At 57.9% G+C, this 56,475-nt stretch carries 54 protein-coding genes and 1 pseudogene (2 of these 55 cut by a window edge); 10 read left to right on the plus strand and 45 right to left on the minus strand.

Going from position 1 to position 56,475, the window contains the following annotated elements; all coding sequences use genetic code 11:
* From nuoL to lrhA, 12 genes are all read right to left on the minus strand, one after another.
* Nucleotides 1-1,568, minus strand: partial view of an NADH-quinone oxidoreductase subunit L gene (gene nuoL / locus QZH36_RS14290; RefSeq protein ID WP_301730501.1) — the 5' portion only. It extends 271 nt beyond the left edge of the window; 1,568 of the gene's 1,839 nt are visible here — the first part of the coding sequence; it begins with the start codon at nucleotides 1,566-1,568; its stop codon lies beyond the left edge, outside the window.
* Nucleotides 1,565-1,867, minus strand: a complete 303-nt coding sequence (gene nuoK / locus QZH36_RS14295; protein WP_034894855.1) for an NADH-quinone oxidoreductase subunit NuoK — start codon at nucleotides 1,865-1,867, stop codon at nucleotides 1,565-1,567. The genes nuoL and nuoK overlap by 4 nt, the downstream gene beginning before the upstream one ends.
* Complete coding sequence (gene nuoJ / locus QZH36_RS14300; protein WP_125288247.1) at nucleotides 1,864-2,409, minus strand: NADH-quinone oxidoreductase subunit J; 546 nt, start codon at nucleotides 2,407-2,409, stop codon at nucleotides 1,864-1,866. Before nuoJ ends, nuoK begins: the two co-directional genes overlap by 4 nt.
* Nucleotides 2,410-2,419: 10 nt before the next feature.
* Complete coding sequence (gene nuoI / locus QZH36_RS14305; protein ID WP_253459790.1) at nucleotides 2,420-2,962, minus strand: NADH-quinone oxidoreductase subunit NuoI; 543 nt, start codon at nucleotides 2,960-2,962, stop codon at nucleotides 2,420-2,422.
* 12 nt (nucleotides 2,963-2,974) lie between these two features.
* Entirely contained in the window at nucleotides 2,975-3,952 is a 978-nt protein-coding gene (nuoH, locus tag QZH36_RS14310; RefSeq protein WP_253459787.1) for an NADH-quinone oxidoreductase subunit NuoH, read from the minus strand.
* The gene (nuoG, locus tag QZH36_RS14315) at nucleotides 3,949-6,675 is read right to left on the minus strand and encodes an NADH-quinone oxidoreductase subunit NuoG (RefSeq protein WP_253459784.1); all 2,727 of its coding nucleotides are present in this window, start codon (nucleotides 6,673-6,675) and stop codon (nucleotides 3,949-3,951) included. The genes nuoH and nuoG overlap by 4 nt, the downstream gene beginning before the upstream one ends.
* 208 nt (nucleotides 6,676-6,883) lie before the next feature.
* Complete coding sequence (gene nuoF / locus QZH36_RS14320) at nucleotides 6,884-8,224, minus strand: NADH-quinone oxidoreductase subunit NuoF (protein ID WP_253461264.1); 1,341 nt, start codon at nucleotides 8,222-8,224, stop codon at nucleotides 6,884-6,886.
* Between the two features lie 2 nt (nucleotides 8,225-8,226).
* Entirely contained in the window at nucleotides 8,227-8,742 is a 516-nt protein-coding gene (gene nuoE / locus QZH36_RS14325; protein WP_253459782.1) for an NADH-quinone oxidoreductase subunit NuoE, read from the minus strand.
* A gap of 2 nt (nucleotides 8,743-8,744) precedes the next feature.
* Nucleotides 8,745-10,544: an NADH-quinone oxidoreductase subunit C/D gene (nuoC, locus tag QZH36_RS14330; RefSeq protein ID WP_253459780.1), complete on the minus strand. Its 1,800-nt coding sequence runs from the start codon at nucleotides 10,542-10,544 to the stop codon at nucleotides 8,745-8,747.
* A gap of 109 nt (nucleotides 10,545-10,653) precedes the next feature.
* A complete protein-coding gene (locus tag QZH36_RS14335) occupies nucleotides 10,654-11,328 on the minus strand; it encodes a NuoB/complex I 20 kDa subunit family protein (RefSeq protein WP_125288254.1) in 675 nt (224 codons plus the stop codon).
* 15 nt (nucleotides 11,329-11,343) lie between these two features.
* The gene (locus QZH36_RS14340) at nucleotides 11,344-11,781 is read right to left on the minus strand and encodes an NADH-quinone oxidoreductase subunit A (RefSeq protein ID WP_253459778.1); all 438 of its coding nucleotides are present in this window, start codon (nucleotides 11,779-11,781) and stop codon (nucleotides 11,344-11,346) included.
* A gap of 660 nt (nucleotides 11,782-12,441) precedes the next feature.
* Entirely contained in the window at nucleotides 12,442-13,368 is a 927-nt protein-coding gene (lrhA, locus tag QZH36_RS14345) for a transcriptional regulator LrhA (RefSeq protein WP_125288256.1), read from the minus strand.
* Between the two features lie 957 nt (nucleotides 13,369-14,325).
* On the opposite strand from lrhA, the gene QZH36_RS14350 reads away from it, so the two are divergent.
* The gene (locus QZH36_RS14350) at nucleotides 14,326-15,540 is read left to right on the plus strand and encodes a pyridoxal phosphate-dependent aminotransferase (protein ID WP_253459776.1); all 1,215 of its coding nucleotides are present in this window, start codon (nucleotides 14,326-14,328) and stop codon (nucleotides 15,538-15,540) included.
* 105 nt (nucleotides 15,541-15,645) lie between these two features.
* Nucleotides 15,646-16,242 (plus strand): 5'-deoxynucleotidase, encoded by a 597-nt coding sequence (gene yfbR / locus QZH36_RS14355; protein ID WP_253459774.1) that lies wholly within the window; start codon nucleotides 15,646-15,648, stop codon nucleotides 16,240-16,242.
* Between the two features lie 6 nt (nucleotides 16,243-16,248).
* Here the strand turns inward: yfbR and QZH36_RS14360 are convergent, their stop codons facing one another.
* The 4 genes from QZH36_RS14360 to yfbV all read right to left on the minus strand — a co-directional run bounded on the left by QZH36_RS14360 (nucleotide 16,249) and on the right by yfbV (nucleotide 19,917).
* Complete coding sequence (locus tag QZH36_RS14360) at nucleotides 16,249-18,078, minus strand: SLC13 family permease (protein ID WP_301730502.1); 1,830 nt, start codon at nucleotides 18,076-18,078, stop codon at nucleotides 16,249-16,251.
* Between the two features lie 78 nt (nucleotides 18,079-18,156).
* The gene (locus tag QZH36_RS14365; RefSeq protein WP_301730503.1) at nucleotides 18,157-18,816 is read right to left on the minus strand and encodes a sugar phosphatase; all 660 of its coding nucleotides are present in this window, start codon (nucleotides 18,814-18,816) and stop codon (nucleotides 18,157-18,159) included.
* Nucleotides 18,817-18,829: 13 nt separating this feature from the next.
* Nucleotides 18,830-19,324, minus strand: a complete 495-nt coding sequence (locus QZH36_RS14370) for a YfbU family protein (RefSeq protein ID WP_301251980.1) — start codon at nucleotides 19,322-19,324, stop codon at nucleotides 18,830-18,832.
* A gap of 140 nt (nucleotides 19,325-19,464) precedes the next feature.
* Nucleotides 19,465-19,917 (minus strand): terminus macrodomain insulation protein YfbV, encoded by a 453-nt coding sequence (gene yfbV, locus QZH36_RS14375; protein ID WP_253459766.1) that lies wholly within the window; start codon nucleotides 19,915-19,917, stop codon nucleotides 19,465-19,467.
* Between the two features lie 332 nt (nucleotides 19,918-20,249).
* Between yfbV and ackA the strand changes: the two genes are divergently transcribed.
* The 3 genes from ackA to QZH36_RS14390 all read left to right on the plus strand — a co-directional run bounded on the left by ackA (nucleotide 20,250) and on the right by QZH36_RS14390 (nucleotide 25,007).
* Complete coding sequence (gene ackA / locus QZH36_RS14380) at nucleotides 20,250-21,452, plus strand: acetate kinase (RefSeq protein WP_253459762.1); 1,203 nt, start codon at nucleotides 20,250-20,252, stop codon at nucleotides 21,450-21,452.
* A 122-nt stretch (nucleotides 21,453-21,574) separates the two neighbouring features.
* Nucleotides 21,575-23,719 carry a phosphate acetyltransferase gene (gene pta / locus QZH36_RS14385; RefSeq protein ID WP_253459759.1) on the plus strand — a complete coding sequence of 715 codons (2,145 nt, stop codon included), beginning with the start codon at nucleotides 21,575-21,577 and terminating at the stop codon, nucleotides 23,717-23,719.
* Between the two features lie 289 nt (nucleotides 23,720-24,008).
* Nucleotides 24,009-25,007 (plus strand): APC family permease, encoded by a 999-nt coding sequence (locus QZH36_RS14390; protein WP_301730504.1) that lies wholly within the window; start codon nucleotides 24,009-24,011, stop codon nucleotides 25,005-25,007.
* Nucleotides 25,008-25,045: 38 nt separating this feature from the next.
* On the opposite strand, the gene yfcD is transcribed toward QZH36_RS14390, so the two are convergent.
* Nucleotides 25,046-25,564: an NUDIX hydrolase YfcD gene (gene yfcD, locus QZH36_RS14395; RefSeq protein ID WP_125288264.1), complete on the minus strand. Its 519-nt coding sequence runs from the start codon at nucleotides 25,562-25,564 to the stop codon at nucleotides 25,046-25,048.
* 92 nt (nucleotides 25,565-25,656) lie between these two features.
* A complete protein-coding gene (gene yfcF / locus QZH36_RS14400; protein ID WP_253459752.1) occupies nucleotides 25,657-26,304 on the minus strand; it encodes a glutathione transferase in 648 nt (215 codons plus the stop codon).
* Nucleotides 26,305-26,467: 163 nt separating this feature from the next.
* Between yfcF and QZH36_RS14405 the strand changes: the two genes are divergently transcribed.
* Nucleotides 26,468-27,361, plus strand: a complete 894-nt coding sequence (locus tag QZH36_RS14405) for a TIGR01777 family oxidoreductase (protein ID WP_301730505.1) — start codon at nucleotides 26,468-26,470, stop codon at nucleotides 27,359-27,361.
* Nucleotides 27,362-27,366: 5 nt separating this feature from the next.
* Here the strand turns inward: QZH36_RS14405 and hisP are convergent, their stop codons facing one another.
* The 18 genes and pseudogenes from hisP to QZH36_RS14490 form a co-directional block, all read right to left on the minus strand.
* Nucleotides 27,367-28,137, minus strand: coding sequence for a histidine ABC transporter ATP-binding protein HisP (gene hisP / locus QZH36_RS14410; RefSeq protein ID WP_253459747.1), 771 nt, complete (start codon nucleotides 28,135-28,137; stop codon nucleotides 27,367-27,369).
* Between the two features lie 8 nt (nucleotides 28,138-28,145).
* Nucleotides 28,146-28,862: an ABC transporter permease gene (locus tag QZH36_RS14415; protein WP_301251938.1), complete on the minus strand. Its 717-nt coding sequence runs from the start codon at nucleotides 28,860-28,862 to the stop codon at nucleotides 28,146-28,148.
* Nucleotides 28,859-29,545 (minus strand): histidine ABC transporter permease HisQ, encoded by a 687-nt coding sequence (locus QZH36_RS14420; RefSeq protein WP_301251939.1) that lies wholly within the window; start codon nucleotides 29,543-29,545, stop codon nucleotides 28,859-28,861. The genes QZH36_RS14415 and QZH36_RS14420 overlap by 4 nt, the downstream gene beginning before the upstream one ends.
* An 86-nt stretch (nucleotides 29,546-29,631) precedes the next feature.
* Nucleotides 29,632-30,411 (minus strand): lysine/arginine/ornithine ABC transporter substrate-binding protein ArgT, encoded by a 780-nt coding sequence (gene argT, locus QZH36_RS14425; protein WP_253459738.1) that lies wholly within the window; start codon nucleotides 30,409-30,411, stop codon nucleotides 29,632-29,634.
* A gap of 229 nt (nucleotides 30,412-30,640) precedes the next feature.
* Entirely contained in the window at nucleotides 30,641-31,210 is a 570-nt protein-coding gene (locus QZH36_RS14430; RefSeq protein ID WP_301730506.1) for a UbiX family flavin prenyltransferase, read from the minus strand.
* Between the two features lie 87 nt (nucleotides 31,211-31,297).
* Nucleotides 31,298-32,815 carry an amidophosphoribosyltransferase gene (gene purF, locus QZH36_RS14435; RefSeq protein WP_125288272.1) on the minus strand — a complete coding sequence of 506 codons (1,518 nt, stop codon included), beginning with the start codon at nucleotides 32,813-32,815 and terminating at the stop codon, nucleotides 31,298-31,300.
* A gap of 36 nt (nucleotides 32,816-32,851) precedes the next feature.
* Nucleotides 32,852-33,337, minus strand: a complete 486-nt coding sequence (gene cvpA / locus QZH36_RS14440; RefSeq protein ID WP_125288273.1) for a colicin V production protein — start codon at nucleotides 33,335-33,337, stop codon at nucleotides 32,852-32,854.
* A 337-nt stretch (nucleotides 33,338-33,674) separates the two neighbouring features.
* Nucleotides 33,675-34,394 carry a cell division protein DedD gene (gene dedD / locus QZH36_RS14445; RefSeq protein WP_301730507.1) on the minus strand — a complete coding sequence of 240 codons (720 nt, stop codon included), beginning with the start codon at nucleotides 34,392-34,394 and terminating at the stop codon, nucleotides 33,675-33,677.
* Nucleotides 34,384-35,643: a bifunctional tetrahydrofolate synthase/dihydrofolate synthase gene (gene folC / locus QZH36_RS14450; protein ID WP_301730508.1), complete on the minus strand. Its 1,260-nt coding sequence runs from the start codon at nucleotides 35,641-35,643 to the stop codon at nucleotides 34,384-34,386. The genes dedD and folC overlap by 11 nt, the downstream gene beginning before the upstream one ends.
* Nucleotides 35,644-35,706: 63 nt before the next feature.
* Nucleotides 35,707-36,615, minus strand: a complete 909-nt coding sequence (gene accD, locus QZH36_RS14455; protein ID WP_301251941.1) for an acetyl-CoA carboxylase, carboxyltransferase subunit beta — start codon at nucleotides 36,613-36,615, stop codon at nucleotides 35,707-35,709.
* A gap of 280 nt (nucleotides 36,616-36,895) precedes the next feature.
* A complete protein-coding gene (locus tag QZH36_RS14460; RefSeq protein ID WP_125288277.1) occupies nucleotides 36,896-37,558 on the minus strand; it encodes a DedA family protein in 663 nt (220 codons plus the stop codon).
* 17 nt (nucleotides 37,559-37,575) lie between these two features.
* Nucleotides 37,576-38,379 (minus strand): tRNA pseudouridine(38-40) synthase TruA, encoded by an 804-nt coding sequence (truA, locus tag QZH36_RS14465; protein WP_253459728.1) that lies wholly within the window; start codon nucleotides 38,377-38,379, stop codon nucleotides 37,576-37,578.
* Nucleotides 38,379-39,389, minus strand: coding sequence for an aspartate-semialdehyde dehydrogenase (locus QZH36_RS14470; RefSeq protein ID WP_301251943.1), 1,011 nt, complete (start codon nucleotides 39,387-39,389; stop codon nucleotides 38,379-38,381). Before QZH36_RS14470 ends, truA begins: the two co-directional genes overlap by 1 nt.
* A gap of 120 nt (nucleotides 39,390-39,509) precedes the next feature.
* Entirely contained in the window at nucleotides 39,510-40,646 is a 1,137-nt protein-coding gene (gene pdxB, locus QZH36_RS14475; RefSeq protein ID WP_301730509.1) for a 4-phosphoerythronate dehydrogenase PdxB, read from the minus strand.
* Nucleotides 40,647-40,774: 128 nt separating this feature from the next.
* Nucleotides 40,775-40,861 (minus strand): annotated as a pseudogene (locus tag QZH36_RS21485) (glutathione transferase); the annotation flags it as partial.
* Between the two features lie 6 nt (nucleotides 40,862-40,867).
* Nucleotides 40,868-41,311: a hypothetical protein gene (locus tag QZH36_RS14480; RefSeq protein WP_301251945.1), complete on the minus strand. Its 444-nt coding sequence runs from the start codon at nucleotides 41,309-41,311 to the stop codon at nucleotides 40,868-40,870.
* 80 nt (nucleotides 41,312-41,391) lie between these two features.
* Nucleotides 41,392-42,720 (minus strand): 2-oxoadipate dioxygenase/decarboxylase HglS, encoded by a 1,329-nt coding sequence (gene hglS, locus QZH36_RS14485; protein ID WP_253459717.1) that lies wholly within the window; start codon nucleotides 42,718-42,720, stop codon nucleotides 41,392-41,394.
* A 372-nt stretch (nucleotides 42,721-43,092) separates the two neighbouring features.
* Nucleotides 43,093-44,517, minus strand: coding sequence for an amino acid permease (locus QZH36_RS14490; RefSeq protein ID WP_301730510.1), 1,425 nt, complete (start codon nucleotides 44,515-44,517; stop codon nucleotides 43,093-43,095).
* Nucleotides 44,518-44,820: 303 nt separating this feature from the next.
* On the opposite strand from QZH36_RS14490, the gene QZH36_RS14495 reads away from it, so the two are divergent.
* Nucleotides 44,821-45,723: a DMT family transporter gene (locus tag QZH36_RS14495; protein WP_301730511.1), complete on the plus strand. Its 903-nt coding sequence runs from the start codon at nucleotides 44,821-44,823 to the stop codon at nucleotides 45,721-45,723.
* Nucleotides 45,724-45,839: 116 nt separating this feature from the next.
* A complete protein-coding gene (flk, locus tag QZH36_RS14500; protein ID WP_253459707.1) occupies nucleotides 45,840-46,859 on the plus strand; it encodes a flagella biosynthesis regulator Flk in 1,020 nt (339 codons plus the stop codon).
* Between the two features lie 2 nt (nucleotides 46,860-46,861).
* Here flk and QZH36_RS14505 read toward each other — a convergent pair whose 3' ends face one another.
* Nucleotides 46,862-47,311 carry a rhodanese-like domain-containing protein gene (locus QZH36_RS14505; protein ID WP_301251948.1) on the minus strand — a complete coding sequence of 150 codons (450 nt, stop codon included), beginning with the start codon at nucleotides 47,309-47,311 and terminating at the stop codon, nucleotides 46,862-46,864.
* A gap of 87 nt (nucleotides 47,312-47,398) precedes the next feature.
* On the opposite strand from QZH36_RS14505, the gene pdxR reads away from it, so the two are divergent.
* Complete coding sequence (pdxR, locus tag QZH36_RS14510) at nucleotides 47,399-48,835, plus strand: MocR-like pyridoxine biosynthesis transcription factor PdxR (RefSeq protein WP_301730512.1); 1,437 nt, start codon at nucleotides 47,399-47,401, stop codon at nucleotides 48,833-48,835.
* Here pdxR and QZH36_RS21415 read toward each other — a convergent pair.
* Nucleotides 48,795-48,887: a hypothetical protein gene (locus QZH36_RS21415; protein ID WP_445235131.1), complete on the minus strand. Its 93-nt coding sequence runs from the start codon at nucleotides 48,885-48,887 to the stop codon at nucleotides 48,795-48,797. The genes pdxR and QZH36_RS21415 overlap by 41 nt on opposite strands.
* A gap of 244 nt (nucleotides 48,888-49,131) precedes the next feature.
* On the minus strand, nucleotides 49,132-50,352 hold the full coding sequence (gene fabB / locus QZH36_RS14515) for a beta-ketoacyl-ACP synthase I (RefSeq protein ID WP_125288293.1): 1,221 nt from the start codon (nucleotides 50,350-50,352) through the stop codon (nucleotides 49,132-49,134).
* Nucleotides 50,353-50,509: 157 nt separating this feature from the next.
* Between fabB and mnmC the strand changes: the two genes are divergently transcribed.
* Nucleotides 50,510-52,519 (plus strand): bifunctional tRNA (5-methylaminomethyl-2-thiouridine)(34)-methyltransferase MnmC2/FAD-dependent 5-carboxymethylaminomethyl-2-thiouridine(34) oxidoreductase MnmC1, encoded by a 2,010-nt coding sequence (mnmC, locus tag QZH36_RS14520; RefSeq protein ID WP_301730513.1) that lies wholly within the window; start codon nucleotides 50,510-50,512, stop codon nucleotides 52,517-52,519.
* A 195-nt stretch (nucleotides 52,520-52,714) separates the two neighbouring features.
* Here mnmC and QZH36_RS14525 read toward each other — a convergent pair whose 3' ends face one another.
* The 6 genes from QZH36_RS14525 to prmB all read right to left on the minus strand — a co-directional run.
* Nucleotides 52,715-52,996, minus strand: coding sequence for a YfcL family protein (locus tag QZH36_RS14525; RefSeq protein ID WP_125288295.1), 282 nt, complete (start codon nucleotides 52,994-52,996; stop codon nucleotides 52,715-52,717).
* A gap of 24 nt (nucleotides 52,997-53,020) precedes the next feature.
* A complete protein-coding gene (locus QZH36_RS14530) occupies nucleotides 53,021-53,563 on the minus strand; it encodes an elongation factor P hydroxylase (protein ID WP_253459693.1) in 543 nt (180 codons plus the stop codon).
* Between the two features lie 50 nt (nucleotides 53,564-53,613).
* Complete coding sequence (locus QZH36_RS14535) at nucleotides 53,614-54,417, minus strand: sulfite exporter TauE/SafE family protein (RefSeq protein ID WP_301730514.1); 804 nt, start codon at nucleotides 54,415-54,417, stop codon at nucleotides 53,614-53,616.
* Nucleotides 54,418-54,426: 9 nt separating this feature from the next.
* Nucleotides 54,427-55,248: a penicillin-insensitive murein endopeptidase gene (mepA, locus tag QZH36_RS14540; RefSeq protein WP_301730515.1), complete on the minus strand. Its 822-nt coding sequence runs from the start codon at nucleotides 55,246-55,248 to the stop codon at nucleotides 54,427-54,429.
* A 5-nt stretch (nucleotides 55,249-55,253) separates the two neighbouring features.
* Nucleotides 55,254-56,339, minus strand: a complete 1,086-nt coding sequence (gene aroC / locus QZH36_RS14545; RefSeq protein WP_301730516.1) for a chorismate synthase — start codon at nucleotides 56,337-56,339, stop codon at nucleotides 55,254-55,256.
* Between the two features lie 135 nt (nucleotides 56,340-56,474).
* On the minus strand, nucleotide 56,475 holds a 1-nt sliver of the coding sequence (gene prmB, locus QZH36_RS14550) for a 50S ribosomal protein L3 N(5)-glutamine methyltransferase (RefSeq protein ID WP_253459685.1). The gene runs 932 nt beyond the window's last position; only 1 of the gene's 933 nt is visible here; its start codon lies beyond the right edge, outside the window — the gene reads right to left on this strand; the stop codon is cut by the window's right edge — 1 of its three bases falls inside, at nucleotide 56,475.

Raw genomic sequence — 56,475 nt, forward strand, 5'->3', positions numbered from 1 at the left:
GCGATGCTGTTAACCAGCGAGCGTTTGCCCAGCCACAGAAAGGCCGCCAGCAGGATGCCGATAATCGCCACTACGCCAGAAGTGATTTCCAGCGTCAGCACGCTGCCGTGCGCCAGCTCGGTGGTTTCCGGCAGCACGCCGCGCAGCGGAGGAACAATCAGCGCACCAATAAAGGTGGAGAGGATCAGCAGCACAATCAGCGGCAGATGGTGCGTAATGCCTTTGCCTGCGTGCGCGTGAATTTTCTCTTCGCCGTGGAAGGTAATAAAAATCATGCGGAAGGTGTAGAGCGAGGTCATAAAGGCCCCGACCAGACCGGCCACCATCAGATTAATATGACCGTTCGCCAGCGCACCCGCCAGGATCTCGTCCTTACTGAAGAAGCCAGCGGTGATCAGCGGCAGCGCCGACAGCGCCGCGCCGCCTACCAGGAAGCAGGCATAAACCAGCGGGATGCTTTTGCGCAGGCCGCCCATTTTGAAAATGTTCTGCTCGTGGTGGCAGGCCAGGATCACCGAACCGGACGAGAGGAACAGCAGCGCTTTAAAGAACGCATGGGTCATCAGATGGAAAATCGCCGCATCCCACGCCTGCACGCCAAGCGCCAGGAACATGTAGCCAATCTGGCTCATGGTGGAGTAGGCAAGCACGCGTTTGATATCGGTTTGCACCAGCGCGGCAAATCCCGCCAGCACCAGCGTAATCGCGCCAATAATCCCCACCAGGTGCAGCACTTCCGGCGTCATCAGGAACAGACCGTGGCTGCGGGCAATCAGATAAACGCCCGCCGTTACCATGGTCGCGGCGTGGATCAGCGCAGAGACCGGCGTCGGGCCTGCCATCGCATCCGCCAGCCAGGTTTGCAGCGGCAGCTGTGCCGATTTACCTACCGCGCCGCCAAGCAGCATCAGCGTCGCCCATTGCAGCATATGGTTATCCGCCGCAAAGTGCGCAGGCGCCAGCTCGACCATCTCACGGAAGTTCAGCGTGCCCAGCTCGTTGTAGAGAATAAACAGCGCAAACGCCAGGAAGACGTCGCCGACGCGCGTGATGATAAAAGCTTTCATCGCCGCCGCGCCGTTGTTCGGGTTGGTATAGTAGAAACCGATCAGCAGGTAAGAGCAAAGCCCCACGCCTTCCCAGCCCAGATACATCAGCATCAGGTTATCGGCCAGCACCAATACCACCATGCTGGCGATAAACAGGTTGGTATAGGCGAAAAAGCGCGAGTAGCCCTCTTCGCCGCGCATATACCAGGAGGCGAACATATGGATAAAGAAGCCAACGCCCGTGACCACCGACAGCATGGTCAGAGACAGGCCGTCCAGCGTCAGGTTGACTTTGATATCAAAGTTGCCAACGTGCATCCAGGTCCACAGCGCCTGATTAAACACCGCCTGGCCCTGCGCAAAGAAATCCAGCCCGGCATAGAGCGTGACCAGCGCGGCCAGCCCTACGGAACCCATCCCTACCGTAGCGGCCAGATTTTCTGACCAGCGGCCGCGCGAAAACGCCAGCAGCACGAAACCGATCAGCGGGAACAAAATAGTTAAATAGAGAAGATTCATCCGCGCATCTCGCTCACTTTATCAATATTGAGGTTCTGGCTGCGACGATGCAGCTGCAGCAGCAGCGCCAGGCCAATACTTGCCTCGGCAGCGGCCAGGCTGATCGCCAGGATATACATCACCTGACCGTCCGCCTGTCCCCAATAGCTGCCCGCGACTACAAACGCCAGCGCCGCCGCGTTGATCATGATCTCAAGGCTGATCAGCATAAACAGCAGGTTGCGGCGGATCACCACGCCGGTCAGGCCAAGCACAAACAGGATGGCCGCCAGGATAAGCCCGTGTTGCAAAGGGATCATGCGTTTTCCTCCTTCTTCACCGCATCAGGGCGATTGCTTAACACCTCGCCCGGACGCTGTTCGCGACCGATATGGTAAGCCACCACCAGACCGGCCAGCAGCAGCATGGAAGCCAGCTCCACCGCCAGAACGTAAGGGCCGAACAGGCTGATGCCGACCGCTTTGGCATCGATCATCGTGCCGTCAATGCCCTGGTCATTAATAGTCAGGATGGCGTAAACCATCACCACCAGCAGCAGCAGCGACAGCAGACCGGGGCCGAACCAGACGCCCGGCTTCAGCCACTCGCGCTCCTGCGCCTGCACGCTGTCGCCCAGGTTTAGCATCATCACCACAAACACGAACAGCACCATGATAGCGCCCGCATAAACGATAATTTCCAGCGCCCCGGCGAAATAAGCGCCCAGCGAGAAAAACACGCCCGCCACCGAAAGCAGTGAAATAATCAGATATAACAGCGCGTGGACCGGGTTGGTGTGGGTGATAACGCGCAACGTCGTCAGCACGGCCACCAGTCCGCAAAGATAAAACGCAAATTCCATGCCTGGCTCCTTAAGGTAACAAACCCTTGACGTCGATGGGTTTGGCTTCGCTTTCCGCTTCACCTTTGTCTTTGCCTTCGATCGCCATGCCCGCCATCCGGTAGAAGTTATATTCCGGATATTTGCCCGGCCCGGAGATCAGCAGGTTCTCTTTTTCATAAACCAGATCCTGCCGCTTAAACTCGCCCAGCTCGAAATCAGGGGTAAGCTGGATAGCGGTGGTCGGACAGGCTTCTTCACACAGGCCGCAGAAAATGCAGCGCGAGAAGTTGATGCGGAAAAACTCCGGATACCAACGGCCGTCCAGCGTTTCTGCCTTTTGCAGCGAAATACAGCCTACCGGACAGGCTACCGCGCACAGGTTACAGGCCACGCAGCGCTCCTGGCCGTCGGGATCGCGGGTCAGCACGATGCGGCCACGGTAGCGAGGCGGCAAATAGACCGGCTCCTCCGGGTACATCTGCGTTTCACGCTTGGCAAAAGCATTCGATCCGATCAGGACGATACTGCGTACCGTGGTGCCGAACCCTACCAGAATATCTTTTATTTTCATGGTAATAACCTCTTACTGCGCGTTGTACAGAATCACTGCGGCAGTCGCCAGCAGGTTCAACAGCGTCAACGGCAGACATACTTTCCAGCCGAACGACATCACCTGGTCGTAGCGCGGACGCGGCAGCGCAGCACGGATCAGAATAAACATCATCATGAAGAAAGCTGTTTTAATCGCGAACCAGAAAACGGGCGGCAGCCACGGACCGTTCCAGCCGCCGAAGAACAGCGTCACAATCAGGGAAGAGACAGTTACGATACCGACGTATTCACCGACAAAGAACAGGCCGAACTTCATACCGGCGTATTCGATGTGGTAACCGTCGGCCAGCTCCTGCTCTGCTTCCGGCTGGTCAAAAGGATGACGGTGACAGACCGCGACGCCCGCAATGGCAAAGGTCAGGAAGCCAAAGAACTGCGGAATGATGTTCCACAGGTGCTGCTGGCTGTTGACGATATCCACCATATTGAAGGAACCGGCCTGCGCCACCACGCCCATCAGCGACAGGCCGAGGAACACTTCGTAGCTCAGCGTCTGCGCCGAGGCGCGCATCGCGCCCAGCAGCGAGTATTTGTTATTACTCGACCAGCCCGCAAACAGCACCGCGTACACGGCCAGACCGGCCATCATCAGGAAAAACAGCAGACCGATATTCAGATCCGCGCCCATCCAGGTCGAGGTGACCGGCACAATGGCCATTGCCAGCAGCAGCGAGGTGAACGCGATCATCGGCGCCAGCGTAAAAATCACGCGGTCGGTAAACGGCGGCGTCCAGTCCTCTTTAAAGAACATTTTGATCATGTCCGCCACCAGCTGGAGCGAACCGCCCCAGCCGACGCGGTTTGGCCCGTAGCGGTTCTGGAACAGGCCCAGCAGGCGACGTTCGCCAAAGCTCATAAAGGCGCCGCAGCCTACCACCACAAACAGGATCACCAGCGCTTTGCCGACGGCAATCAGTACATCTGTAACTTCCGGTGTCAGCCAGCTCATTGTGTTGCCTCCTGCAGATCCTCAATACTTGCCCCCAGCAGGAACGGCGGTACGCCCGGCAAGCCCAACGGTAAACCCACCTGCCCTGCCTGCAAGGCGGTCGAGAAGCGAACCGGCAGACGCAGCGTTTCGCCCGCGCAGCGGAAGGCGACCGTAGCGCCTGCGTTGACGCCCAGTTTCGCCGCGTCTTGCGGGTTAACCATCACGTAAGGCAGCGGCATACGCTGCTGGAATACCGGTGAACGCTGGGTCATCTCTTCGCTGCCGAACAGATGGAAGTAAGGCGCGACGCGCCAGCCGTTCTCTTTGCCCGCGAAGGCTTCCGGCACGGCGGTGAACCATTCCAGCTGGCCTTCGCCCGCTTCGAACAGGCGCACGCCCGGATCGCCAAAGCGCAGTTTGCCGCCCACTTCGTCCTGGAACTTATTCCACGCCTGCGGAGAGTTCCAGCCTGGCGCCCAGGCAAACGGGATCTGCGAACGAGGCGCATTCGGCTGGTTGTTCCCTTCCATAGAGAAGGCGAACATGGTGTCTTTATCCTGCGGCTGACGCGGTTCGTGCACGCTGATATTGGCGCGAGCCGCGGTACGGCCGCTGGCGCGGATCGGCGAGCGGGCCAGTTTCTGACCGCGAATACGGAAGCTGGCGTCCGGCGCGGCGGCCTTGATCCCGGCCAGCTGCGGTAGCGCCGCCACGCAGGCATCGATTACGTGATCGAGCTGCGTCCAGTCCACTTCGCGGCTGCTGATGGTGCTGGCCAGCGAGTGCAGCCAGCGCCAGCTTTCCAGCATCTGGATTTTGTCATCGTAGTAGGACGGATCGTAAACCTGGAAGAAGCGCTGCGCGCGGCCTTCCTGATTGACCACGGTGCCGTCGCTTTCCGCAAAGCTGGCGGTGGAAAGGATCAGACCCGCTTTCTCGGTGGTCGCCGTGCGTTGATGATCGATAACGATCACGTTCGGCGTGTTGGTCAACGCCGCATCGACACGGGCTTTTGGCGCATGGCGATAGAGATCGTTTTCCATAATGATAACAGCATCGGCAGAGCCACTTGAAAGCTCGTCGAGCGCTGCATCCAGCGGCTTGCCGCCGATCATGCCCAGGCCCACGCTATTGGCTGCGCCGGATAGCAAAGTGATACCCACGTCCGCGCCGCGTCCTTTCAGCGCTCTGGCAACGTTAGCCGCCGCCTGGATCATCGCCTCGCTGCCCGCGTGCACGCCGGAAATAATCAGCGGTTTCTTCGCGCCGGCCAGCGCCTGTACCACTACGTCGATCTTACCGCTCAGTTCACGATCGAGACCGTCTACCGCCGGCGCCGTTTCATCCAGCGCGTTAGCAATAGCGAAGCCCAGACGCGCCTGATCTTCCACCGGTGCGCGATAGCTCCAGGCGGCGATGTCGTCCAGACGGGTTTCGTCTACGTTGGTGACAAACAGCGGATGTTTGGCGTGTTGGCCGATGTTCATAATCGCCGCAATCTGCCAGTCGGCCACTTTCTGCGCCGCCGCCATTTCGCGCGCTTTGCCCTTAACGGCCTGGCGCACGGAGAGCGCGATGCGTGCGCCGACCTGGGTCAGATCTTCGCCCAGCACCAGCACGGCATCGTAGCTTTCGATTTCGCGCAGCGCTGGCGTATGGATACCGCCTTCGCGCAGTACTTTCAGCATCAGTTCCAGACGCGCCTGCTCGCCAGCCGGAATACCGGTGGAGAAGTTCTCGGCACCGACCAGCTCACGCAGCGCGAAGTTGCTTTCAACGCTGGCGCGTGGCGAACCAATACCAATCACTTTTTTCGCCTGGCGCAGCACGTCCGCCGCGCCCTGCATCGCCTGCTCGGCGTTGAGCGCGATCCAGTCGTCGCCGCGACGCTGCATCGGCTGGCGCGGACGATCCTTCAGGTTAACGTAGCCATAGCCGAAGCGGCCACGGTCGCACAGGAAGTACTGGTTTACGGTGCCGTTATAGCGGTTCTCAATACGACGCAGTTCGCCGTAACGCTCGCCGGGGCTGGTGTTGCAGCCGACGCTGCACTGCTGGCAGATGCTTGGCGCGTACTGCATATCCCATTTACGGTTATAACGCTCGGAGTGCGTTTTATCGGTAAATACGCCGGTAGGGCAGATTTCCACCAGGTTGCCGGAGAACTCGCTCTCCAGCACACCGTCTTCCGGGCGACCGAAGTAGACGTTGTCATGCGCGCCATACACGCCCAGGTCTTTGCCGTCCGCGTAATCTTTGTAGTAGCGCACGCAGCGATAACAGGCGATACAACGGTTCATTTCGTGCGAGATGAACGGGCCGAGATCCTGATTGCGGTGGGTGCGTTTGGTAAAGCGGTAGCGGCGGAAGCTGTGGCCGGTCATCACCGTCATATCCTGGAGATGGCAGTTACCGCCCTCTTCACAGACCGGACAGTCGTGCGGGTGGTTGGTCATCAGCCACTCCACCACGCTTTCCCGAAACTCTTTCGCTTCGCCGTCATCAATAGAAATAAAGGTGCCGTCGGAGGCTGGCGTCATACAGGACATCACCAGGCGACCACGGGTATCTTCGGCATTCTGGAATTGCTTTACCGCGCACTGGCGGCAGGCGCCGACGCTACCGAGCGCCGGATGCCAGCAAAAATAAGGAATATCAAGGCCGAGCGAGAGGCAAGCCTGTAGCAGGTTGTCCGCGCCGTCGACGTCGTATTCTTTACCGTCTACATGAATTGTAGCCATAGTGAAATTGCTCAAGTAAGGCTCGAAACCGAGCGTTAAACACAATTCTTTAAATAACCGTCTTACGTGACGTTGTAGCGGTGTTAGCGGCGTTCTCTTACCCCGGTCACTTACTGAAGTAAGCTGCCGGGGATGCGTTCTCTTGCTGCCTGGCTACAACGCCAATTAATTTGGTTATTTCGCGCATTTCTTTGTTTGCACGGTATTTTTACCAGCGCGCCTTCAACAGGTTCGCCTGGATACCGGCGATCGCGTGCGCGTTGCTGTAAACCTGCGGCGCCATGCCGGCTTCAAATTCTTCACGGAAATACTTGATGGCGCTCTGCAGCGGCTCTACCGCGCCCGGCGCGTGCGCACAGAAAGTTTTGCCCGGCCCAAGCTGGCGGCAAAGCTGCAGCAGGGTTTCGATATCGCCCGGCTGGCCTTCTTTCCGCTCCAGCGCGCGCAGGATTTTTACGCTCCACGGCAGGCCGTCGCGGCACGGCGTACACCAGCCGCACGACTCGCGAGCAAAAAACTCTTCCAGGTTGCGCACCAGCGATACCATATTGATTTCGTGGTCGACCGCCATCGCCAGCGCGGTGCCCAGACGGCTGCCCGCTTTGCCAATGCTGGCGAACTCCATCGGCAGATCCAGATGCGATTCGGTCAGGAAGTCGGTGCCCGCGCCGCCCGGCTGCCAGGCTTTAAACTTCAGGCCATCGCGCATGCCGCCCGCGTACTCTTCCAGAATTTCGCGCGCCGTGGTGCCGAAAGGCAGCTCCCAGACGCCAGGGTTTTTCACCCGGCCGGAAAAGCCCATCATCTTGGTGCCGGTATCGTCGCTCTTAGAGATGTTCTTGTACCAGTCGACGCCGTTGGCGAGGATTGCCGGCACGTTGGACAGCGTTTCCACGTTATTGACGCAGGTCGGCTTGCCCCAGACGCCTGCCGAAGCAGGGAAAGGCGGCTTGGAGCGCGGGTTAGCGCGGCGGCCTTCCAGCGAGTTAATCAGCGCGGTTTCTTCGCCGCAGATATAGCGGCCCGCGCCGGTATGCACGATCAGCTCGAAATCAAAGCCGGTGCCCAGAATGTTTTTGCCGAGATAGCCCGCTTCGGTCGCTTCCGCGATGGCGCGACGCAGGTTGACGGCCGCTTCAATATATTCGCCGCGCAGGAAGATATAGCCGCGATACGCTTTCAGCGCGAAGGCGCTAATCAGCATCCCTTCCACCAGCTGGTGCGGCATTTGCTCCATCAGCAGACGGTCTTTATAGGTGCCCGGCTCCATCTCATCGGCGTTACACAGCAGGTAACGAATGTTCATGGATTCGTCTTTCGGCATCAGGCTCCACTTCAGTCCCGTGGAGAAACCTGCGCCGCCGCGCCCTTTCAGGCCGGAATCTTTTACCAGCGCCACGATTTCGTCAGGCGCCATGCCCTTCAGCGCCTTTTCCGCTCCGGCATAGCCGTTTTTGCTGCGATATTCATCGAGGAACACCGCCTGCTTGTCTTCGCGCATACGCCAGGTCAGCGGGTGCGTCTCTGCAGTACGAACAATCTCTTTAATGGTCATTGATACTGCTCCAGTAACGTGACGACGTTTTCCGGCGTGAGATGCACATGCGTGTCCTCATCCACCATCATCGTCGGGCCTTTGTCGCAGTTGCCCAGGCAGCAGGTCGGCAGCAGCGTAAAGCGGCCGTCCGGCGTGGTCTGGCCCGGCTTGATGTTCAGGCTGGCTTCCAGCGCTGCCTGAATACCCTGATAGCCGGTGATATGGCACACCACGCTGTCGCAGTAGCGGATCACATGGCGGCCAACCGGCTGGCGGAAGATCTGGCTGTAAAACGTGGCTACGCCCTCTACGTCGCTGGCCGGAATGCCCAGCACGTCGGCAATGGCTTTGATAGCGCCATCCGGCACCCAGCCACGCTGTTTCTGCACGATTTTCAGCGCTTCAATCGACGCCGCCCGCGCATCTTCGTAATGGTGCTTTTCCTGTTCTATCGCATCATGCTCTGTCGCACTCAGGACGAAAGCATCTGAAGGCTCGATCGTTTCGATCGCAATTCTTTGATCGTGCATAATTAGCGGTCCACGTCTGACATAACAAAATCAATACTGCCGAGGTAAACGATCAGATCGGATACCAGGCTGCCGTTGATGACGGAAGGGATCTGCTGCAGATGCGGGAAGCTAGGCGTGCGCACGCGGGTGCGGTAGCTCATGGTGCTGCCGTCGCTGGTCAGATAGTAGCTGTTGATCCCTTTGGTAGCTTCAATCATCTGGAAAGACTCGTTGGCCGGCATCACCGGACCCCACGAAACCTGCAGGAAGTGGGTGATCAGCGTTTCAATATGCTGCAGCGTGCGCTCTTTCGGCGGCGGCGTGGTCAGCGGATGATCGGCTTTAAACGGCCCTTCCGGCATGTTTTTCAGGCACTGTTCCAGGATGCGCATACTCTGCCGCATCTCTTCCATTTTCAGCATAACGCGGGTGTAGGCGCAGCTGATGCCGTCACCAATCGGCACTTCAAAATCAAAGTTTTCGTAGCCGGAGTAAGGACGCCATTTGCGCACGTCGAAGTCCAGACCGGTTGCGCGCAGGCCCGCGCCCGTGGTGCCCCATGCCAGCGCCTCTTCCATGTTGTAGGCGGATACGCCTTTGGCGCGGCCAATCAGCACGGAGTTTTTCAGCGCCGTCTGTTCGTAGGCCTTCAGGCGCTTCGGCATCCAGTCAAGGAATTCGCGCAGCAGACGATCCCAGCCCTTCGGCAGATCGTGCGCCACGCCGCCGATGCGGAACCACGCCGGATGCATACGGAAGCCGGTAATAGCTTCCACCACGTCATAAATTTTCTGGCGGTCGGTAAAGGCAAAGAACACCGGTGACATCGCCCCGACGTCCTGAATAAAAGTAGAAATATAGAGAAGGTGGCTGTTGATACGGAACAGTTCGGAAAGCATCACGCGGATCACGTCAACGCGCTCAGGCACTTTAATGCCCGCCAGCTTTTCTACCGCCAGCACGTAAGGCATCTCGTTTACGCAGCCGCCAAGATATTCAATGCGGTCGGTATAGGGGATATAGCTGTGCCAGGACTGGCGCTCGCCCATCTTCTCCGCGCCACGATGGTGGTAGCCGATATCCGGCACGCAGTCGACAATCTCTTCGCCGTCCAGCTGCAAAATAATGCGGAAAGCACCGTGCGCCGAAGGATGGTTAGGGCCCAGGTTGAGGAACATAAAGTCCTCGTTGGCGGTGCCGCGCTTCATGCCCCACTCTTCCGGCTTGAAGGTCATCGCCTCCATTTCCAGATCTTCTTTCTGCTTGGTCAGCTCGAAGGGATCGAATTCGGTAGCGCGCGCCGGGTAATCTTTACGCAGCGGATGACCTTCCCAGGTTTGCGGCATCATGATGCGCGTCAGGTGCGGATGGCCGTCAAACGTAATACCGAACATCTCCCAGGTTTCGCGCTCGTACCAGTTGGCGTTGGCGAAAATTTTGGTGATGGTAGGTACATGCAAATCGTTTTCGGACAGCGCCACCTTGAGCATAATGTCGCGATTGCGCTCAATGGACAGCAGGTGATAGAAAACGGAAAAATCCGCCGCTGGCAGTCCGTCGCGATGCGTGCGCAGGCGTTCGTCCATACCGTGCAGATCGTACAGCATGACATAAGGCTTCGGCAGCTTGCGCAGAAACTCTACAATTTCCAATAATTGTTCGCGTCTTACCCAGACCACCGGAATGCCGGTGCGGGTTGGCTGAACGGTAAAGGCATCTGGCCCAAAACGGTTACGCAATTCGCCGATCACCGGATCATCCAGGTGATCCCGGGTTTGCCATTCTGGCTGAGCGAGATCTTGCGTGGTTAAATCTGTCATAGGTCGTTCACCATGTGGGCCTGTCGACAGGCACTCAGTATTGGCGTCAGAACAGGCCGCCCGCGTATTATTTTTTTCTGCGTGCTGTTTGGGCCTTGTTCATTAACTCTTAAATTTCGTCCGGGGTGCGCAAGTTGGTGACCGCAATGCGTTCGCCCTGCTTCCTTTCACGTTCGGACTGCATGTTGGCTCGATAAACGCCCTGATCGCCGACCACCCAGGAAAGCGGACGACGCTCTTTGCCGATCGATTCCTGGAGCAGCAGCAGAGCCTGCATATAGGCTTCGGGGCGCGGCGGACAGCCGGGAATATAAACGTCAACCGGCAGGAATTTATCCACGCCCTGCACCACGGAATAGATATCGTACATGCCGCCCGAGTTAGCGCAGGCACCCATCGAAATCACCCACTTGGGCTCCAGCATCTGGTCGTAAAGACGCTGAATAACCGGTGCCATTTTGGTGAAAGGCGTACCGGCTACTACCATGAAGTCGGCCTGACGAGGCGAGGCGCGGATAACTTCGGAACCAAATCGCGCCACGTCGTGCACGGAGGTAAAGGAAGTTGTCATCTCTACGTAACAACAGGAAAGGCCGAAGTTAAACGGCCATAGAGAGTTTTTACGTCCCCAGTTCACCATATCGTGCAGAGCGTGTTCGAGCTTGCCCATATAAACGCTCTGATGAACGTGCTTTTCCAGCGGGTCGGTGACGATCTCCTGCTTCTGCAGCGGGTAGCGATCGTTATCGCCGTTCGGGTCTGCGCGGGTTAGCGTATAATCCATTGTTATGCCTCGCTTTTACTGCGTGTGACGATGGGAATGCGAAACGGTAGTGGTTTTGGCTACCACACGGCGAGGTGGGGGTGCCCAGTCCAGCGCGCGGATCCGCACCAGATAAACCAGTCCGGCAAGCAGTACCAAAATAAAGATGGTGGCTTCGATAAAGCCGATCCAGCCGCTTTCGCGGATGGCGGTCGACCATGCATACAGATAGAGCGCTTCCACGTCGAAAATGACGAAGAACATGGCGACCAGGTAGAACTTGGCGGACATGCGCATCTTGGCGGTGCCGACCGGCGCGGCGCCGGACTCAAAAGGGGTATTTGTGTATCTTCCGCGTGCTTTTCCGCCCAGAAACCACGCTCCGGCTAACATTGCACAGCACAGACCGATGGAGACGATCAGAAATACGGCAAACGCCCAATGATGAGCGACGACTTCAGTGGTTGTTGACATACACTCTGCTTAACTCAATAAAGGGCGTCAGGGGGCTGCTCTCATGCACGGCAGTTGGCTGAAGCCTCGATTCACGGGAAAAAATAAAAAACCAGATAAACTATGCTGTCTTTGTTGAGTAAGCAGCAATTTTATGGGGTTTTTTACTCCTTTATATAACCTTCTGTCAACTTTCATAAAAGTATCCGTAGGTTATTTTACACAAGTAGCATTTATTTAACATTTGATGCGCAAAGATTGTGCTAAATCGTGTCAGTGACCGACCCTGCACTAAAGTGTAGCGGGTATTTCCCTGCACGGATCGCGGTTTTAACACAGGCTATTCTGGCAGGAATTGCCTGCATTTCCTTCCCCTTACAAGGGTTATTTTTTTGATCCAGCACACGGTTTTAGTCTTTATGAGAAAAAAATAGCCAGGCAGAAGTGAGCAAAATCAATTCAATTTGATTTTTAATTTTTTCACGATGCCGGATAAGGTCAACAAACGGCGTTGGCGCTTTTTAAAACACCAGCATAAAAAAGACCAGGAGAAAAACGCGGGAGAAAGGAAATTAAGGCATAAAAAAAGCCCTCCGAAACACTAACCGTTTCGAAAGGCTTTTTTAGACAGCTCTGCTAACTTTTGTGAATATTAATCAGGATGTTAGAGAAAACGAATTATCACTCGTCTTCATCTGCAAAAGCGGAGCGATCCTGACCCGTAGCGGTCAGATTGTAGGGATCGTTGCTCGACTCCATGGCGTTGAAAATAGCCAGCGCCAGTTCGTTGTCGCTTTCCGGATTGCGGCACAGCAGGTATTCCGTATCCGGCAGCATCGGCAACCCTTCTGCTGCACCCATCACGCGGAGTTCCGGGCTCATCATCTCTACCGGACGAGCGGTCACGCCCAGACCCGCTTTAACGGCGGCGCGGACGGCAGCCAGCGTAGAGGCCACATAAGAGATACGCCACGGGATACCCGCTTCGTTAAGGTGATCAATAGCCATATCACGATAAGGGCTTGGCTCGTCCAGCAGCACCAGAGGAATTGCTTCTCCGCGCTGGAACACGTAATCGGCCGCACAGTACCAGAGCGTGGGCGAAGTACGCAGTACCTGCCAGGTAAAGTTCATCGGGCTGGAAGTGGTTACCACCAGGTCTACTTCTCCCTGGTTCAGCATTTCCATCATAAATGGATTACGCTTGACGCGAACGTCGATAGCCAGCTTCGGATAAACCGAGGTCACGCGGTTGAGCAGGAAAGGCAGAATGGTGTCTGACGTATCGTCAGAAGCGCCGATAGTCAGCACGCCCTGGATATTGCTGTACATCAGCGAGGTGCAGGCTTCATCGTTAAAGCGCAGGATTTTTCTGGCGTAGCCCAGCAGCTGAATACCGTGCTCGGTCAGCAGCTTATTACGGCCATGTCGGGCGAACAGCTCTTTCCCTACCAGCTGCTCCAGACGCTGCATCTGCTGGCTGACGGCAGACTGCGTACGGCATACTGCCGCCGCGGCAGCGGCAAAAGTATTCAGATCGGCGACAGCCACAAACGTTCTGAGCAGATCGAGATCGAGATTAAGAATTGGACGATTTGCACTGGTCATGTTTTCTTCACTTTTATAAGATTTTTAAGATACTACTATCCTGGTGTTATTATCTGCTTTATCAATAAGATAGAGAGACAACCGTAGGCAATGCGACCCGTTGGCTCGTCATTGCCTTAATCACAAACGCGTTATCCCAGCGGCCCAATATGCCCGACTGATGCCGTTGCAAGGCCGCTGACAGATTTATACGTTTGGTACTTCAGCGTGCGTCAGGTTACCTGCCGCCACACCCTGTTACCGTCCAGCCGCCCGCTGGATTAGCCCGGCGCTGTTAGTGTAAGACAACCATAAAAAATCAAACAGCCAGAACACTGTAGTCACAGTGGAATAATAATAAACAAAGCTTAACATTATTGGCGATAAAACGCGCTAAATATTGTTCCGGAAACAGGCTCGTCATACGTCCTTTTTCCTGAAGGATATCCTGACATACTGTCGATTACTTTTTAAGCCCAAATCCGATTATTCTTATCAGTAAAATAATTTTTTATTGTGGATCGCACCTTCTGCTCGCTTTGCACCATAAAAATTTATCAATTAGTAACAATATATCAGCAACGACTGCTCTCCCGTTAAGGTTCTGTCGCTTTTTGTCACCGTCGCCTGTTGCTGCGGTGATGGGTAACCACTGACCAGCCAGTTAAGCAAAGCTGAATAGTTTCATGCGGTGTCAATGCATCTTATTTTACCTAATCGTTACAAAAATGGCCTTCTTGCTTGCAAAAAAACGGGCTTTTTTACACGCTCCCGCACCCGAAGCAGGCGTAAGTTTTATTAAACCTTCTCCAGGAAAAAGCGTCGAACCTGAACGGGCTTTGCTGCTGTGCCGTTCAGACAACGCGCAGGCGCGCCGGGCAAACCCGCTATCGGGCTTCAAAAGCGCTGGCGAGAGGAGTACATTGTGCGGGTTTACTTTTCCACGGCAGGAATGCGGCTCAGCCAAAGGCGAATGAAATGACCCCAATTGATAAATCCAGCAAGCTCGATAACGTTTGTTATGACATCCGAGGCCCGGTATTAAAAGAAGCCAGACGCCTTGAAGAAGAAGGCAATAAAGTCCTCAAGCTCAATATTGGCAATCCTGCGCCTTTTGGTTTTGAAGCCCCTGACGAAATCCTGGTCGATGTTATTCGCAACCTGCCGAGCGCGCAGGGTTACTGCGACTCTAAAGGTCTCTATTCGGCGCGTAAAGCTATCGTGCAGCACTATCAGGCTCGCGGCCTGCGCGAAATCACCGTCGAGGACGTTTATATCGGCAACGGCGTTTCCGAACTGATCGTGCAATCGATGCAGGCATTGCTGAACAGCGGCGATGAGATGCTGGTGCCGGCGCCCGATTATCCGCTATGGACGGCCGCCGTTTCGCTTTCCAGCGGTAAAGCGGTGCACTACCTTTGTGACGAGTCGGCTGGCTGGTTCCCGGACCTGGACGACATTCGCAGTAAAATCACTCCGCGCACGCGCGGTATCGTGATTATTAACCCAAATAACCCAACCGGCGCAGTTTACAGCAAGGAGCTGCTGCTGGAAGTCGTGGAGCTGGCCAGACAGCATAATTTGATCATTTTTGCCGATGAAATCTACGACAAAATCCTTTATGACGCCGCTCAGCACCACTCTATCGCCGCGCTGGCGCCGGATCTGTTAACCATTACCTTTAACGGCCTGTCAAAAACCTACCGCGTGGCGGGGTTCCGCCAGGGCTGGATGGTGCTGAACGGGCCGAAAAAACATGCCAAAGGCTACATTGAAGGGCTGGAAATGCTGGCCTCAATGCGCCTGTGCGCTAACGTGCCTGCGCAGCACGCCATTCAGACCGCGCTGGGCGGCTACCAGAGCATCAGCGAGTTTATCGTGCCGGGCGGCAGGCTGTATGAACAGCGCCAGCGCGCCTGGGAACTGATCAACGATATTCCGGGCGTCAGCTGCGTCAAGCCGGACGGCGCGCTTTATATGTTCCCGAAAATCGATGCCAAAAAATTCAACCTCCATGACGATCAGAAAATGGTGCTGGATTTTCTGCTGCAGGAAAAAGTGCTGCTGGTGCAGGGCAGCGCCTTTAACTGGCCATGGCCGGATCATGTGCGCATCGTCACCCTTCCCCACGTAAACGATCTTGAAATGGCTATCAGCAAGTTCGGCCGTTTCCTGGAAGGCTATCGCCAGTAGTCTGATACCGAACCGGATCGGCCAATATCGCTGCATTCTGTAAACTACCGTGATGCCAGAGCGGAATACTTACCGCTCTGGTCTTCAGGCACAGGAAACCGTCCGATGAATCAAAGTCATTTTTTCGCCCATCTCTCCCGTCTTAAACTCATCAACCGCTGGCCGCTGATGCGCAACGTGCGCACGGAAAACGTTTCCGAACATAGCCTGCAGGTGGCGATGGTGGCCCATGCGCTGGCGGTGATTAAAAATAAAAAATTCAACGGCAACCTTAACGCGGAACGGATCGCGCTGATGGCGATGTACCACGACGCCAGCGAAGTCCTGACGGGCGATTTGCCAACGCCGGTAAAGTATTACAACGCGCAGATCGCCAACGAATATAAGAAGATTGAAAAGATAGCGCAGCAGAAGCTGGTCGAGATGCTGCCCGACGAGCTGCAGGATGCCTGGCGACCGCTGCTGGACGAGCAGCAGCGCAGCGAAGACGAGACGGCTATCGTCAAGCAGGCTGATGCGCTCTGCGCCTACCTGAAATGTCTGGAAGAGCTGGCCGCCGGTAACCATGAGTTTCAGCTGGCGAAAGCCCGGCTGGAAAAGACCCTGACTCAACGGCGCAGCCCGGAAATGGACTATTTTGTAGAGGTCTTCGTGCCGAGCTTCAGCCTGTCGCTGGATGAAATCAGCCAGCAATCGCTATAGCCGCGCTCAAAACGGGAAGAGCAGCGGCACCAGCAGCACGCTGACCACCATAATCAGCAGCGTAAAAGGCACGCCCGTTTTGACAAAATCGCTGAAGCGATAGCCGCCCGGCCCCAGCACCAGCGTGTTGACCGGACTGGAAACCGGCGTCATAAAGGCGCTGGAAGCCGCTACCGCGACAATCATGGCGAAAGGATAAGGCGAAACGCCCATTTGATGCGCTGCGGCGACGCCAACCGGCGCCATCAGCACCGCCGTGGCGGTATTAGAGATAAACAGACCGATAGTCGCGCACAGAACGAACAGGCAGGTCAGCATGACGTGCGGCGTATAGCCGCCGGCCAGATCCATCAATCCGTCGACAATCAGCGTTATTCCCCCGGTTTTTTGCAGCGCCAGCGCAAACGGCATCATGCCCACAATTAAAATAATGCTCGGCCAGTGGATCGCCCGGTAGGCGCTTTCCATATCGATGCAGCGAAATTTACCCATCAGCAAACAGGCAATGAGCGCCGCTATGGGATTGGGGATTTCATTGGTGAGCATCATGGCAACCATCAGCGCCAGGCAAAAAATGGCGTGCGGCGCCTGGCTGCTGGCGGGCGCGACGTCTTTCACCTCGGCAGGCAGGCTGAGCAGCAGCACGTCCCGCTTTTGTAGCTGCAGCTGGGTGATTTTTTTCCAGTCGCCGATCACCAGCAAACAGTCCCCCAGCTCCAGCGGCAGATCGCTCAGTAAGCCTTCCAGTACCTCGCCGCGACGGCGGATGCCGATCACGCTCACGCCGTAACGCGTACGGAACGAGCTTTCCCGCAGCGTTTTGCCCTGCAGTTCGGAATCGGGAAAAATCAGCACTTCCGCCATGCCGACATCCTGCGCCCGATCGGAAAAGTATTCGCCGCGCAGGATCATCGGTTCCAGCCGGTATTCGCTGCAAAATTCGCGGATATCGATATCGGCGGCGGACATATCGATCAGCAGCACGTCGCGGGCGCGAAACTGCGTCATGCCGGTCACCGGCACCATCACCCGCCGGAATTTGCGCCAGCGCTCCAGCCCAACCACGTTAATGCCGTAGCGCTCGCGCAACCGTAAATCGTCCAGCGGCTCGCCAATCAGCGGCGAACCGGGGTGCACGGCCAGGCGGCGCGCTCTGCCGCTCAGCCTGTAATCCCTGATCAGATCGCGGAAAGTACGTTCCTGTCCTTTTCTGGCGTGTTTGTTTTCCGCCGCGCCCAGCCAGAAACGCGCGACAAGCATATAGCCGATGCCCAGCAGCAGCGCGACCAGCCCGATCGGCGTGACGTCGAAGAAGCCGAAACCCGCCAGCCCTTCCCGCACCAGCTCGCTGTTGATCACCAGATTGGGCGCCGTCGCGACCAGCGTCAGCATGCCGCTGATCAGCCCCGCGAAGCTCAGTGGCATCATCAGCCTGCCCGGCGAACGGTTCATCTTCGCCGAGACGCTCATCACCACCGGGATAAAAATCGCCACCACGCCGGTAGAGCTCATAAACGCGCCCAGACCGGCTACGGTCAGCATCAGCAAAGCCAGCATTTTCGCTTCGCTGCTGCCCGCCATTTTCATCAGCCAGTCGCCCATTCTCAGCGCCACGCCGGTACGAACCAGCCCTTCACCGATCACAAACAGCGCCGCGATCAGCAGCACGTTAGCGTCGCTGAAGCCCATCGTGGCTTCCTGCAAGGTCAGCGTGCCGCTAAGCACAAAGGCGATAATCACCAGCAGCGCCACAACATCCATACGCACCTTGCCGCTGACAAACAGCGCGATCGCCATTGCCAGCAGGCTCAGCACCCAGATAAGCTCGTTATTCACATCCGCTTCCCGCTTATGAGCAAAACTGTCGGGAGGATGCCATAAAAAAGCCCCGCGGATGCGGGGCTAAATCATAAGTTAGTGCTTTCGATGCACGTCGATGGTGCCGTCACCGTTTTTATTGATGATCAGCTCCTTCAGCGAGCTGAGCTGCATGGCGACCTCTTCCAGACGAGGTGAACCGGCAGGGGCGTTGACGGCAATCACATGGCTGCCCGCCGCGAGGCCGGAAAGGATACCCGCAGCGGCGTCTTCCACTACCACGCACTCTTCCGGCTCCAGCTCCAGCAGCTGGGCGCCCAGTAAATAGGCATCCGGTGCCGGCTTACCGTTTTGCACGCGTTCAGCGGTGACGAATACCTCCGGTTCCGGCAGGCCAGCCGCCTTACGCCGGGCAGAAGCAACGGGAACAGAGCCGGACGTAACGATAGCCCACGGAATATGCAGCTCGTTAAGCGTGGCGAGCAGTTCCTGCGCGCCCGGTAAAGCTACGATGCCGTCGGTATCTTCCGCTTCGATTTTTTCCAGCGCCAGAAACTCCTGCTGGATGGCCTCTTCAGACGCGCCGGCCATAAAATGACGCAGTGAGGTGATAGCCTGCTTGCCGTGGATAAAATTCAGCACCTCATCCGCTGCGATGTTGTGCCGCGAGGCCCAGTTTACCCAGGCGCGTTCGACTACCGGGAGAGAGTCCACCAGCGTGCCGTCCAAATCAAACAGAAAACCTTTACACTTCACTACATGTTCCTTCTCAGGCGTTGATGATTTGCGCGATCTCGTTCGCGCTCAGATGATACTGCCTTGGGCAAGTGTGCCATACGGCCAGCATCCGTTGATACTTTTCCCACATCGGCGTCTGGGCGTTAAAGCCGTGGCTGCCCGCATCAAACTGAGTATAGCGGCCTTCAATCTGTACCATAAACCGCACGTAGCCAAGGAATCGCGCCTCGGTAGCGGCGTCGAAGCCTAAAAACTGCAGGCGACGCGCTTCGATTTCGCCGGGATCTTTCAGATTTGTCCAGGACACATGCAGCGCGTGGTGCATCTCCATAATATCAATCAGCGTACGGCAGACGGATTCCGGCAGCTCGCCGAATTCGCGATCCAGCTCGCGCATTTGCAGGCCATAGCCGCGTTCGACGATCGTTTGCAGACGACGATAGCGCTCAAGATTATCGGGATCCAACAGGCTCATCAGCTTGTACTGGTTAGAAAGGATTAAACGCTGCGCATGGCTCATTTCCATCATCAACTCCTGGTGTCACGGTGGACAAAATGAAAGGATGGCGCAAGGATCGCATAACGCGCTGTGGCGAGGCACAGCAAACCGCTACTTCTTTGATGCAGGGCAGTTTTTCGCCGCCGCAGCGGCGAAAACCGTAGAACTCAGAGATCGTCGAGGAAAGTTTTGTCCAGCTGACCGAAAGCGCGCTTCAGCACGTCGGCGAGAGCCTGGTAAGTAGGTTTGCCTTCAACAGGCGCCAGCGCCTGGCCAGCGGCCTGAAGTTTTTCGCGCACTTCGTGAAACCAGCTAAGCAGCGTGGGCGGCAGCGGCGTGGCGGAACGTTTGCCCAGCCACCACAGGCCCTGCATCGGCAGGCTACAGGCGAACAGCGCGGTGGCGACGGCAGGCCCAAGCTGGCCCCCCAACGCGATCTGCCAGGTCATGGCGAAGACGGCCAGCGGCGGCATAAAACGGATGCCGAATCGCGTCGCCGTGGTGACTCTGTTTTCCGGAAACAGAGGCGCAAGACGCTTGTCGGCTGGCCACGTCTTCATATAATGCTGCCCGTTCTGAAACAGCTTGACCCAACCGACAGTGCCGGATTCATTTGCCATGGTTGACCTCAACTTCACGGATAAAAATTAAACAAAAAATACCACGTAACAACTTTACCTTACAGCCTTCAAAAAATTTTGTCTTTACAAGGCACTCTGGTTATCCTGTGCGCGATTGTTGAATGGCTGTTACATGCTTGCTGCGATTCTGCTGAGCTCACACGGGTCGGCCCGCACAAATTCAAAAAATCTTTGGGTTTTTATGAAATTTTTTTGCTTTCGGACAAATTATGCCGACAGCATGATGTTCATCATAATGTACCAGCTTTCATGCGCTACGCTGATAGTCTGATTGAGTTTTTTTTCGCCACCCTCAACCAATAGGACCTACCATGTCGAGTAAGTTAGTTCTGGTTTTGAACTGCGGTAGCTCTTCGTTAAAATTCGCCATTCTTGATCCCGCAAACGGCGACGAATATCTTTCCGGTTTAGCCGAATGTTTCCACCTGCCCGAAGCGCGCATCAAGTGGAAACTGGAAGGCGAAAAACAGGAAGCGGCCCTGGGCGCTGGCGCAGCTCACAGTGAAGCTCTTAACTTTATCGTTAAAACTATTCTGGCACAAAAACCAGCGCTGTCTGCACAAATTACTGCAATAGGTCACCGTATCGTGCACGGCGGCGAAAAGCTGACCCAGTCCGTGGTGATTGACCAGGACGTTGTTCAGGGTATTAAAGACGCCTCTTCTTTTGCGCCGTTGCATAATCCGGCGCACCTGATCGGTATCGATGAAGCGATGAAAAACTTTCCGCATCTTTCCGATAAAAACGTGGCGGTGTTCGATACCGCGTTTCATCAGAGCATGCCGGAAGAGTCTTACCTGTATGCCCTGCCTTATCATTTATATAAGGAACACGGCGTGCGCCGCTACGGCGCTCACGGTACCAGCCACTACTACGTCACGCACGAAGCGGCCAAAGCGCTTAACAAGCCGCTGCATGAACTGAACATCATTACCTGTCATCTGGGCAACGGCGGTTCCGTCAGCGCAATTCGTAACGGCGAGTGCGTGGACACCTCTATGGGCCTGACGCCGCTGGAAGGCCTGGTCATGGGCACCCGCTCCGGCGATATCGATCCGGCGATTGTGTTTTTCCTGCACGATACGCTGGGGATGAGCGTTGACGCCATCAACAAAATGCTGACCAAAGAGTCCGGGCTGCTTGGCCTGACCGGCGTGACCAGCGACTGCCGCTACGTGGAAGAGAACTACACCACCAAAGAAGATGCTAAGCGCGCGATGGACGTTTATTGCCATCGCCTTGCCAAATACATCGGTTCCTATACGGCGCTGATGGAAGGCCGGCTGGACGCGGTTATCTTTACCGGCGGCATTGGCGAAAACGCCGCAATGGTGCGCGAGCTGACGCTGAAAAAACTGGCGCTGCTCGGTTTTGAACCCGATCATGAGCGTAATCTGGCCGCTCGCTTCGGCAAAGCGGGTTTTATCAATAAAGAAGGCACCCGACCTGCTATTGTCATCCCGACTAACGAAGAGCTGGTGATTGCGCAGGACGCCAGCCGCTTAACCGCTTAAGTGCACACCGTCAGCTCAGGCTGACGGTGCTGTTTCAGACATCAGGAAACCCACCGCCGCTGTTTTTCCGGCAGTTATCGCTAAAGCATCGGCATAACGGGTCTAATTATGAGAGGTTTACCTTGTCTCGTACCATAATGCTCATCCCTACCGGCACCAGCGTCGGTCTTACCAGCGTCAGCCTTGGCGTTATCCGCGCGATGGAGCGTAAAGGCGTCCGTCTCAGCGTGTTTAAACCTATCGCCCAGCCGCGTACCGGCGGCGATTCGCTTGACCAGACCACGCTGATTATCCGTAAAAACTCCGCGATTCCGGCAGCCGAACCGCTGCAGATGAGCCGCGTGGAATCGCTGCTCGGCGCTAATCAGCAGGACGTGCTGATGGAAGAGATCATCGCGCGCTACCACGAGAACACCAAAGATGCAGAAGTAGTGCTGGTGGAAGGCCTGGTGCCGACGCGCAAGCATCAGTTCGCTACGGCGCTGAACTATGAGATCGCCAAAACGCTGAACGCGGAGATCGTTTTTGTGATGTCGCCCGGCAACGATTCGCCGGAAGCGCTACAGGAGCGTATCAAGCTGACCCGCAGCAGTTTCGGCGGCAGCAAAAATAAAAACATCACGGGCGTGATCGTTAATAAGCTGAACGCGCCTGTTGATGAACAGGGCCGTACCCGTCCCGACCTTTCCGAAATTTTTGATGACTCCACCAAGGCCAGCATTGCCAATATCGATCCGCAGCAGCTGGCCGTCAACAGTCCGCTGCCGGTGCTGGGCTGCGTGCCGTGGAGCTTCGATCTGATAGCTACCCGCGCTATCGATATGTGCCACCATCTTAATGCGCAGATTATTAACGAAGGCGATATTGCCACGCGCCGCGTGAAGTCGGTGACGTTCTGCGCCCGCAGCCTGCCGCATATGCTGGAGCATTTTCGTCCCGGCTCGCTGCTGGTGACCTCCGCCGACCGTCCTGACGTGCTGGTGGCTGCCTGCCTGGCGGCAATGAACGGCGTGGAGATCGGCGCTATCCTGCTGACCGGCGGCTATCAGATCGATGCGCCTATCCAGCGCCTGTGCGAACGCGCCTTCGCGACCGGCCTGCCGGTGTTTATGGTGAAAACCAATACCTGGCAGACCTCGCTGAGCCTGCAAAGCTTTAACCTGGAAGTGCCCAGCGACGATACCCAGCGCGTTGAGCGGGTGCAGGAATACGTGGCCAGCCATATCAGCGCCGACTGGATTGACTCGCTGACCGCCGCCTCCGAGCGCAGCCGCCGCCTGTCGCCGCCGGCCTTCCGCTATCAGCTGACCGAGCTGGCCCGCCATGCCCGCAAGCGCATCGTGCTGCCGGAAGGCGACGAGCCGCGCACCGTTAAAGCGGCCGCTATCTGTGCCGAACGCGGCATCGCTACCTGCGTGCTGCTGGGCAATCCGGATGAGATCCAGCGCGTAGCCGCAGCCCAGGGCGTCGAGCTGGGGAAAGGCATCGAAATCGTCGATCCACAGCAGGTGCGGGAAAACTATGTGCCTCGCCTGGTGGAGCTGCGTAAAAACAAAGGTATGACCGAGGTTGTGGCGCAGGAGCAGCTGGAAGACAACGTGATGCTGGGCACCATGATGCTGGAAAGCAGCGAAGTGGACGGTCTGGTTTCCGGCGCGGTGCACACCACGGCCAACACCATTCGTCCGCCGTTACAGCTGATTAAAACCGCGCCGGGTAGTTCGCTGGTCTCTTCGGTGTTCTTTATGCTGCTGCCGGAGCAGGTGCTGGTGTATGGCGACTGCGCCATCAATCCGGATCCGAATCCGGAGCAGCTGGCTGAAATCGCCATCCAGTCCGCCGATTCCGCTACCGCTTTCGGCATTGAGCCGCGCGTGGCGATGATCTCCTACTCGACCGGCAACTCCGGCGCGGGCAGCGACGTGGAAAAAGTGCGCGAGGCTACGCGCATCGCCAAAGAGAAACGCCCGGATCTGGTGATCGACGGCCCGTTGCAGTACGACGCTGCGATTATGGCCGACGTCGCCAAATCCAAAGCGCCGGATTCACCGGTCGCCGGTCGCGCCACCGTGTTTATCTTCCCGGATCTGAATACCGGTAACACCACCTATAAAGCCGTACAGCGCTCTGCCGATCTTATTTCCATCGGGCCGATGCTGCAGGGTATGCGCAAGCCGGTTAACGATCTGTCGCGCGGCGCGTTAGTAGACGATATTGTTTATACTATCGCCCTGACCGCCATTCAGGCGAAACAGGCCGAAGGTTAATACGCACTTTAAATTGAAGCGGATCGAAAGGTCCGCTTTTTTTTTCGGAAATAAAAAAGTCATCCTGGCGAAATAACATTACCCCCGGTATTTGCGCCCGTCCTGAAACATTCATTTTTACGCAAAGAATAAACACACAACCCTCTGATATAAAAAATAAAAATTCTGAATAAAATTATTCCTGGTAGAATCCAGGTTCCGGTGCCAGGCTTATCATGGCAAGAGACAGAGTCTTTTTGATAATAATGTCTTCAGGAACAACACCTATATCAGGCAAGGGAGTTCTCTCATGAGCGATCACCAAGTTCATCCGGTTTACAATGAAGTAAATAGCGGCATTCCGCTAAAGCGTATTTCATGGAGCGCTATTTTCGCAGGCGTGATCCTTTCCGTGGTTATTTATTTGCTGCTAACCATTCTGGGTACGGCAATTGGCGCGACCACGATCGATCCGTTAAAAGAACAAAATCCGCTTGAAGGCCTGGGCACGGGCGCCACTATCTGGACAGGGCTGAGCATGCTGATCTCTGTCGGTGCGGGCGCCTATATCACCGGCCGCCTGGCACAGCGTGAAGGCGCGCTGCACGGATTACTGATGTGGGCCGTGAACACGCTGGTTTGCGTGTGGCTGTTCGCTATTGTGCTTAGCAGCGCCGTTAGCGGTACTGCCAGCGTGATCGGCTCCGGCTTCAACATGCTGGGCAACGGTATTTCCAGCGTAGCGCCTTCTGTAGGCCAGAACATTAAGCAGAAACTGCAGGAAAACAATATTGACCTGAACAATCTGCAAAACGAGCTGGAAACCACGCTGCGTCAGACCGGCAAGCCAGAATTGCAGCCGGAAAAACTGCAGCAGGACGCTAATAAAGAAGCCGATACCGCGCAAAATCAGGCTGAGGACACTGCCAAAGATCAGCAGAATGCCGATACCGATTTAGCCAGCTGGTTCTCAGGCGTCGTGCAGCGTAACCAGGCTACCCTTCAGGCTGCCGACGTTGACGCGCTGAAAAACATTGTTAAAGCCCGTACTGGTAAGAGCGATCAGGAAGTCGATCAGATCGTTGCTCAGACGCAACAGAGCTATGAGCAGGCTTACCAGAAATATCAGGAACTGAAAAAACAAGCGGAGCAGAAAGCCCGTGAAGCCGGTGAAAAAGCCGCCGCCGCTACGGCAAAAGCCAGCTGGATCGCCCTGATCACGCTGCTGGTGGAAGCCGCGATCGCAGGTTGGATGGGTATGCTAGGTCGTAAAACACAGCCCCGCCTGGCCGTACGCGAAACTCGCTAATTACCAGTGCTAAAAAGGCCGCTTATGCGGCCTTTTTTTTAGCGATTCTGCTCGCCGTTGCGGCTCAGCCACAGCGACAGCGCTTTCAGCGAATCATCCGTAAACTCGTCGCAGCGGCCAGTGATCTCTTCCGGCGTCATCCAGAATATCTCTTCGACCTCTTCTTCCTGCATCGCGAACGGGCCGTGAGACACGCAGCTAAACAGGCCTCCCCACACGCGACAGTGCTGGTCTTCATAATAGAACAGACCATGCTCCGCAAAAGGTACAGCGGCAATGCCCAGCTCTTCTTCTGCTTCCCGACGCGCCGACTCCAGCATCTCTTCGCCGCTTTGTACTACGCCGCCAGCGGTTGCATCCAGCATTCCCGGCATAAAGTCTTTGTTCTGCGTCCGGCGCTGCACCAGGATCTTGCCTGCGCCGTTATGCACCACGATATAGGTGGCGCGATGACGTAAACATTGCGCCCGCATCTGCGCCCGGCTGGACTTCGCGATTACCTCGTTATCTTCGTTAACGATATCCACCCACTCCGTGCCGCTGTCTTGCTCCACCATCCCCAACCCTTACTTTTCTGGCGCCTTCGCGCTCGTTGATGCCTGCCCGCGCAGTCTGCCACGGGTCGCCTTAAGATACTGATCCCGCTGTGTCATTCTGCGGTATCTTTAGAAGATTCAGACAGCCAAAGCTGCACCGACGCCCGCTGCCACTGAAAATGAGCGTAATCCGCCACGCGCGCCGGTACGCTGTCGCCATGCAGCGCCAGCCTGTTAATCATTATCGCTAAATCCGTATCCGCTATCGACCACTCGCCAAAAAGATTCTGCTGGCCCGACGGCAGCAGCTTTTCAACGGCGCTTATCAGTTTATTAGCGGAGCGCTGCGCCGCCGTCGACAGCGGCGCAAAGGTTTCGCCAGCAAACAGAACTTCCGTGGGGCGCTCCTGGCGAAGCGGCAGAAAATCACTGCGCAGCCAGGCCTGGATCTCTCTGGCCCTGGCGCGCTTTTCCCGGCCCTGCGGATAAAGCCGTTCAAACTCCGGCGCAGGAAAGCGCTCCTCCAGATATTCGGCGATGGCGGAGGATTCAGAAAGCATAAAATCATCAAGTTGCAAAGTGGGCACGCGGCGCGTCAGCGACAGCGCGCCATAGCCCGCCTCAAGGTGCTGGTCGCTGGCCAAATCGACACGCTTTACTGAAAAAGGCACTCCCTTTTCGCTGAGCGCCACAAAAACAGACATTACATAGGGACTAAAAAAACAGGCATCTGACCACAAAACAACGTTGGGATAATTCATCCTCGGTTCCTTATCAGGCGGCGTCTGCAACCTGTTTACCCATTTTTTTAACAGAAGGCAATCTCTCCTGACCGGCGTCGGTTACTTTGCCGACGCGCGTCGCGCTTTCCCGTCAACTTCGCCTAAGCTTATGGCATTGACGACACCCTTTGAGGAGAAAAAAATGCACATTTTACTCACGGGCGGCACCGGTCTGATCGGCAGCCATCTGATCCCTCGTCTTCTATCCCGGGGCGACAGCGTGAGCGTGGTCACGCGCGACGTCGTCAGCGCACGGCAGAAACTGGGGGAAAAGGTTAGCCTGTGGTCCGGGCTGGATCAGCAGCGTAACCTTGACGGCGTGGATGCCGTTATCAACCTGGCCGGCGAGCCTATCGCCGACAAGCGCTGGACCGAACAGCAAAAGCAGCATCTTTGTGAAAGCCGCTGGCAGATGACCGAAAAGCTGGCCACGCTGATCAATGCCAGTACGACCCCGCCGAAAGTTTTTATCTCCGGTTCGGCCACGGGGTTTTACGGCGATACCGGCGATGTGGTGATCACTGAAGACGATCCCGGCCATGCGGAATTTACCCATAAGCTGTGCGCGCACTGGGAAGCGCTGGCGATGGTGGCCGACAGCGACAGAACACGGGTTTGCCTGCTGCGTACCGGCGTCGTGCTGGCTAAAACCGGCGGCGCGCTGAGCAAAATGAAGCTGCCCTTCAAACTGGGCATCGGCGGCCCCCTTGGCAGCGGACAGCAATATATGCCGTGGATCCACCTGGACGATATGCTGAACGCGATCCTGTGGCTGCTGGATAACCCGGATCTACGCGGGCCGTTCAATATGGTTTCGCCCTACGCGGTACGCAACGAGCAGTTCGCCGCCATGCTGGGTCATGCGCTGCACCGACCAGCCTTTATGCGCACGCCCGCCAGCGCGATTAAGCTGATGATGGGCGAATCCGCGGTGCTGGTGCTGGGTGGTCAGCACGTGTTGCCGAAGCGGCTGGAAGCGTCAGGCTTCAGCTTTCGCTGGTATCAGCTGGACGAAGCGCTGGCGGACGTGGTGTAACGGCCCTATTTCAATGCGCCCGCTAAAAACTGCTGCAGCCGCGGACTTTGCGGATGGTTAAACAGCACCTCCGGCGGCCCCTGCTCTTCTATCCGGCCCTGATGTAAAAAAATCACGTGGCTGGAGACGTGGCGGGCAAATTCCATTTCGTGCGTCACTACCACCATGGTTTTGCCCTCTTCCGCCAGCTTTTGCATAATCCGCAGAACTTCGCCCACCAGCTCCGGATCGAGCGCCGAGGTTGGTTCATCAAACAGCAGCACTTCCGGCTCCATTGCCAACGCGCGGGCAATGGAAACGCGCTGCTGCTGGCCGCCGGAGAGATGCACCGGATATTTTGCCCGCGCGCGCTCGTCGATGCCGACCTTATCCAGATAGCGAATGGCCCGCGACTGCGCCTCGGCCTTGCTCAGGCCCAGCACCTGGATGGGCGCCTCCATCACGTTTTGCAGCACCGTCAGATGGCTCCACAGGTTAAAGTGCTGGAACACCATCGTCAGGCTGGTGCGCAGCGCCCGCAGCTGCTCTTTATTGGCGACTTTTAGCTGGCCGTCGGTGTCGCGCACCAGATTAATCAGCTGATTATTAACGGCAATAGAGCCTTCGCTCGGCTTCTCCAGAAAGTTAATGCAGCGCAGAAAGGTACTTTTCCCCGAGCCGGAAGAGCCAATAATGGTGATAACATCGCCCGCCTTCGCCTGGAGCGAGACGCCCTTCAGCACTTCATGATCGCCATAGCGTTTATGCAGCTCGGTGACGTTTAGTTTATTGGACATAGGTCTACTCAATGGGTCGATGAAGGTTTCATATGCGCCAGCCAGCGTTTTTCCGCCCTGCGGAACAGGCTAATCAATACATAAGAGATAATCAGATACAGCGCCGCCGCGATGCCGAAAGCAACGAAAGGCCGATAGGTGGCGGAGTTGATATCGCGCGCGACCTTCAGCAGGTCGGGCACGGTCGCGGTAAAGGCCAGCGCCGTAGAGTGCAGCATCAAAATTACCTCATTGCTGTAGGCGGGCAGCGCGATGCGCAGCGCCGAAGGCAGAATAATGCAGCGATAGAGCTTAAAGGTAGAGAAGCCATAGGCGCGCGCCGCCTCGATTTCGCCATGCGGCACGGCGCGGATGGCGCCAGCGAAAATTTCCGTGGTGTAGGCGCAGGTATTCAGCGTCAGCGCCAGCAGCGTACAGTTCAGGCCGCTGCGGAAAAAGGTATTCAGCAGATCGTTGCCTTTAACCACGTCCAGCGTATACATGCCTGAGTAGAACACCAGCAGCTGGACATACAGCGGCGTGCCGCGAAACAGATAGGTAAACAGCCAGACCGGAAAGCGTACGGCTTTAATGGACGACACGCGGGCGATCGCCAGCAGTATCGCCAGACAGCCGCCCAGCGCCACGGAGATAATCAGCAGCCAGAGCGTAATCGCCACGCCGGAAAAGCGGTAGCCGTCCGTCCACAGCAGGGCCTTCCAGTATTCCTGCAAAATGTCGATCATAAGTCCGCCCTTTTCACGCCCACGGAGTAGCGACGCGTAAGCCACCACAGCACGCCGTTAGAAAGCGTGGTGAAAATCAGGTAAACCACACCGGCGACGATGGCGAAATAAAACGGCTGCCAGGTGCTTTTTCCCGCCAGCTGCGTGGCTTTTACCACATCCTCCAACCCCAGCAGCGACACCAGCGCGGTCGCCTTGAGGATCACCTGCCAGTTGTTGCCGATGCCGGGCAGCGCATAGCGCATCATCGCCGGGAACAGGATGCGGCGGAACGTTTGCGACGCGGTAAAACCGAACGCGGTGGCCGCTTCAATTTGCCCTTTCGATACCGCCATAAAGGCGCCGCGAAACGTTTCCGTGAAATAGGCGCCGTAGATAAAACCCAGCGTAATAATGCCCGCCGTCATCGGATCGATATCAAACTGGCTGAGGCCCATCAGCTCGGTAACCTGGTTAAGCGCGATTTGCAGCCCATAGAAGATCAGCAGCATCAGCACCAGGTCGGGCACGCCGCGGATCAGCGTGGTGTAACCTTCAAACAGCATAGCCAGCGGACGACGGCCGGAAAGCTTTGCGCCCGCGCCGATCAGGCCCAGCACGACCGAAAGCAGCACGGAGCAGAGCGCCAGCTCCAGCGTCACCATCGCGCCTTTGAAAATGATTGCAGAGTAGCCATACAGCATAAGCAGTTTCCTGGCTGATTTAAGGCGTTTGCCCCAACGCCTGGGGCAAATCGGGGGCCGCCAGCGCCGCCCCCTGACAGGTTTTCTTAGCCGCCGTAGACGTCAAAGTTAAAATATTTTTTCGCCAGCTTGTCATAGGTGCCGTCCTGGCGCATCGCCGCCACGGCTTTATCGATAGCGGCTTTCAGCTCGGTGCTTTCTTTCGGCAGCCCCATACCTGTGCCAACGCCAAAGATTTTTTCGTCCTTCACTGCCGGGCCGGCAAAAGCGTAGTCTTTACCGACAGGCTGCTTGAGGAAGCCTTCGCTGGCGGCCACTTCATCCTGAAACGCGGCGTCGATACGTCCCGCCGTCAGATCCTGATAAACCAAATCCTGATTGGCATAAGGCGTTACGGTTACGCCCTGCGTGCGCCAGTACTGGTTGGCATAGGTTTCCTGCGTTGTGCCCTGCAGCAAACCAATAGTTTTGCCCTTCAGCGACGCCACGGTCGGTTCGATTTTGGCACCTTTAGGGGCGATCAGGCGGGCGTTGGCGGCATAAAGTTTTTCAGAGAAGGCGATCTCCTGCTGACGCTTTTCGGTAATAGAAAGCGAAGAGATAATCGCATCGATTTTTTTCGCCTTCAGCGACGGGATCAGCGCGTCGAAATCGCTTTCGACGAAGGTACATTTCGTTGCCATACGCTTACAGATCTCGTTGGCAAGGTCGATATCAAAGCCCACCAGTTCGCCCTGCGCGTTTTTGGATTCAAACGGCGCATAGGTTGGGTCGGTGCCGATACGCAGCGTTTTGGGCACGGCGGCCAGCGCGCTACCGGCAGAGAACGCCAGCAGCAGAGAAAGAGCCATCACCTGCTTCTTCATAGATTATCCTCAGAGTCACTTTTATTATGGAGGGGCCAGCGTAAAGACGTGCAGCTTTCATGCCACCTTTACCAGAGGGTCACGAAAGCGCACCGGCGCATAAAGAAGTTAAAAAAACGCGACCCGACAGCAGGATTATGGAAGAAGAATGCCTCGCTTTGGTGCATTTTCTGCACGCAAAGCGTGTTTATGGGAGCGGGCGCACCAAAAAAGCGCAGGAGACAGGCTTCTATGCACCCTGCCAGCGCGTGAAAAGATCGTTATCCAGCTCGATATCAAACTGATCCAGCACGCGGTTGACCGTCTGGTCAACGATGTCCATGACGTTCTCAGGACGATGATAGAAGGCCGGTACGGGCGGCATGATAATCGCGCCCAGCTCCGCCGCCGTGGTCATCATCCGCAGATGCCCAAGATGCAGCGGCGTTTCCCGCACGCAGAGCACCAGCCGACGACGCTCTTTCAGGATCACGTCCGCCGCACGCGTCAGCAGACCGTCGCTGTAGCTGTGGACGATGCCGGACAGCGTTTTCATTGAACAGGGCAGGATAGCCATTCCGTCGGTTTTGAACGAGCCGGAAGAGATGCTGGCGGCGATATCGCGCGCGTCATGCACCACATCCGCCATCGCCTGCACGTCGCGCACGGAATAGTCGCTTTCCAGCGCCAGCGTCTGCCGCGCGGCCTGGCTCATCACCAGATGCGTTTCCACTTCGTCGACCTGTTGCAGTATCTGGAGCGTGCGAATGCCGTAAATTACGCCGCTGGCGCCCGAAATGCCGATGATAAGTCGTTTCATAATAATCCTTAACCTTCCTGGGGCCGGCCCAAAAAAAATGGGCCGGAATAGCTTCCGACCCATGATACCAGGAAAGCGGCGAGCGCATCAGCCCTCGTTGTGCATTTCCAGGTTTTCGACCTCGTTCTGGCGCGCCAGCGCTTTTGCATCGTCGTTGCGCAGCGACTGGATATGCTCCAGATAGCGCTGATCGACATCTTTCGTCACGTAGACGCCGTTAAACACCGAACATTCAAACTGGGCAATATCCGGATTTTCTTCGCGCACCGCTTCAATCAGATCGTCCAGGTCCTGGAAAATCAGCGCGTCGGCTTTGATCAGCTTGCAGATCTCGTCCACTTCTCGCCCGTGCGCAATCAGCTCGGTCGCGCTTGGCATATCGATGCCGTAGACGTTCGGGAAGCGGATTTCCGGCGCGGCGGAAGCCAGATAGACTTTTTTCGCCCCGGCTTCGCGCGCCATTTCAATAATCTGTTCCGACGTGGTGCCGCGCACGATGGAATCGTCCACCAGCAGCACGTTCTTACCGCGAAATTCCGCGCGGTTGGCGTTCAGCTTGCGGCGCACCGCGCTGCGGCGCTGGTGCTGGCCCGGCATAATAAAGGTGCGGCCCACGTAGCGGTTTTTCACAAAACCCTGACGGTAAGGCTTGTCCAGAATGCGCGCCATTTCCAACGCGATATCGCAGGAGGTTTCCGGGATCGGGATCACCACGTCAATATCCAGGTCTTCCCATTCGCGGGCAATCTTTTCGCCCAGCTTGGTGCCCATGCGCACGCGGGCGCTGTATACGGAAATTTTGTCCAGGAAGGAATCCGGACGGGCAAAATAGACGTACTCGAACAGGCACGGGTTGCATTTGGGGTTTTCCGCGCACTGACGGGTGAACAGCTGCCCTTTCTCAGTGACGTAAACCGCTTCGCCCGGCGCCACGTCGCGCAGGAACTCAAAGCCCAGCGTATCCAGCGCCACGCTTTCGGAAGCCACCATATACTCGCTGCGGCCGTCTTTCATTGCGCGCTTGCCGATAACCAGCGGACGGATGCCGTTGGGATCGCGGAAGGCGACCAGGCCGTGGCCGATAATCATCGCTACGCAGGCATAAGCGCCGCGCACGTGCTGGTGCACCGCCGCCACCGCCGCGAAAATATTCTCCGCTTCCAGCGGATAGTGCTGAAAACGATCCAGCTCGGTGGCGAAAATATTCAGCAGGATTTCCGAATCGGAAGTGGTGTTCACGTGACGGCGGCCGCTTTCAAACAGCTGCTTGCGCAGCTCGTGGGCGTTGGTCAGGTTACCGTTGTGCGCAAGCGTAATGCCGTAAGGCGAGTTAACGTAGAAGGGCTGCGCTTCAGAAGCGCTGGAGCTTCCGGCGGTCGGGTAGCGGACGTGGCCGATCCCCATATTGCCCTGCAAACGCTGCATATGGCGGGCTTCAAAAACATCGCTCACCAGGCCGTTTGCTTTACGCAGGCGGAAGCAGTTCAGGGCATCAATGGTAACGATGCCTGCGGCATCCTGGCCACGGTGCTGCAGCACCGTTAACGCATCATAAATCGACTGGTTGACCGGCATAAAACCGGCGATCCCGACAATACCGCACATGTGGTCATTTCCTCATAAGCCGCAACCCCGGCTCAATTACCGGGGTAAAAAACTCGACGTGCTTTTCAGGTAGTCAAAAAACCACCTGATTATATAGCTAAACTGGGGAATCAGCTGGGACTGCTGCCAGTCCGGGCTTTTGGAAAAGCCGGTGAAGGTATCAAGGAAAAACAGCATGGCCGACACAATCAGTACGCCGCGTAATGCCCCGAAACAGACTCCCAGCACCCTGTCGGTTCCCGACAGGCCGGTTTTTTCAACCAGCGAGCCAATCACATAGTTGACTATCGCGCCGACAATCAGCGTGGCGATAAACAATGCCGCGATGGCGATTCCATTTCGAACCAGTTCGTCTTCAAAACCTGTGAACCAGACAGCAAGGAAGGAGTAATAATGACTGGCGACAAAAAATGCGCAACCCCAGGTGACGAGCGAAAGTGCTTCCCGAACGAACCCGCGGATCAGGCTGACAAGAGCCGAAAAACCAATAACCGCAATAATGACGTAATCTATCCAGACCATGAACTCTTCCAGCGACTGTGCCTCTGATCAGGCTGCATCCCTCTGCTGTCTGCCGCGTCGGCACGGGCAGCACAGGGACACAACCTGAGTTCGGGGCGAATTCTAACAGAAAAAGAAAACGTTTGCGTAGCTTTTCCTTAACCGTCCTGATGAAAACCGGGCGTGAAAAAAACCAGCGCAAAACCTGCAGAGATAACGGGAAAACAGGCTGGCCGACTCGCCCCGGCAACTGTTTGATTTACTTTGCTTTACGGGCTGCCGCCTCGCCTGAAACGGCACGACGACAGCCCGATTTCAGCGCCTGAAAGGCGCCGTCTCTTGCTGCGATAGCAACAGCCTAACGTGCGTTATAAGGCTTTACCACGCCGCTCAGTCCGGAGATGCCTTTCAGCTCGCCCACGGCGGCCTGCATCTTCGCTTTTGAAGCGTCCGGCCCGACATAAACGCGGGTAATCTGGCCCTGCACTGGCGTTGACGGCACCGTAAAGGCGCGATAGCCGGAAAGGCGCAGCGAGGCGACGATTTCGTTAACCTTAGCGGCGTTCTTCAGCGCGCCCAGCTGCACGACCCACGCCTGACCTGCCGGCGCGCTCTCCTGCTGTACGGGCTTCGGCTCCGGTTTCGGTTCCGGTTTGGTTTCCGGCTTCGCTACCGGCTTAGGTTCCGCCTTCGGCTTCTCTACGGGTTTTGGCTGCGCTTTGGGTTTTTCGACCGGTTTTTCCGTCACAACATGACTTACCGGCGGCGGCGACACCACGGTCGGCTGGTTGCCCGCCTGCGGCGCGGTAGAGCCGCTTTCAGCCTGCGAGGTATTTTCATTGGTCTGGCCCGCTATCGCTGTGCCTGCGCCTTCCGGCGGCTGGGCTGGCAGCGACTGCGTGACCGGCGGCACCATCTCCGTTTCCTGCTGATCGCCAGGCTTAGGCACCAGCGGGATCGCGGCGAACTCTTCTTTATAGTGCTTTTTCTTACCGTCCAGCAGGCCCGGCAGCACGATAACGCCCAGCGCCACGATGATCACCGTTCCGACCAAACGATTTTGAAACTTACTTGCCACTGCCACTCTCCGTTTCCATCGTTTCCATTACCTGCGCTACGGTGTGGAAAGAACCGCACACCAGCACGATATCCTGCGGCCCGGCCTGTCGCCGCGCCTGGTCAAACGCCGCCGCCACGCTGGCACAGGCCTGCGCGCCCGGCAAATGCGCCAGCAGCTGCTCCGCGCTTGCGCCTCGCGGCCCTGCCAGCGGCGCGCAGTACCAGTAGTCGACCTGCGGCGCCAGGCAGGCCAGCGTCCCGGCGATATCTTTGTCGTGCAGCATGCCGACCACCGCATGGACCTTTCCGGCTTTCGGCAGCTCGCCCAGGCGTTCGGCCAGGTAGCCAGCCGCATGAGGATTATGCGCGACATCCAGAATAATGCGCGGCGATTGTGCAACGGTCTGAAAACGACCGGGCAAAATCGCTTTGTCCAGCTCGTAAAGCGTGGCGTCATCAACTTTTAACGATGATGCGCGCAGCGCGGCCAGCGCGGTGGCGGCATTCGGCAGCGGCACCTGCGGCATCGGCAGGCCGTTCAGCGTGCCCCGCGCGTCGGTAAAGCTCCAGTCGTGCCCGCCAACGCGGTAAGACCAGTCGCGACCACGCTTCAATAACTGCGCGCCCAGCTCATCGGCCACTTCGCCAATGGTATGCGGCATATCAGGTTCGCCAACGATAGCAGGCTTGCCGCCACGAAAGACGCCCGCTTTTTCGCGGCCAATGCTTTCACGATCCGGGCCAAGCCAGTCGGTATGATCGAGCGCGATGCTGGTGATTACCGATACGTCGGCATCCACGATATTGGTCGCGTCCAGGCGGCCACCCAGCCCCACTTCCAGGATCGCCACATCAAGCTGCGCACGCTTAAACAGCCAGAGCGCGGAAAGCGTACCGTACTCGAAATAGGTCAGCGAAGTGTCGCCGCGCCCTTTTTCAATATCGGCAAATGAGGCGGTATGCTCCGCTTCGGCCAGCTCAAGCCCCTGAATGCGCACGCGTTCGGTATAGCGCACCAGGTGCGGCGAGCTGTAGACGCCGACGCGATAGCCGGCGGCCATCAGCAGCGTTTCCAGCGTCCGGCAGGTGGTGCCTTTGCCGTTGGTGCCGGCGACGGTAAAAACAAACGGAGCAGGTTTAAGAAGGTCAAGCCGTGCGGCGACGCGCTGAACGCGCGCCAGCCCGAGTTCGATAGCCTGAGAATGCAGATTCTCAAGATAATGAAGCCACGTGGCCAGAGGCGACGTGGCTTGAGGAAGAGTATCCATGTATCCCGTTCACAAGTTACGGTTCATTGGTGAAAGGGCGACGCGCGCCCTTTCGGACATCGGTCAGGCTTCAGGGCTGTGTGGCGCCTCTTCCACCTCTGGCACGCGCTCTTCCTGCGGCGCCGGCAGATTCATCATCTTCGCCAGCACGGAGGCGAGCTTAAAGCGCATCACCGGACGGCGCACGATCATGTCGATAGCGCCCTTCTCGATTAAAAATTCGCTGCGCTGGAAGCCCGGCGGCAGTTTTTCACGCACGGTCTGTTCGATCACGCGTGGGCCGGCAAAGCCAATCAGCGCTTTAGGCTCGGCGATGTTCAGATCGCCCAGCATGGCGAAGCTGGCGGAAACGCCGCCCATGGTCGGATCGGTCAGCACGGAGATATAAGGCAGACCGCGCGCCTGCATTTTCGCCAGCGCGGCGCTGGTTTTCGCCATCTGCATCAGCGACATCAGCGCTTCCTGCATACGGGCGCCGCCGGAGGCGGAGAAGCAGATCAGCGGGCAGTTGTCTTCCAGCGCCTGCTCAACGGCACGCACAAAGCGAGCGCCAACCACGGAGCCCATCGAGCCGCCCATAAAGGAGAACTCAAACGCGGCCGTCACAACCGGCATGCCGTGCAGCGTGCCTTTCATCACAATCAGCGCGTCTTTCTCGCCGGTGTCTTTCTGCGCCGCGGCCAGACGATCCTTGTATTTTTTGGAATCCCGGAACTTGAGCACATCTTTCGGCTCCAGCTCGCTGCCCAGTTCGGTCATCGAACCTTCGTCCAGCAGGCTGTGCAGACGGTCACGTCCGTGCATACGCATATGGTGATCGCATTTCGGGCAAACTTCCAGATTGCGTTCCAGCTCGGCACGGTAGAGAACCTGGCCGCAGCTGTCGCATTTGGTCCAGACGCCTTCCGGAATGCTGGCTTTGCGCGATGGGGTGATTGTGCTCTTGTTGAGAATTCTTTCAATCCAGCTCATTGATGACCTGTTATGTTGTTTATTGTGCTAAATCAGATACTTAACACAGATTATCGCCTGAGAATTAGGCGGTATTACATCATAAAACCGTTTTGCGCGCTACCAATTCGTCAACGGCCCGCGTTTCCCTTTTGCGCCACCGCGCACGGGCGGGCCGGGCTGTTTATTTATCATGTCGCGAAGCGGTCAGCAACGACCATAAAAACGTATTTTATGAGCAAAAGCATCAGGAAGGAACCCGCCCGCCGCCGCTGCCGGCGGACGGACGATAACAGAGAGGCTATTGCGGCTTCTGCTGACGCGCCGCGCGGCGATGACGTAACACTTCCACCACGCCTGGCAGAACCGAAACCAGAATAATAGCGACGATCAGATAGTGCAGGTTTTGCTGGATAGCAGGCAGGTTGCCAAAGAAGTAGCCGGCATAAGAGAACAGCACCACCCAAAGAATACCGCCCGCCACGTTGAACAGCGCAAAATGGCGATAGGACATTTTGCCCATACCGGCGACGAACGGCGCAAAGGTGCGGACTATCGGCACAAAGCGCGCCAGGATAATCGTTTTGCCGCCGTGACGCTCATAGAACTGATGCGTTTTATCCAGGTAGCTGCGGCGGAAAACTTTTGAGTTCGGATTGCTGAACAGCTTATTGCCGAACAGGCGTCCGATGGTGTAATTCACCGCATCGCCGACAATCGCCGCCACGCAAAGCAGCAGCGCCATCACGTGCACGTTCAGCGCGCTGTCCGGGATAGCCGCCAGCGCGCCCGCCACGAACAGCAGCGAATCGCCGGGCAGGAAAGGCGTCACCACCAGCCCCGTCTCGCAAAACAGAATCAAAAACAAAATGGCATAAATCCAGACGCCATACTGTGCAACCATCGCCTGCAGATGCACATCAATGTGCAAAATAAAGTCGATGACGGTGTGAATCACTTCCATACAGGTTCCTTAATGCGTTAATCCTCGAGGAATAGCGGCCCCATCGGCGGACGGGGTAAATCATAACGTTCCGGGTAATCGACCGCGACCAGATAAAGCCCTTCGGCCCGCGCCGTTGCCGCCGCCAGCGTGCGATCTTTCGCCGCCAGCAGCTCGGCCATCCAGCTTTCCTGCTGATTTCCACAGCCTATTTCCATCAGGCTACCGACAATGTTGCGCACCATATGGTGCACAAAAGCGTTGGCTTTGATATCCACCACCACGTAAGCCCCGTGACGGCTGACATTAAGGTGTATGACGTTGCGCCAGGGCGTGCGTGACTGGCACTGCACCGCGCGAAAAGAGGTAAAGTCGTTTTCGCCCAGCAGCGCCTGCCCTGCCCGCTGCATTTTTTCCACATCCAGCGGATGGTAAAAATGCGTTACGCCGCCGTGCAAAATCGCCGGACGCAGACGACGGTTATAGATGACGTAACGATAGCGCCGCGCCGTGGCGCTGAAGCGGGCGTGAAAATCGTCCGCAACCGGCTTCACCCAGCGCACGGCGATATCGTCCGGCAGGTTGGCGTTGACGCCCAGCGTCCAGGCGGCATCTTTACGCAGCGAGGTGGTTTCAAAATGCACCACCTGGCCAGTACCGTGCACGCCCGCATCGGTTCGGCCTGCGCAGAACACCACCACCGGATGATCGGCCACTTTAGAGAGCGCTTTTTCCAGCTTCTCCTGCACGCTTCTGACTTCCTGCTGCCGCTGCCAGCCGTAATAGCGGCTGCCGTCATACTCAATGCCCAGCGCCAGTTTGTACGTTTGCGGCGCCGACATTACCAGAAGTACTCCTGTACCAGTTTCTCAGCGGTTTTCACCGCCATCAGCGCGCCGCCAAAGCGTACGTTGTCCGCTACCGACCAGAATTGCAGCAGCTCCGGGATGCCGTAATCGTTGCGCACGCAGCCCAGGCTGAGCAGTGCGCTGCCCGATGCGTCGCCGACCTGCGTCGGATAGTCGTTTTCATCGGAAAGCGCGATATCTTCCGCCTGCATCAGCGCTTCGCGCGCCTCTTCCGCCGACATCGGGCGCAGGTTTTCCACGTGCACAATTTGCGCGTTGCCGTAAAAAACCGGCGCCTGAACGGTGGTGACCGAAATCGGCAGCCCTTCATCCTGCAGCACTTTACGCACCTGATCGATCAGGCGGCGCTCCTGCAGCACGCTGCCTTCGGCGTCCGGCAGCAGCGGCAGCATGTTGAAAGCCAGCTGGCGACCGAAGAAGTTCTCTTCCGCCGGCATCCCGTTCAGCAGCCGCGCGCTTTCGCCCGCCAGCGAGTCCACAGCGGCCTTGCCGTGTGCCGAAGCGGCAATCAGGCTGGTCACCTGCAAACGGCCCAGGCCCGCCTGATCCACCAGCGGTTTGATCGCGCAGAGCAGCTGGCTGGTGACGCTGTCGGCCACGCTGATGATATTGCGGTTGCGGTAGTCGGCCAGCACCTGCGGGTTCACGTCCGGCACCACCAGCGGCACGTCCGGCTCCAGCGCGAAAAGATCGCTGCTGTCGATCACCAGGCAGCCCGCGCTCGCGGCTTCTTCGGCATAGCGCGCCGAGGCTTCGCGACCGGCGGCGAAAAAGGCCAGCTGCACCTGCGACCAGTCGAACTCGCTGGCGTTGTTAACCAGCAGCGTTCTGCCTTCAAAACGCAGGTTTTCGCCCGCGCTGCGTTCGCTCGCCAGCAGATACAGCTCACCAACCGGGAACTGACGCTCGGCCAGTAATTCCAGTACTGCTCCCCCTACTGCGCCTGTCGCGCCCAGTAGCGCAATATTCCAGCCGTCAGACATGTTGGTTTACTCCAGATAATGTACATAAAAAACAGAGGGCGGTGACGACACCGCCCGACGATTCAGAATTGTTCGTAGCGGGCGTCGCGCCCTTACGTGGGGGCGCGCCGCCTGAAATTTTTAGCAATCGGCCTGCCAGTACGCGCTGAAACCCAGCGCCGATAGCAGCGTCGCGGTGCTTTCGCTATTGCACTGCACGCGCAGCGAAGACCATTCGCGACGTTCCAGATAATTTTTACGCAGGCGATCGAATTCACCCGGTACGTCCGCCACTTTTCGCAGCGGCGCGTCGTCGCGGCGCACATCATACACCAGATGCACCAGTCTTTTCAGCGTCGGCTGATCCAGCTCGCCGCGCAGCGTGATCAGGCCGAATTCCGGCGCGGGCAGCAGGGTTTCCAGCGCCACCTGCTGCGGGTTGCCTAAAAACTGCGTCCAGGCTTCAAATACCTGGGTGGTGCCGCGCGCTTTCCCTTCCAGGGTGTAGCCCGCGATATGGGCGGTGGCGATATCCACTTTTTCCAGCAGCGGCAGGGAAAGCTCCGGCTCCGGCTCCCACACGTCCAGCACCACGCTGAGATCGCGGCGCGTTTCCAGCACCTTCAGTAGCGCCTGATTGTCCACTACCGGCCCACGGCAGGCGTTGATCAGAATAGCGTTGGGTTTCAGCGCCCGCAGCAGCGCCTCGTCGGCCAGATGCAGCGTTTTGTAGGCGCCCTGCTTAAACAGCGGCGTGTGGAAGGTCAGGATATCGGCTTCCGCCACCAGCTGTGAAAGCGGCAGGAAGTCCCCTTCGTCGCCTTGATCGGCACGCGGAGGATCGCAAAGCAAGGTGCGGATCCCCAGCGCGGCAAGACGAGCCTGCAGGCGCCCGCCGACGTTGCCGACGCCGACAATGCCGACGGTGCGATCTTTCAGCGCGAAGCCGTCGCGTTCCGCCAGCAGCAGCAGCGCAGAGAAAACGTATTCCACCACGGCGATGGCGTTACAGCCCGGTGCCGCCGAAAAAGCGATCCCCTGTTGTTGCAGAAAAGCCTCATCAATATGATCGGTGCCTGCCGTGGCCGTGCCGACAAATTTTACCGGCTTGCCGTTTAACAGCTCCGCATTGACTTTGGTCACGGAGCGCACCATCAGGCCGTCAGCGTCATCCAGCTCGGCCTGCGGGACGGGACGGCCGGGAACGGCCACTACATCGCCCGTGCGGCTAAACAGTTCGCGCGCATAGGGCATGTTTTCATCAACGAGAATTTTCACAATCGGGGTTCCTGCTCGGTAACAGTGAGGGACGTTATTCTGCCATAAAGCCGGGAAAGGGATAAGCCCGTGGTGCGGCGAGCCAATAAGCCGCCCTATTTAAAGATCATTTTTGCATAAGGGTTTTTGCGACAGGCCGCCAGCCGCTGGTAAAATGCCAGGCTAACACGTAAGTCCGTAACGGCCAGCGTTAAATGATTGAGTCCTTGAAGCATTATCGGCTACTGATTGATGCGTGTAATCAGCACGCGGGTGTTGTGACAGGCTTTGTCCTGACACACTTCGCTAAACCACAGCTGGCCGCTGTCGCCCACCATTACGCCCTGATCCCTGGCGAACAGATCTTCATATTTCTGCGCGATAATGACGCGGCTTAAATCAGGCGTGAATACGCTGCCGTAGTGCTTCTTTAACATTGCCGCAGTGCGATAGGTTTTCGCTTTCCCTTTTAAACCGACCTCAAGCGGATAAGCAATCATCGTCGCCACTTTGGCTTTGTCTTTTGCCGCCACCGCCTGTTGCAGTTCGCCAAGAAAATCCTGGTATTTCTGATGGGAGCCAAACAGAAAATCCAGACGCTGATCCACTTCCTGCGTGGTGGCTGCATAAACGTTCCCCATACCGAGAAACAGGGATAGCAGCAGAATAGCCAGCCGGGTATACATAAAATTCTCCTTGAAAAGCGGCCTGTGCGCCGCGCTAACTTTAGGCTTAAGTCGGCAGCCACGTCAAAGACAGAGCGCGGTCAAGGGCGATCGAAAATGGCCGCCAGCGACGCCTCTTCCAGCTGTTGATACAGCGAAAACTCGTCGATAACCGCGCAGCCCAGCGCCTGCTCAAAGGCCAACTGATTGGGATGGCCCTTGCCCGCTGCTCCCCTTTCGCTGCCCAGGTTCGACTGGAAAATGCCCGCGGCGCTGACCGGCAGAAAATCTTCATAAACCACTGGCCTGGCCTCTATGGTGCCGTCGTCGATCAGGCTTTGCAGCTGCTCACGGCTGGCCTGCTCCGGCAGCGTCGCGCCCGCCGACAGCCGATAGCTAAAATAGCCCAGCTTCTGCCGACGCAGCTCGTGCATATCATCCGGGAAAGCGGCAAAGTTCGCGGCCAGCCCGGCGGCTTTATCCCCCGCCGTCGGCTGTTGCAAAAGCCGATCGTAAAGCGCACGGCCTGCGGGCGTCAGCGCCAGCCCGCGCTGCTCGATTTCACCAAAGCGCGCGGTGTGCCTGCCCTCGCTGTTGTCGGTAAAGGTGATTTTTTCGCTCAGCGCCTTAAAGCTGGTCTGACGCAGCAGAATGGGCACGCGACGCGGCGGCGGCCCTTCAATGCTCTCTTTCGGCACGATCTGATAAGCGGGCATCTGCCGCTGCACGGCGTCAATATCCAGCGTGCGCGGCGTAAGGTGGTTAATGTGCGGCCCTTTAAAAGAAACCACGTCCGCAATCAGGCGGTGCTGATCCAGCAGCGACTGATAAGTTGCCCCGTCCACCTGCGCTTCGCTGTGCCACTGAAAGGTTTTCAGCGCTTCGGCGACAAACTCATCCGCCTGTGCGGCGGTTAAGCCTTGCTGAGCATGGCCGATCTCAAGCAGTTCCAGCAGACGCGGCGTAAAGATATTCCGCTGGTCGAGGATCTGGCTCACCTTCTGCTTCAGTCCGTCATCATCGATCAGCTCCAGGCGCAGCAGCGAGGTAAACACGCGGAAAGGATTATATTGCAGCGAACGCGCGTCGACGGGGCGGAAAGCGGTAGCGTGCACCGGCACGCCTGCCGCAGAAAGATCGTAATAGCTGACCGGATACATGCCCATTACCGCAAACAGTCGGCGCATGGTCGCCAGCTCCTGCGCTTTGCCAAGGCGGATAGCGCCGTGCCGTTCAACGGCCAGCCGGTTCAGCTCCGGCGCGCTGTCGGCGTCCGCAAAGGTCTCGGGATGGGCCTGCAAATAGCGGGCGTTCACCTCTTTCACTAACTGCAACAGCGTGCGGTACTGCGGCACTTCCTGCTGGTACATCAGCGACATCGCTTTGGAAAAGGCGTCGCGGATCGCATCGGGTGAACTAAACCGGGTCATAGTCTGGCCTTATGATAGAGGGCGCCTAAACAGCGAAAGCCTTTCTTCAAGCATAGCGCCCGGCGGCCGGTTATTCGCCCTGTTTTTCGCCTGTTTGCGCAGCGGGCCGGCAGCTAGTCCGCAGCCAGCTTGCAGCCATTAAAAAAGCCATTCGCAGGAATGGCTCAGACTGCTGACAAAGCCAGAGGGTTCGTGCGGCCTGGATTTTTTGCCGCGAAACGGCAGCTTCACAGCAGCAGAGGCTGAACGGCCAGCCGTTCGCGCATGGATGCGCGAAACGAGCCCCCGTGGACGAGTTGTTCCGGCCTCCGCTGCTTTTCACCGGCCTGAACGCGACTTGATGACAGAGGATGATTTTGTCAGCAACCTCCGTTAACGCATCGTTTGCACCGCGCGAGGCTGCATTTTGCCGCTGCCGATTTTTTGCGTCTGCGCCGTGCGCCTGCGCGTGACAATAAAACTCAGCATCAGCACGATAGCGGCCACGGCGGCGGTCATCAGCGTTTCATAACGATAATCGGGCGAAATAAACATATAGCCCAATACCACCAGAATAATGCCGATGGTAAACAGCGTCAGCCACGGAAACAGCCACATCTTAAATTCCGGCGTCCGGCCGCTGCGTTCCAGCCTGCGGCGCATAATCAGCTGGGAAACGGCGATAACCAGATAGACCAGCAGCGCGATGGCGCCGGTGGTGGAAAGCAGAAAGTCGAAAACCCTGCCGGGAAAAGCGTAGTTAGCGAAACAGCCTGCAAAACCGGCCAGCGTTGAGCTGAGTACGGCAACGCGGGGCACGCCGCCGGCGGAAATTCGCGCGCCGGCCTGCGGCGCATCACCACGCTGCGCCAGCGAGTAAAACATGCGGGAGGCGGTATACAGCCCGGAGTTCATGCAGCTGCATACGGCGATAAACACTACCGAGCTGACCAGGATACCCGCGCCCGGCAGATGCAGCACGTTCAGCGCGTATTGAAAGGTTCCCTGTTCTTTCAGTTGTGGATCGTTCCAGGCGACCAGCGACACCACCAGGAAAATCGACAGCAGATAGAACAAGGCAATACGGTAAACCACCAGGTTAGTCGAGCGCCGAATCTGCTGCCCCGGATCCTTTGTCTCGGCGGCGGCAATGGTCACGATTTCCGCGCCAAAGAAGGAGAAGATGGTGATCAGCACGCCGGAAAGCACCGCGCCGCCGCCGTGTGGCATAAAGCCGCCGCTATCCCACAGGCGCGACACGCCGCTGACGTGTGCCAGAGGCCAGTAGCCCGCGACCGCCGCGATGCCCACCGCGATAAAAGCCAGGATAGCCACCACTTTAATCAGGGAAAACCAGAATTCGAATTCGCCGAAGTTTTTCACGTTGAAAAGATTGGTGCAGGTCAGCAGAGTCATAATAGAGAGTGTGTAAACCCAGGCGGGCACGGCGGGTAAAGCGGTATGAAGGATGTTCGCGCCGGCTATCGCCTCCACCGGGATCACCAGCACCCAGAACCACCAGTAGAGCCAGCCGATGGTAAAGCCTGCCCAGGGGCCAAGCGCCCGTGAAGCGTAGGTGGAAAAGGAGCCGGAATCAGGCTGCATAACCGCCATTTCTCCCAGCATTCTCATCACCAGCAGCACCAAAAAACCCGTTAATATATAAGAAATTAAGATAGCCGGCCCTGCGGTGGCAATGGCGCTGGCAGAGCCGATAAACAGACCGGCGCCGATAATCCCGGCGATGGAAATCATGGTGACCTGGCGACTGGATAACCCATCGCCCAGCGTGGATGGCGGTTTTGCTGAATAACTCATCGTAATTCCTGCCTTAGCGTAGTGGACGTTAGCGCTTAGCTCGTGCAAATTCCTTTTTTCAGTTTCGCCGTCATAAAACTGTCATTTCCTGAATTAATTCTGGACGTTGCCGAAAAAGGAGTAAAAGGCTTCAGGCCGTTTTGCCATAGCCTTTTCTTATTTCCGCCTGGAGGGTTTTACGCGGTGACGTTTTACTATGCAGAGAAGAGGCAGGAGAAAAATCAGGCAGCGGTAATAAAGGTTATTTATTTGTAGCCGCAGACGGGTACACTCTCGGCTCTTATTACTGATTCAGGCTCGACAATGAATTTTCTTTATCCTTTGATGGCGGTGTTGATCTGGTCGTTTAACGCCATCGTCAGCAAAGTCTCGGCGAACGTTATCGATCCTGCCGCTATTTCCTTTTATCGCTGGCTGATAGCGCTGGTGGCGCTGACGCCCTTCGTGCTGCCTGCGGTATGGCGCTACCGGACGCAGGTCAGGCAGCAGTGGTGGCGGCTGCTGACGCTGGGTCTGCTCGGCATGGTGCTTTATCAAAGCCTTGCCTACTATGCCGCGCACAGCGTCAGCGCGCTTTCGATGGGTATTCTGGTTTCGCTGATCCCTCTGCTGACCGTGCTGATCAGCATTGTGCTGCTGAAAGTGGCGCCCACGCTGGGCATTCTTATCGGCAGCGTGCTCTCTTTTGGCGGGCTGGTGTGGCTGATTAGCCAGGGCAGTCCCGAACGGCTGCTGACGCAGGGCATGGGCACGGGCGAGCTGATGCTGTTTGCCGCTTCCACCTCTTACGCGCTGTATGGCGTGCTGACCCGTCGCTGGGCGATCCCGCTGCCAAACTGGCAAAGCCTGTACGTGCAGATTGTGTTTGGCGTCATACTGCTGCTGCCGGGCTTTTTACTGGCAAAAGACGTGGCGCTGAACGCGCATAACCTGCCGCTGGTGCTGTTTGCCGCGCTTCCGGCTTCTATTCTTGCGCCGTTTTTATGGATCCAGGGCGTGATGCGCATGGGTGCCAGCACCGCCTCGATTTTTATGAATCTGACGCCTGTCTTTACAGCAGTTATCGCCGTGCTTTTTCTGCATGAAAAGCTGCACAGCTATCACTTTATCGGCGGCGGCGTCACGTTATGCGGCGTGATCCTGGCGCAGCGGCTGCGTACGCCGCTGCGGATCGGCAAAACAGCGCGCGCGACGGCGGATCCCTGAAAAATAATCCGCCGCGCGGCGCGCCGCTACTACCTATCGCGTAACGGGATTGTTATCATAGCCAATCCCCCTTTTTTCCGGCGCTTTCCGGACAGTGTTGAGTTAAGGATTTTGCCATGCAACCTCTTAATGGCCCAGGCGCGCCATTACCCGGCGAACGAGCGACGGTCGCTGATACCGGCCGAACCGGACCGGGCGATCAGCCGCTGACCCCTGCTCAGCGCACCACGCTGGAAAGGCTGATTGTCAAAATCATGTCGCTCAGTTCGCTAAAGGCCCCGGAGCTATGGGCCGGACTGCGTCATGAAGTGGGCGTGAAGAACGATGCCGGTCTGCTGGCGCGTCATTTTCCGGCGGCGGAGCAGTTTCTTAATACGCGGCTTGCGCAGGTGCAGAACACGCACGCGACCCGACAGCTGTTTCAGCAGCTGAGCGATTTGCTGCCTGCGGGCAATAATCGCCAGGCGGTGAGCGATTTTATCCGGCAGCAGTTTGGTCATACGGTGCTCAGCTCGCTGAATCCCGATCAGCTGCGACAGGTGCTGACCATGCTGCAAAATGGCCAGATGGCGATCCCGCAGCCGCAGCAGAACCGCGTCACCGATCGCTCGCTGCTGCCGGCGGAGCACCACGCGCTCAATCAGCAGGTCGCTCGCCTGGCTGCCGTTACCGGCGAACAGCCGGTGAAGCTGTGGACTTCCGTGCTGAAGGTGGTCAACCTGCACAGCGGCGATCCCATTCCTTCACGCCTGTTCCCGCTGCTGACCCAGTATCTTCAGGTTAGCCAGACGCTGAGCCAGCAGCCTGCCCCGACGCTGCATACGCTTCTCGCCTCGCTGAAGGTGCCTTCCGATCATGCAGAGCAGCGCATGCTGGAGGAGGCCAGCCAGCAGCGCTTCCAGCTGCCGCCGCAGGCGATCCTTACCGCAGCCCAGGCGCAGGATTTGATGAATCTGCTGTTTGCGCGGCGGGCCGAACGGCTGAAGGAGATGCCGCTGGCCGACAGCGAGATCCATCCGCAGCCGATTATTTCCGGCTACGTGCCGCCGGTGCTAAGGCCGCTGGCGACGCGTCCGGCCGTAACCGCTTTTGCCGCGCTGGTGCTGTTTATTTTTCTGCTGTGGCTGTTCCTTTAGGCTTAACAGCCGCACGCCTGTAAATCCTGTTGCGGCCAGCTGCCCGCTTCTTCTCCTTGCGCGACCGGATGACGGTCGCGCAGCCAGAAATCCAGCCCGCCAATCAGCTCTTTAACCCGCAGTCCCGCCGACGCCAGTTTCCATGCGCCTTTGGTCGAGCCGTTGCAGCCAATGCCGTCGCAGTAGGTCACGTAAACTTTGCTGCTGTCCAGCGCCGCCAGCGTTTCTGCGCTCATGGTGCGGTGAGGAAAGCTTATCGCGCCGGGAATATGCGCGGCCTGATACTGCTCTGCCGCACGGGTATCGATCACCACGATATCGGTAATGCCGTTGGCGAGATCCTGCGCCAGATCCCAGGCATCGCTGTAGTAAGCCAGCTTTTCGCGTAGCCATGCTTCGCTGCGTGCGGCGTCAGGCGGTGGAAATTGTAAAACGGCGGACAGGGTCATCATGTGTACTCCTTTGCTTAAGGTCTGCCTGATGATAGGGTAAAACGGCCTTAAAAAGGATACCCATTTTAATCAGGTGATAAGACCATTATGCCGCTGACCAACGTGCCCTTAATCCAGCTGTTCGCCTCGCAGCAGGCCCGCACCCGACGGGACAGGCTATGCGCCGCCTTGCGTCAACTCATCACCGACGGCACGCTGCGGCAAGGCGAGCGGCTACCCTCTTCCCGGCTGCTTGCCGTCGATCTGTCGCTGTCCCGAGTGACGGTGGAAGCGGCCTATGCGCAGCTGGAAAGCGAAGGCTGCCTGCTGCGGCACAGCGGCAAAGGCACTTTCGTCGCCGCCGATCTGCCGGTGCCGCGACGCCCCACGCCAGCGTCATCGACAGCGGCTCCCGCGCTCTCGTCACGCGGCAGCAACATTGTCGCCTCTGGCGGCTGCGACGATCCGCTTTTTCCCCTGGCTTTTGCCGCCGGTTCGCCGGATCTGCGGGCTTTTCCTCACGCTATCTGGCGGCGGCTGGTGGCGCAGCGGCTGCGCCATACGCCGGAAAAAATGATGGGCTATGGCGCGCCGCAGGGGCTGGCTGAACTGCGTGAAGCGGTGGCGCGTTATCTTGCCCAGGCGCGCGGCGTGCGCTGCGATGCCGGACAAATTATCATCCTGACCAGCTCGCAACAGGCGCTACAGATGCTGGCGATGCTGCTGTGCGATCCGGGCGATACCATCTGGCTGGAAGAGCCGGGCTATCGCGGCGCTTATCATGCTTTCAACAGCGCGGGCGCGACCATCGGCACGCTGGAGCTGGACGACGAGGGCGCAAAAATACCCGACCGGCCAGCGGCGAAGCTGATCTACCTGACCCCATCCCATCAGTATCCCACCGGCGCGACCATGAGCCTGACGCGTCGTCTGGCCTGGCTGGCGTACGCGCGCGCCCACGGTAGCTGGCTGATTGAGGATGACTACGACAGCGAATTTTATTACGGCGCACAGCCTGCGCCCGCGCTTCAGGGGCTGGATAAGGCCGGGCGCGTGCTCTACCTCGGCACCTTTTCCAAAACGCTGTTCCCTTCCCTGCGGCTGGCTTATCTGGCGGTGCCGCCCGCGCTGGTTGACGCCTGCTGCCGGATGCGCAGCGTGATGGACGGACACAGCGCGCAGCTGATGCAGGCGGTGACGGCGGATTTTCTCGATCGCGGCCATTTTCAGGCGCATCTGCGGCTGATGCGCAAACTTTACGGCAGCCGCCGCGAACTGCTGCTGACAGAGCTGGCGACAAAGCTGGGAGACAGGCTGCATCCGCTGAGCCACCAGCATGGGCTACAGCTGACGGCCACGCTGCCGGACGGCGGCGAAGAAAAATTAACGCGTCAGGCTTTGCAGGCAGGCCTGGTGCTGCCGCGCCTGTCGCCCCTGTATCAGGGAGATGCGCAGCAGGAAGGCTGGCTGCTGGGTTTTTCCGCCCTGGCGCCAGCAGAGATTGTCAGCGCGGTGGAGAAGCTGGCTCGTGTTTTTGCAGGCTAACGGCTTCCGCTTTCTCACGCGTTTTCTGACTGACGCGGCCTTCGCCATTCAGCCCGCGCGAAACGGTGGATGTCCCTGCGCCCTCAGCCGGGCGATATGCCTGATGGTCATCCGGCTATCAACGCTTCTGTGATTACAGCGGAGTGGGAAGGTTAACGTATTTGACGCTAACGCCTGGCCTTACGGCATGGCTGCTAACCTTTGTCCCTGGCGAGGCTTATCTTATACATCGGCATACTGCGGCCATAAAAAAAGGATGCCCTTGCGGAGCATCCTTTTTTGAAATTGCTTACTGATTACAGCTTGCGCATCACCAGCGTGGCGTTGGTGCCGCCGAAGCCGAAGCTGTTGGACATCACGGTAGTCAGCTGCTGCTCGGTTGGTTTGGTCACGATGTTCAGACCTTCTGCCGCCGGATCCAGCTCTTCAATGTTGATGCTTGGCGCGATAAAGCCGTGCTCCAGCATCAGCAGCGAGTAAATAGCTTCCTGCACGCCCGCCGCACCCAGAGAGTGGCCGGTCATGGCTTTGGTGGCCGACATCGCCGGCGTGTTGTCGCCGAAGACTTCGCGGATGGCGCCCAGCTCTTTCACATCGCCTACCGGCGTAGAGGTGCCGTGCGTGTTCAGGTAGTCAATTGGCGTATCCAGGCCGTGCATAGCCAGACGCATACAGCGTGCTGCGCCCTCGCCTGATGGCGCTACCATGTCTGCGCCGTCGGAGGTGGCGCCGTAGCCAACCACTTCTGCGTAGATGTGCGCGCCGCGAGCCAGCGCGTGCTCCAGCTCTTCCACAACAACCATGCCGCCGCCGCCTGCGATAACAAAGCCGTCGCGGCTGTTGTCATAGGTACGGGACGCTTTTTCCGGCGTTTCGTTATATTTGGTGGACAGCGCGCCCATCGCATCGAACTCGCAGGACATTTCCCAGCACAGCTCTTCGCCGCCGCCTGCAAATACCACATCCTGTTTGCCCAGCTGGATCTGCTCAACGGCGTTGCCGATGCAGTGTGCCGAGGTCGCGCAGGCGGAGCTGATGGAGTAGTTTACGCCGTGGATTTTGAACGGGGTCGCCAGGCAAGCGGAAACGCCGGACGCCATCGCTTTGGTCACCATATAAGGGCCGACGCCGCGCAGGCCTTTGGCGCGCATGCCGTCAACGCTGGCTACCTGGTTGATCGGCGAGCCGCCGCCGGAACCGGCCACCAGACCCACGCGCGGGTTGTTCTGGTATTGTTCAACGGTCAAACCGGAATCTTTTACCGCTTCCAGCATAGAAATATAGGCATAAATGGACGCATCACTCATAAAACGCAGGGTTTTGCGATCGATGAGGCTGGAGATTTCGTCTTTATCGAGTTTGACGTTGCCCCAGACGTGACTACGCATACCGGAATCTTTCAGCTCCTGAGAGAAGGTAATGCCGGAGCGGCCTTCACGCAGGGATGCAAGGACTTCCTGTTGGTTATTACCAATGCTGGAAACGATACCCAGGCCAGTAATCACTGCACGTTTCATTCAATACCTCGTTAACTACTTATATTAGGATTCGACACGCACTTTAGCGTACAGTTGTAAGCCGAACAAGTCCAACCAGCGCCTGATTTTTGTAAATTTGCGTAGGCGCACCCCCAGAGTTACAATCGCTGCACCGCGAGATAACTGAGCTTTTGCCGTGAACAGCGCCCCAATAGAGTATGCAGAACTAAGCTGGAATGAACAGGGTACACCTGTATCCCGAACCTTTGGCGACGTCTATTTTTCCGACGCAAACGGCCTGGAGGAAACGCGTCACGTGTTTCTTGGCGGCAACGGCTTGCCCGACCGTTTTGCGCACCATTCTCGCGACCTGTTTATCACGGCGGAAACCGGTTTTGGCACCGGCCTGAATTTTTTAACGCTCTGGCAGGCTTTCGAGCGCTTTTGCGCCGAGCAGCCGCAGGCTCGTTTGCAGCGCCTGCACTTTATCAGCTGTGAAAAGTATCCGCTCAGCGTCAACGATCTCGCCAGCGCGCATCAAAGCTGGCCTGAACTGGCAGCATACGCGCGCGCGCTGCGCGAACAGTGGCCAGCCGCCCTGCCCGGCTGTCACCGGCTGCTGCTGGCCGAGGGTCGCGTCACGCTCGATCTCTGGTTCGGCGATATTAACCAGCTGATCCCGACCTTCGATGACAGCCTCAATCATCAGGTCGACGCCTGGTTTCTGGATGGCTTTGCGCCGTCGAAAAATCCTGACATGTGGACGCCGGCACTGTTCGCCTGCATGGCGAAAATGGCGCGTCCCGGCGGCACGCTGGCCACCTTTACCTCGGCAGGCTTTGTGCGGCGCGGATTGCAGGAGGCGGGTTTTACCGTCGGCAAGCGTAAAGGCTTCGGCCCCAAACGGGAAATGCTGGCGGGCGTGCTGGAGAACGCTATCGACGCGCCAGCCGAAGCGCCGTGGTATCACCGTCCGGCGGCGGAAGGCGACGACATTGCGGTAATCGGCGGCGGCGTGGCCAGCGCGCTGCTGGCGCTGGCGCTGCTGCGTCGCGGTAAAAAAGTCACGCTCTACAGCGCCGACGGCGAACCGGCCCGGGGCGCTTCCGGCAACCGCCAGGGCGCGCTTTATCCGCTGCTGAACCATCACGATCCGGCGCTGGCGCGCTTTTTTCCGGCCGCATTTACCTTTGCCCGTCGTGTTTACGATAGCCTGCCGGTCGCGTTCGATCACGAGTGGTGTGGCGTTACCCAGCTGGGCTGGGATGAAAAAAGCGCGGACAAAATCACTAAAATGCTGACCATGCAGCTGCCGGAAACCATCGCTCGCGGTGTGGACAGGCAGGAAGCCGAAGCGCTGTGCGGGGTGGAAACCGGCTTTGGCGGCATTACCTATCCGGCTGGCGGCTGGCTCTCGCCCGCCCAGCTGACGCCTGCGCTGTTTGCGCTGGCGCAGCAGCAGGGGCTGATTACGCGCTGGCATCACAGGCTGACCGCACTGACCGCAACACCGACGGGCTGGCAGCTCGATTTTGCCGACCGGCCTGCGCAGAGACATCGCAACGTGGTACTGGCGACCGGCCACGCGCTGACCGCGCTGCCGCAGAGTGAAAAGCTGCCCGCCTATGCCGTCAGCGGCCAGGTCAGCCATATCCCGACTACGCCCGCGCTGGGCCAGCTTAAACAGGTTTTATGCTACGACGGCTATCTGACGCCGGTTAATCCGCATAATCAGCAGCACTGTATCGGCGCAAGCTATCATCGCGCCGACAGCGCTACCGCCTATCGCGAAGAAGATCAGCAGGAAAACCGCGAGCGGCTGCTCCGCTGTCTGCCGGAGGCGGAATGGCCTCGCGAAGTGGACGTTAGCGCAGGCAGCGCCCGCAACGGCGTGCGCTGCGCCACCCGCGATCATCTGCCGATGATTGGCCCGCTGCCGGACTATCAGCAAACGCTGGCGCAATACGCAGATCTGGCGCAAAACAAAGCCACGGCGCAGCCGGCGCCCCTCTGGCGCGGCCTGTTTGTGCTGGGCGCGTTAGGCTCCAGGGGATTATGCAGCGCGCCGCTGGCGGCAGAAGCGCTGGCGGCGGAGCTGTGCGGCGAACCGATCCCGCTGGACAGGCAGACGCTGGCGGCCACCCATCCTAATCGCTACTGGGTGCGCAAGCTGCTGAAAGGTAAAGCGGTGAAGGCGGCAAGCTAAAAGCCGCTGCCGCCCCGTAGGGCAGACAGGAAACCGGAGACGTCGCGTAGAGCAGACAGGAAATTGGGGATGCCGCTCAGGCCAGACTGGTAGCCGGAGACGCCGCCCAGGGCAGACTGGAAACCGGAGACGCCGGACGCATCAGGCCGCTAAAATCACGGCGGCCTTGCTTGTTGCCGACGGCGCCGTCAGGGATCAGGAGGGATGGCGCGCCTGCAGGAACAAATTATCCCACATGCCCAGCACCAGCGCCTGGTCGCGCGGCGAAAGCTCTCCGGCGTGGATCGCCGTCTCCAGGCTGTTCAGCACCTGGATTTGCAGCGCTTCCGGCGTGTGCTCGCCCGACTGCTCAATTTCGGCCACGGCCAGCGTCAGATGCCCGCGCAGATAGCCGCTGGCGAACAGCTCGTCATCGCTGGCGCTCTCCACCATGTTATCGATCAGGGCCAGGATACGCGCTTCAAATTCATCAATCATACAATTCCTTATTTACCATGCTGGTCAGAGATCTTCCGGCCAGGGAAACTGCGCTGCGGTCAGCGGCGGCGTTGAGTAGTAGCGACCCAGTTCGGTGATAAAACGGGCTGGCCGTGACGGAATTCCCTTTTCCAGATGAGCCATTACCTGCGCGTGTACCTTGCGCTGGAACGCAATGCGGTCCGGCTCGAAATCGCCATTGAGATTGTCACAACTTACGTTGAAGGGAAAGCCCGCCGCTACACAAAACAGCCATTCCAGCGCCTGCGGCCTGACCTCCACCGCTTCAAACTGGCCTTGCGTCATGGCGTCACGGCCGTCGGGACAATACCAGTAGCCGAAATCCACCAGCTTGCGCCGCTCGGCTCCGGCGATACACCAGTGGGAGATTTCATGCAGCGCGCTGGCGTAATAGCCGTGGGCGAACACCACGCGGTGATAGCTGACTTCCTCATCGGCGGGCAGGTAGATGGGTTCGTCATCGCCCTTCACCAGGCGGGTCTGAAAATCGTCAAAAAAACAGCGGTCGAAAATCTCGATCAGCTGCGAATAGTCGTGAGTACGCATTGTTCTCTTCTGCAAAAATTTCACGTCTTGCGACGCGTCAACATTAAGATTCAGCTAAACAGATGGTGAAACCAGGCGGCGATCTCTGCGCCGTGGCTGTCGTAGAGCAGCTTAGCGCTCATGACAATGGAAACGGTGACCACCATCGGGCGGATCAGCTGCTGCCCCCGGCTCAGCACCAGCCGTGCGCCGAGCCGTGCGCCGCAAATGGCGCCGAGCAGCATAATCAGGCCGGTGCCCCACACCACTTTGCCGCCGAAAATAAAAAACAGCAGGCCGCCCAGGTTAGAGGTCAAATTCAGCACCTTGGCATGCGCGGTAGATTTCGCCAGGTTAAAACCGCAAAGCGTGACGAAGGCCAGCGCATAGAAGGAGCCAGCGCCCGGCCCGAAAAAGCCGTCATAAAAGCCGACGCAGCCGCCTGCCACCAGCGCAAACGGCAGGCCGTGCAGGCGACGATGGCGATCTTCTTCGCCGATCTTAGGCATCAGCAGAAAATAGAGGCCGATCGAGATAATCAGCAGCGGCAGCACCTGACGCAGCAGCCCCGGCTGAATGTGTTGGATCAGCATCGCGCCGAGAATCGAGCCGATAAAGGCCATCAGGATATTCAGCCGCTGCGCTTTAAGATCCACCGCCTTGCGCCGGATAAAATAGAGGCTGGCGGAAAAAGAGCCGCCGACGGACTGAAGCTTGTTGGTCGCCAGCGCCTGCGCCGGAGAAAGCCCGGCCGCCAGCAGCGCCGGTACGGTCAGCAGCCCGCCGCCGCCGGCGATAGAATCGATAAAAGCGGCCAGCACGGCGATGCAAAACAGTAGCCCAAGCAGCAGCGGGCTGACGGCAAACCATTCCATTTTTTCTTCCTAAAGCTGATGGTTATCCAGAAGCGCCTGACAGGAAGGCGGCAACGGCGGCGGCTCGCGTTTTATCGGCGCGCCGGAAGGTTTTGGCGGCGCGAACCAGCTTGCCAGCTCTGCGCCACAGCCATCCCCTGGCGGCGGCGCGGGCTGATCCTGGCACTCCAGGCTGTCCGTAGGACAGCGCAGGCGCACGTGCATATGCGCCCGATGGCCGAACCATGGGCGTACCTTGCGCAGCCAGTCGCGATCGCTGCCCGCATCGGCGCAGAGCTGTTTTTTAATCGCCGGATTCACAAAGATACGCGTGACGTCGTCATCTTTTGCCGCCAGCTTGATCAGGCTGTCGATCTGCGGCTGCCAGTGGCGCGCCACCACGTTTTTCCCGTCTGCCGCCACCAGATCCAGCGGCTGCGGCTTCAGCAGCATTTGTGAATTCCAGCGCGCCTGCGGTAACTGCAGCCAGATATCAACATCCAGCCCGGTCTGGTGGCTGGCGTGGCCGCTGCTGAAGCGACCGCCCGCCGCCATGCCCATATCCCCAATCAGCACCTCGCCCAGCTGCAAATTATGCACCTGAGCGCCCAGCCGCTGAATAAACAGGATCAGATCGGGATGACCATAAAAGCGACGCTGGTCCTGACGCATCACCTGATAGGTCGGATCGTTAAGCGGCAGCGCCTGCGCGCCGACGATACAGCCGTTGGCGAAAGAGCCGATAGCGTGCGGCGCGCCATTTATTGGCTGCCGGATCGATTGCCAGGGCGTAGCCGCCAGCGTGGAAGCGCTGAGCAGCAGGCCGCAAAGCGCGAACAGCGTCTTTTTCATGGTGATTACCAGCGTGGAATGTTCGTCTGCACGTCCGCATTCTGTCCGCGATGACGCAGTAAATGATCCATCAGCACGATCGCCATCATGGCTTCCGCGATCGGCACGGCGCGGATCCCTACGCAGGGATCGTGACGGCCTTTGGTGATCATTTCCGTTTCTTCGCCCGTGCGGGTAATGGTTTTGCCCGGCACGGTAATGCTGGACGTTGGCTTCATCGCCAGCGTCGCCAGGATCGGCTGGCCGCTGCTGATGCCGCCCAGAATGCCGCCCGCGTGGTTGCTCTGAAAGCCGTCCGCGCGAATTTCATCACGATGTTCGCTGCCGCGCTGGTTGACCACGGCAAAGCCGTCGCCGATTTCCACGCCTTTCACCGCGTTAATGCTCATCAGCGCATGCGCCAGATCCGCGTCCAGACGATCGAAAACCGGCTCGCCCAGGCCAACCGGCACGTTCTCCGCCATTACGGAGACTTTAGCGCCGATAGAATCGCCCTCTTTCTTCAGCGCGCGCATCAGCTCGTCCAGCGCCTCGATTTTTGACGGATCCGGGCAGAAGAACGGGTTCTGTTCCACCTGATCCCAGTCCTTCAGCTCGCAGGCCACGTCGCCAATCTGCGCCAGATAGCCGCGCACCTTCACGCCGTGCTTCAGGGCGAGGTATTTTTTGGCGATAGCGCCCGCCGCCACACGCATAGCGGTTTCACGCGCGGAAGAGCGCCCGCCGCCGCGATAGTCGCGCAGGCCGTACTTTTGTTCATAGGTATAGTCGGCGTGGCCGGGACGGAAGACGTCTTTGATGGCGCCGTAATCCTGCGAGCGCTGGTCGGTATTTTCAATCAGCAGGCCGATGCTGGTGCCGGTGGTGACGCCTTCAAACACGCCGGAGAGGATTTTGACCTGGTCCGGCTCGCGGCGCTGGGTGGTGTAGCGTGAGGTGCCGGGACGGCGGCGATCCAGATCGTGCTGCAAATCGGCTTCCGTCAGGGGGATGCCGGGCGGCACGCCGTCGACAATACAGCCCAGCGCCAGCCCGTGCGATTCACCAAAGGTGGTGACGCGGAAAACCTGTCCAATCGTATTACCAGCCATGAAGTCCTCTGAACTTTTCAGGAGGCCATCCCGTTTGCCGCTTCCGTTCCGGCCAGCGCGAAATCCGTGCACAGGCTACGGTTTCCGCGCTGATCGGAGCAAAACCGCCTGCGCCGGGGATGCCTGTGATGTTTTT

This window comes from Erwinia wuhanensis, assembly GCF_030484085.1.
Taxonomy (GTDB): domain Bacteria; phylum Pseudomonadota; class Gammaproteobacteria; order Enterobacterales; family Enterobacteriaceae; genus Erwinia; species Erwinia aeris.

What these genes read in the sequence shown, in the direction of transcription:
- nuoK (WP_034894855.1), bottom strand. Translation starts at nt 1,867, where the DNA reads ATGATCCCTTTGCAACACGGGCTTATCCTGGCGGCCATCCTGTTTGTG.
- nuoJ (WP_125288247.1), bottom strand. Translation starts at nt 2,409, where the DNA reads ATGGAATTTGCGTTTTATCTTTGCGGACTGGTGGCCGTGCTGACGACG.
- nuoI (WP_253459790.1), bottom strand. Translation starts at nt 2,962, where the DNA reads ATGAAAATAAAAGATATTCTGGTAGGGTTCGGCACCACGGTACGCAGT.
- nuoH (WP_253459787.1), bottom strand. Translation starts at nt 3,952, where the DNA reads ATGAGCTGGCTGACACCGGAAGTTACAGATGTACTGATTGCCGTCGGC.
- nuoG (WP_253459784.1), bottom strand. Translation starts at nt 6,675, where the DNA reads ATGGCTACAATTCATGTAGACGGTAAAGAATACGACGTCGACGGCGCG.
- nuoE (WP_253459782.1), bottom strand. Translation starts at nt 8,742, where the DNA reads ATGCACGATCAAAGAATTGCGATCGAAACGATCGAGCCTTCAGATGCT.
- nuoC (WP_253459780.1), bottom strand. Translation starts at nt 10,544, where the DNA reads ATGACAGATTTAACCACGCAAGATCTCGCTCAGCCAGAATGGCAAACC.
- QZH36_RS14335 (WP_125288254.1), bottom strand. Translation starts at nt 11,328, where the DNA reads ATGGATTATACGCTAACCCGCGCAGACCCGAACGGCGATAACGATCGC.
- QZH36_RS14340 (WP_253459778.1), bottom strand. Translation starts at nt 11,781, where the DNA reads ATGTCAACAACCACTGAAGTCGTCGCTCATCATTGGGCGTTTGCCGTA.
- lrhA (WP_125288256.1), bottom strand. Translation starts at nt 13,368, where the DNA reads ATGACCAGTGCAAATCGTCCAATTCTTAATCTCGATCTCGATCTGCTC.
- QZH36_RS14350 (WP_253459776.1), top strand. Translation starts at nt 14,326, where the DNA reads ATGACCCCAATTGATAAATCCAGCAAGCTCGATAACGTTTGTTATGAC.
- yfbR (WP_253459774.1), top strand. Translation starts at nt 15,646, where the DNA reads ATGAATCAAAGTCATTTTTTCGCCCATCTCTCCCGTCTTAAACTCATC.
- QZH36_RS14370 (WP_301251980.1), bottom strand. Translation starts at nt 19,324, where the DNA reads ATGGAAATGAGCCATGCGCAGCGTTTAATCCTTTCTAACCAGTACAAG.
- yfbV (WP_253459766.1), bottom strand. Translation starts at nt 19,917, where the DNA reads ATGGCAAATGAATCCGGCACTGTCGGTTGGGTCAAGCTGTTTCAGAAC.
- ackA (WP_253459762.1), top strand. Translation starts at nt 20,250, where the DNA reads ATGTCGAGTAAGTTAGTTCTGGTTTTGAACTGCGGTAGCTCTTCGTTA.
- QZH36_RS14390 (WP_301730504.1), top strand. Translation starts at nt 24,009, where the DNA reads ATGAGCGATCACCAAGTTCATCCGGTTTACAATGAAGTAAATAGCGGC.
- yfcD (WP_125288264.1), bottom strand. Translation starts at nt 25,564, where the DNA reads ATGGTGGAGCAAGACAGCGGCACGGAGTGGGTGGATATCGTTAACGAA.
- yfcF (WP_253459752.1), bottom strand. Translation starts at nt 26,304, where the DNA reads ATGAATTATCCCAACGTTGTTTTGTGGTCAGATGCCTGTTTTTTTAGT.
- QZH36_RS14405 (WP_301730505.1), top strand. Translation starts at nt 26,468, where the DNA reads ATGCACATTTTACTCACGGGCGGCACCGGTCTGATCGGCAGCCATCTG.
- hisP (WP_253459747.1), bottom strand. Translation starts at nt 28,137, where the DNA reads ATGTCCAATAAACTAAACGTCACCGAGCTGCATAAACGCTATGGCGAT.
- QZH36_RS14415 (WP_301251938.1), bottom strand. Translation starts at nt 28,862, where the DNA reads ATGATCGACATTTTGCAGGAATACTGGAAGGCCCTGCTGTGGACGGAC.
- QZH36_RS14420 (WP_301251939.1), bottom strand. Translation starts at nt 29,545, where the DNA reads ATGCTGTATGGCTACTCTGCAATCATTTTCAAAGGCGCGATGGTGACG.
- argT (WP_253459738.1), bottom strand. Translation starts at nt 30,411, where the DNA reads ATGAAGAAGCAGGTGATGGCTCTTTCTCTGCTGCTGGCGTTCTCTGCC.
- QZH36_RS14430 (WP_301730506.1), bottom strand. Translation starts at nt 31,210, where the DNA reads ATGAAACGACTTATCATCGGCATTTCGGGCGCCAGCGGCGTAATTTAC.
- purF (WP_125288272.1), bottom strand. Translation starts at nt 32,815, where the DNA reads ATGTGCGGTATTGTCGGGATCGCCGGTTTTATGCCGGTCAACCAGTCG.
- cvpA (WP_125288273.1), bottom strand. Translation starts at nt 33,337, where the DNA reads ATGGTCTGGATAGATTACGTCATTATTGCGGTTATTGGTTTTTCGGCT.
- folC (WP_301730508.1), bottom strand. Translation starts at nt 35,643, where the DNA reads ATGGATACTCTTCCTCAAGCCACGTCGCCTCTGGCCACGTGGCTTCAT.
- accD (WP_301251941.1), bottom strand. Translation starts at nt 36,615, where the DNA reads ATGAGCTGGATTGAAAGAATTCTCAACAAGAGCACAATCACCCCATCG.
- QZH36_RS14460 (WP_125288277.1), bottom strand. Translation starts at nt 37,558, where the DNA reads ATGGAAGTGATTCACACCGTCATCGACTTTATTTTGCACATTGATGTG.
- truA (WP_253459728.1), bottom strand. Translation starts at nt 38,379, where the DNA reads ATGTCGGCGCCGCAAACGTACAAACTGGCGCTGGGCATTGAGTATGAC.
- QZH36_RS14470 (WP_301251943.1), bottom strand. Translation starts at nt 39,389, where the DNA reads ATGTCTGACGGCTGGAATATTGCGCTACTGGGCGCGACAGGCGCAGTA.
- QZH36_RS14480 (WP_301251945.1), bottom strand. Translation starts at nt 41,311, where the DNA reads ATGTATACCCGGCTGGCTATTCTGCTGCTATCCCTGTTTCTCGGTATG.
- hglS (WP_253459717.1), bottom strand. Translation starts at nt 42,720, where the DNA reads ATGACCCGGTTTAGTTCACCCGATGCGATCCGCGACGCCTTTTCCAAA.
- QZH36_RS14490 (WP_301730510.1), bottom strand. Translation starts at nt 44,517, where the DNA reads ATGAGTTATTCAGCAAAACCGCCATCCACGCTGGGCGATGGGTTATCC.
- QZH36_RS14495 (WP_301730511.1), top strand. Translation starts at nt 44,821, where the DNA reads ATGAATTTTCTTTATCCTTTGATGGCGGTGTTGATCTGGTCGTTTAAC.
- flk (WP_253459707.1), top strand. Translation starts at nt 45,840, where the DNA reads ATGCAACCTCTTAATGGCCCAGGCGCGCCATTACCCGGCGAACGAGCG.
- QZH36_RS14505 (WP_301251948.1), bottom strand. Translation starts at nt 47,311, where the DNA reads ATGATGACCCTGTCCGCCGTTTTACAATTTCCACCGCCTGACGCCGCA.
- pdxR (WP_301730512.1), top strand. Translation starts at nt 47,399, where the DNA reads ATGCCGCTGACCAACGTGCCCTTAATCCAGCTGTTCGCCTCGCAGCAG.
- fabB (WP_125288293.1), bottom strand. Translation starts at nt 50,352, where the DNA reads ATGAAACGTGCAGTGATTACTGGCCTGGGTATCGTTTCCAGCATTGGT.
- QZH36_RS14525 (WP_125288295.1), bottom strand. Translation starts at nt 52,996, where the DNA reads ATGATTGATGAATTTGAAGCGCGTATCCTGGCCCTGATCGATAACATG.
- QZH36_RS14530 (WP_253459693.1), bottom strand. Translation starts at nt 53,563, where the DNA reads ATGCGTACTCACGACTATTCGCAGCTGATCGAGATTTTCGACCGCTGT.
- QZH36_RS14535 (WP_301730514.1), bottom strand. Translation starts at nt 54,417, where the DNA reads ATGGAATGGTTTGCCGTCAGCCCGCTGCTGCTTGGGCTACTGTTTTGC.
- mepA (WP_301730515.1), bottom strand. Translation starts at nt 55,248, where the DNA reads ATGAAAAAGACGCTGTTCGCGCTTTGCGGCCTGCTGCTCAGCGCTTCC.
- aroC (WP_301730516.1), bottom strand. Translation starts at nt 56,339, where the DNA reads ATGGCTGGTAATACGATTGGACAGGTTTTCCGCGTCACCACCTTTGGT.